Annotated in this window: 35 protein-coding genes and 4 pseudogenes (1 of these 39 running past the window's edge); 15 read left to right on the forward strand and 24 right to left on the reverse strand. The window is 72.0% G+C overall.

Annotation, left to right across the window (positions count from 1 at the left end):
* Positions 1 to 134: 134 nt before the first annotated feature.
* From ABZ877_RS35125 to ABZ877_RS35140, 4 genes and pseudogenes are all read right to left on the reverse strand, one after another.
* Complete coding sequence (locus ABZ877_RS35125; RefSeq protein ID WP_361079823.1) at positions 135 to 1,007, reverse strand: TauD/TfdA family dioxygenase; 873 nt, start codon at positions 1,005 to 1,007, stop codon at positions 135 to 137.
* 24 nt (positions 1,008 to 1,031) lie between these two features.
* The gene (locus ABZ877_RS35130; protein WP_361079924.1) at positions 1,032 to 10,604 is read right to left on the reverse strand and encodes an amino acid adenylation domain-containing protein; all 9,573 of its coding nucleotides are present in this window, start codon (positions 10,602 to 10,604) and stop codon (positions 1,032 to 1,034) included.
* Positions 10,604 to 14,629 (reverse strand): amino acid adenylation domain-containing protein, encoded by a 4,026-nt coding sequence (locus ABZ877_RS35135; protein ID WP_361079825.1) that lies wholly within the window; start codon positions 14,627 to 14,629, stop codon positions 10,604 to 10,606. The genes ABZ877_RS35130 and ABZ877_RS35135 overlap by 1 nt, the downstream gene beginning before the upstream one ends.
* A 788-nt stretch (positions 14,630 to 15,417) precedes the next feature.
* Positions 15,418 to 15,504, reverse strand: a pseudogene (locus tag ABZ877_RS35140) (3-beta hydroxysteroid dehydrogenase); the annotation flags it as partial.
* 65 nt (positions 15,505 to 15,569) lie between these two features.
* Between ABZ877_RS35140 and ABZ877_RS35145 the strand changes: the two are divergent.
* The gene (locus ABZ877_RS35145) at positions 15,570 to 16,163 is read left to right on the forward strand and encodes an SMI1/KNR4 family protein (protein WP_361079826.1); all 594 of its coding nucleotides are present in this window, start codon (positions 15,570 to 15,572) and stop codon (positions 16,161 to 16,163) included.
* Positions 16,164 to 16,179: 16 nt separating this feature from the next.
* On the opposite strand, the pseudogene ABZ877_RS35150 reads toward ABZ877_RS35145, so the two are convergent.
* Together ABZ877_RS35150 and ABZ877_RS35155 are read right to left on the reverse strand one after the other, a co-directional pair.
* A pseudogene (locus tag ABZ877_RS35150) lies at positions 16,180 to 16,420 on the reverse strand (IS5/IS1182 family transposase); the annotation flags it as partial.
* A 220-nt stretch (positions 16,421 to 16,640) separates the two neighbouring features.
* The gene (locus tag ABZ877_RS35155; RefSeq protein ID WP_361079828.1) at positions 16,641 to 17,180 is read right to left on the reverse strand and encodes a phenolic acid decarboxylase; all 540 of its coding nucleotides are present in this window, start codon (positions 17,178 to 17,180) and stop codon (positions 16,641 to 16,643) included.
* Positions 17,181 to 17,358: 178 nt separating this feature from the next.
* Between ABZ877_RS35155 and ABZ877_RS35160 the strand changes: the two are divergent.
* A pseudogene (locus tag ABZ877_RS35160) lies at positions 17,359 to 17,595 on the forward strand (MarR family transcriptional regulator); the annotation flags it as partial.
* On the opposite strand, the gene ABZ877_RS35165 reads toward ABZ877_RS35160, so the two are convergent.
* Both ABZ877_RS35165 and ABZ877_RS35170 read right to left on the reverse strand, forming a co-directional pair.
* Positions 17,518 to 18,582 (reverse strand): recombinase family protein, encoded by a 1,065-nt coding sequence (locus tag ABZ877_RS35165; RefSeq protein ID WP_361079830.1) that lies wholly within the window; start codon positions 18,580 to 18,582, stop codon positions 17,518 to 17,520. The pseudogene ABZ877_RS35160 and the gene ABZ877_RS35165 overlap by 78 nt on opposite strands.
* A 239-nt stretch (positions 18,583 to 18,821) precedes the next feature.
* Positions 18,822 to 19,514: a TetR/AcrR family transcriptional regulator C-terminal domain-containing protein gene (locus ABZ877_RS35170; RefSeq protein WP_361079832.1), complete on the reverse strand. Its 693-nt coding sequence runs from the start codon at positions 19,512 to 19,514 to the stop codon at positions 18,822 to 18,824.
* A 53-nt stretch (positions 19,515 to 19,567) separates the two neighbouring features.
* On the opposite strand from ABZ877_RS35170, the gene ABZ877_RS35175 reads away from it, so the two are divergent.
* Positions 19,568 to 20,686, forward strand: coding sequence for an NAD(P)/FAD-dependent oxidoreductase (locus ABZ877_RS35175; RefSeq protein ID WP_361079834.1), 1,119 nt, complete (start codon positions 19,568 to 19,570; stop codon positions 20,684 to 20,686).
* 203 nt (positions 20,687 to 20,889) lie between these two features.
* Here ABZ877_RS35175 and ABZ877_RS35180 read toward each other — a convergent pair whose 3' ends face one another.
* On the reverse strand, positions 20,890 to 21,489 hold the full coding sequence (locus ABZ877_RS35180) for a helix-turn-helix domain-containing protein (RefSeq protein WP_361079837.1): 600 nt from the start codon (positions 21,487 to 21,489) through the stop codon (positions 20,890 to 20,892).
* A 171-nt stretch (positions 21,490 to 21,660) separates the two neighbouring features.
* Between ABZ877_RS35180 and ABZ877_RS35185 the strand changes: the two genes are divergently transcribed.
* Both ABZ877_RS35185 and ABZ877_RS35190 read left to right on the forward strand, forming a co-directional pair.
* Positions 21,661 to 22,395 carry an SDR family oxidoreductase gene (locus ABZ877_RS35185; protein ID WP_361079839.1) on the forward strand — a complete coding sequence of 245 codons (735 nt, stop codon included), beginning with the start codon at positions 21,661 to 21,663 and terminating at the stop codon, positions 22,393 to 22,395.
* A gap of 408 nt (positions 22,396 to 22,803) precedes the next feature.
* Positions 22,804 to 23,097 carry a YrhB domain-containing protein gene (locus ABZ877_RS35190; RefSeq protein WP_361079841.1) on the forward strand — a complete coding sequence of 98 codons (294 nt, stop codon included), beginning with the start codon at positions 22,804 to 22,806 and terminating at the stop codon, positions 23,095 to 23,097.
* Between the two features lie 100 nt (positions 23,098 to 23,197).
* On the opposite strand, the gene ABZ877_RS35195 is transcribed toward ABZ877_RS35190, so the two are convergent.
* Both ABZ877_RS35195 and ABZ877_RS35200 read right to left on the reverse strand, forming a co-directional pair.
* Positions 23,198 to 23,569, reverse strand: a complete 372-nt coding sequence (locus ABZ877_RS35195) for a hypothetical protein (protein ID WP_361079842.1) — start codon at positions 23,567 to 23,569, stop codon at positions 23,198 to 23,200.
* Positions 23,570 to 23,782: 213 nt separating this feature from the next.
* The gene (locus tag ABZ877_RS35200) at positions 23,783 to 24,493 is read right to left on the reverse strand and encodes a TetR/AcrR family transcriptional regulator (protein ID WP_361079844.1); all 711 of its coding nucleotides are present in this window, start codon (positions 24,491 to 24,493) and stop codon (positions 23,783 to 23,785) included.
* 127 nt (positions 24,494 to 24,620) lie between these two features.
* Here ABZ877_RS35200 and ABZ877_RS35205 point away from each other — a divergent pair, with 127 nt between their 5' ends.
* The 7 genes and pseudogenes from ABZ877_RS35205 (at position 24,621) to ABZ877_RS35235 (ending at position 31,780) form a co-directional block, all read left to right on the forward strand.
* Positions 24,621 to 26,153 carry an APC family permease gene (locus ABZ877_RS35205; protein WP_361079846.1) on the forward strand — a complete coding sequence of 511 codons (1,533 nt, stop codon included), beginning with the start codon at positions 24,621 to 24,623 and terminating at the stop codon, positions 26,151 to 26,153.
* A 45-nt stretch (positions 26,154 to 26,198) separates the two neighbouring features.
* Entirely contained in the window at positions 26,199 to 27,857 is a 1,659-nt protein-coding gene (locus tag ABZ877_RS35210) for an amidohydrolase (protein ID WP_361079848.1), read from the forward strand.
* A 139-nt stretch (positions 27,858 to 27,996) separates the two neighbouring features.
* Positions 27,997 to 29,436 (forward strand): protein kinase, encoded by a 1,440-nt coding sequence (locus tag ABZ877_RS35215; protein WP_361079850.1) that lies wholly within the window; start codon positions 27,997 to 27,999, stop codon positions 29,434 to 29,436.
* A gap of 69 nt (positions 29,437 to 29,505) precedes the next feature.
* Positions 29,506 to 29,700, forward strand: a pseudogene (locus tag ABZ877_RS35220) (NUDIX domain-containing protein); the annotation flags it as partial.
* A 177-nt stretch (positions 29,701 to 29,877) separates the two neighbouring features.
* A complete protein-coding gene (locus ABZ877_RS35225; RefSeq protein WP_361079852.1) occupies positions 29,878 to 30,069 on the forward strand; it encodes a tautomerase family protein in 192 nt (63 codons plus the stop codon).
* A complete protein-coding gene (locus ABZ877_RS35230) occupies positions 30,059 to 30,505 on the forward strand; it encodes a cupin domain-containing protein (protein WP_361079854.1) in 447 nt (148 codons plus the stop codon). Before ABZ877_RS35225 ends, ABZ877_RS35230 begins: the two co-directional genes overlap by 11 nt.
* Positions 30,506 to 30,511: 6 nt before the next feature.
* Complete coding sequence (locus ABZ877_RS35235) at positions 30,512 to 31,780, forward strand: glycosyltransferase (protein WP_361079856.1); 1,269 nt, start codon at positions 30,512 to 30,514, stop codon at positions 31,778 to 31,780.
* 78 nt (positions 31,781 to 31,858) lie between these two features.
* On the opposite strand, the gene ABZ877_RS35240 is transcribed toward ABZ877_RS35235, so the two are convergent.
* On the reverse strand, positions 31,859 to 32,497 hold the full coding sequence (locus ABZ877_RS35240) for a TetR/AcrR family transcriptional regulator (RefSeq protein ID WP_361079858.1): 639 nt from the start codon (positions 32,495 to 32,497) through the stop codon (positions 31,859 to 31,861).
* Between the two features lie 93 nt (positions 32,498 to 32,590).
* On the opposite strand from ABZ877_RS35240, the gene ABZ877_RS35245 reads away from it, so the two are divergent.
* Both ABZ877_RS35245 and ABZ877_RS35250 read left to right on the forward strand, forming a co-directional pair.
* Entirely contained in the window at positions 32,591 to 34,174 is a 1,584-nt protein-coding gene (locus ABZ877_RS35245; RefSeq protein WP_361079860.1) for an MFS transporter, read from the forward strand.
* Between the two features lie 136 nt (positions 34,175 to 34,310).
* Positions 34,311 to 37,157 carry a BTAD domain-containing putative transcriptional regulator gene (locus ABZ877_RS35250; RefSeq protein WP_361079862.1) on the forward strand — a complete coding sequence of 949 codons (2,847 nt, stop codon included), beginning with the start codon at positions 34,311 to 34,313 and terminating at the stop codon, positions 37,155 to 37,157.
* Here the strand turns inward: ABZ877_RS35250 and ABZ877_RS35255 are convergent.
* The 12 genes from ABZ877_RS35255 to ABZ877_RS35310 all read right to left on the reverse strand — a co-directional run bounded on the left by ABZ877_RS35255 (position 37,120) and on the right by ABZ877_RS35310 (position 56,876).
* The gene (locus ABZ877_RS35255; RefSeq protein WP_361079864.1) at positions 37,120 to 38,166 is read right to left on the reverse strand and encodes a serine hydrolase domain-containing protein; all 1,047 of its coding nucleotides are present in this window, start codon (positions 38,164 to 38,166) and stop codon (positions 37,120 to 37,122) included. The genes ABZ877_RS35250 and ABZ877_RS35255 overlap by 38 nt on opposite strands.
* Positions 38,163 to 39,092: a hypothetical protein gene (locus tag ABZ877_RS35260; RefSeq protein WP_361079865.1), complete on the reverse strand. Its 930-nt coding sequence runs from the start codon at positions 39,090 to 39,092 to the stop codon at positions 38,163 to 38,165. Before ABZ877_RS35260 ends, ABZ877_RS35255 begins: the two co-directional genes overlap by 4 nt.
* A gap of 41 nt (positions 39,093 to 39,133) precedes the next feature.
* Positions 39,134 to 39,913: an aldo/keto reductase gene (locus tag ABZ877_RS35265; protein ID WP_361079926.1), complete on the reverse strand. Its 780-nt coding sequence runs from the start codon at positions 39,911 to 39,913 to the stop codon at positions 39,134 to 39,136.
* Positions 39,914 to 39,942: 29 nt separating this feature from the next.
* Positions 39,943 to 41,262 (reverse strand): UDP-glucose/GDP-mannose dehydrogenase family protein, encoded by a 1,320-nt coding sequence (locus ABZ877_RS35270; RefSeq protein WP_361079867.1) that lies wholly within the window; start codon positions 41,260 to 41,262, stop codon positions 39,943 to 39,945.
* Positions 41,259 to 41,957, reverse strand: a complete 699-nt coding sequence (locus ABZ877_RS35275) for a hypothetical protein (protein ID WP_361079870.1) — start codon at positions 41,955 to 41,957, stop codon at positions 41,259 to 41,261. The genes ABZ877_RS35270 and ABZ877_RS35275 overlap by 4 nt, the downstream gene beginning before the upstream one ends.
* Positions 41,954 to 44,083, reverse strand: coding sequence for an aminotransferase class I/II-fold pyridoxal phosphate-dependent enzyme (locus tag ABZ877_RS35280; protein ID WP_361079872.1), 2,130 nt, complete (start codon positions 44,081 to 44,083; stop codon positions 41,954 to 41,956). The genes ABZ877_RS35275 and ABZ877_RS35280 overlap by 4 nt, the downstream gene beginning before the upstream one ends.
* A complete protein-coding gene (locus tag ABZ877_RS35285; protein ID WP_361079874.1) occupies positions 44,080 to 45,072 on the reverse strand; it encodes an NAD(P)-dependent oxidoreductase in 993 nt (330 codons plus the stop codon). The genes ABZ877_RS35280 and ABZ877_RS35285 overlap by 4 nt, the downstream gene beginning before the upstream one ends.
* Positions 45,069 to 52,094 carry an SDR family NAD(P)-dependent oxidoreductase gene (locus ABZ877_RS35290; RefSeq protein WP_361079876.1) on the reverse strand — a complete coding sequence of 2,342 codons (7,026 nt, stop codon included), beginning with the start codon at positions 52,092 to 52,094 and terminating at the stop codon, positions 45,069 to 45,071. The genes ABZ877_RS35285 and ABZ877_RS35290 overlap by 4 nt, the downstream gene beginning before the upstream one ends.
* 13 nt (positions 52,095 to 52,107) lie before the next feature.
* Entirely contained in the window at positions 52,108 to 52,905 is a 798-nt protein-coding gene (locus tag ABZ877_RS35295) for an SDR family oxidoreductase (protein WP_361079878.1), read from the reverse strand.
* A complete protein-coding gene (locus ABZ877_RS35300) occupies positions 52,902 to 53,570 on the reverse strand; it encodes a phosphopantetheine-binding protein (protein WP_361079879.1) in 669 nt (222 codons plus the stop codon). The genes ABZ877_RS35295 and ABZ877_RS35300 overlap by 4 nt, the downstream gene beginning before the upstream one ends.
* An 8-nt stretch (positions 53,571 to 53,578) precedes the next feature.
* Positions 53,579 to 54,382 carry an FkbM family methyltransferase gene (locus ABZ877_RS35305; protein ID WP_361079881.1) on the reverse strand — a complete coding sequence of 268 codons (804 nt, stop codon included), beginning with the start codon at positions 54,380 to 54,382 and terminating at the stop codon, positions 53,579 to 53,581.
* A 607-nt stretch (positions 54,383 to 54,989) separates the two neighbouring features.
* Positions 54,990 to 56,876, reverse strand: a complete 1,887-nt coding sequence (locus tag ABZ877_RS35310; RefSeq protein WP_361079883.1) for a glycoside hydrolase family 15 protein — start codon at positions 56,874 to 56,876, stop codon at positions 54,990 to 54,992.
* A gap of 600 nt (positions 56,877 to 57,476) precedes the next feature.
* Between ABZ877_RS35310 and ABZ877_RS35315 the strand changes: the two genes are divergently transcribed.
* Positions 57,477 to 57,671, forward strand: the beginning of a protein-coding gene (locus ABZ877_RS35315; protein ID WP_361079885.1) for a DUF1684 domain-containing protein. 642 nt of this gene lie beyond the right edge of the window; 195 of the gene's 837 nt are visible here — the first part of the coding sequence; its start codon is at positions 57,477 to 57,479; the stop codon falls past the right edge of the window.

Consider the following 57,671-nt stretch of genomic DNA (forward strand, 5'->3'; position numbering starts at 1 on the left):
GGCCACGCAACCCACGCGCGGGGACTCGCCCCACCCTGATGCTCCGGCGGGCCCCCGCGGCCCCCCTCGCCGCCCCCCCCCCGGGGGCCCGGCCCCGCGCGGGCCGCCCACGGACGCCAGTACTGAGTGCGCCGTCAGGCCTTGACGGGGCCGCCGTTGATGGCGACGCGCTGGCCGTAGCGGGCGTAGGGGTAGTAGTCGTACGTCGCGTGGTGCTGCACGCAGCGGTTGTCCCAGAAGACGAGGGTGCCCGGGGTCCAGCGGACGCGGCAGTGCAGGACCGGCCTGCGGGCGATCATGTCGAAGAGCATGTCGAGCAGCGCCCGGCTCTCGTCGGCCGCGAGCTGCGGGATGCGGCTGGTGTACGCCTTGTTGACGTAGAGCAGCTTGCGGTCCGTCTCGGGGTGGCGGGCCACGAGCGGGTGTTCGCTCTTGGGGACGACGTAGTCCGGGGGCAGGGTGTAGCCCGCGAGGGCCTGGGCGCCGTCGTGGATGGCGGTGAGCGGGTCGAGCAGGGAGCGCATGGCGGGCGAGAGCATGTCGTAGGCCAGGTGCATGTTGGCGAAGAGGGTGTCGCCGCCGCACCCGGGTTCGGGGATCTCGGTGATGTAGAGCATCGATCCCAGGGACGGTTCGGCGTCGGCGGTGCCGTCGGCGTGCCAGCCGTTGCCCGCCACGTTCGCCGCGGCCGACGTCGTACGGATCTCCAGGATGTAGGGGTCGCCCTCGGGCGGCGGCGGGCTGACGGCGCGCAGCTCACCGAAGGCCGAGGCGAAGCGCTTGTGGTCCTCGGCGGTGATCGTCTGGTCGCGGAAGACGAGGACGTGATGGTCGCGGAACGCGGTGCGTATCTCCTCCAGTTGCTCCGCGGAGAGCTCCTGCGACAGGTCGACACCGCCGATCTCCGCTCCCAGCACGGGGGTGATCCGTTCGGCGGTGAGCGTGCGGTAGGGGTGCACGGGCCGTGTGGTCACCGCTTCCAGTGCTTCGCGCTCGTATGACTCCATGACATCCTCCGGAGGGGGGTGGGGTTACAGGTCTCGGTCGAGCACCGGGCCGGTCAGCGCCGCGGTGATGGTCTCGGCCACCGCGTTCACATGGGGCGGGGCGACGATGCCGTAGTGGTCCGTGGGCAGGGTGCGCCGTACGGCGGTGGAGGGCAGGCAGGCGCTCCACTGCCGGTCCGTCTCCCCCGGATCACCAGGTGCGGGCATACCGGCTGTGGGCAGTTCGGCCAGCCACAGGAACGTGGGGACGGAGGCGAGCGGCCGGACCTGGTGCTCGCCCAGGCTGCGCAGGTTGGCCCGGCAGCAGCGGGCCAGTCTGTCGGCGTACGCCTGCGCGTGTTCGGCCGACACCGGTGAGGCCGCGGTGCCGAGTTCGGCGGCGAACACCTTCTCGAGGTGGGTCTCGTCGTAGGCGGCGACCAGCGCGTCCGCCCGCGGCGGTGGCGGATCAAGGAGGTGGAGCGTCTCCACCCGCTGACCGGCGGATTCGGCGAGGGCGGCCATCTCCATGGCCACTCTGGCTCCGTACGACCATCCGGCGAGGTGGATCCGGTGGTCGGGGCTGCCGAAGCGGGCGCGGAGTGCCGCGTCGTAGTGGCGGGCGCGTTCGGTCAGTGTCCACGCGGGCAGCGTGCTGTCGCGCAGTGCCGGGTCGGCGATCAGGCACACGGTCGGTACGGGGCCGAGCGCTGCGGCCAGGGACCGGTAGGCCTGGATGTCTCCACCCACGGGGTGTATCAGGCACAGGACGTCCGGTCCGGTCCCTTCCTGCCAGATCTCGACCCCCACCGGTGTTTCGGTGCTCTCGGCCGCGTCCGTCCCGGCGGGTGCGAGGGCCGCGTCGAGGTGTTTGAGGATCTCGGCGAGGCTGACCCGGTGGCTGAAGGAGCCCAGCTCGAACGCGACACCGAAGTCGTCCTCGATCTGGACGATCAGGCTGATCATCATCAGCGAGTCGGCGCCCAGGTCGTACAGGGAGTCCTCCGGGTCCAGTCGGTCCACGCCCAGCAGGTCCTGGATCACGCGGGTCATGGCGCGGGCTCGCTCTTCGGCGCCGTCCTCGACCCGGGCGGCCGCCTCGTCCGTGCGATGTGCCGGTTCGGACGGTGAGGAGGGCTGCTGCACCCGGCCGGCGTCGGCGGGTGCGTAGAAGGAGCGGGAGAGGTCGAGGTCGGTGGTGGAGACGAGGAGTTGCGGCAGTTGCAGGGCCAGGGCCCGGCCGAAGACCGCTTTGCCTTCCTCGACTGTCAGGCCGACTTCCAGGTGCGCCTGATGGCGGCGGTCGGGGTTCGCGACCTGTGTCGCCATTCCGGTCTCGCGCCAGATGTCCCAGTCGATGGCGAGGCGGACCGTCGTCTCCGTTTCCGTGGCGCGGTGGTGGGCGAAGCCGTCGAGCAGGCTCGCGCCTGCCGCGTAGTCGCTCTGGCCCACACCCCCGAGGAGGGCGGACATGGAGGAGCAGTAGACCGCGAGTTCCGGCCGGAAGCGCTCGATCAGGTGCTCCACGACGAGGGCGCCCCTGTCCCGGGCCGCGGCGGCGTCGCGCATCGCCGTGGCGTCGCGGCGTACGAGCAGTCCTCCGAAGCCGAGGCCCGCCGCGTGGACGATCCCGTCCAGGCGCGGGGTGTGCTCGGCGACGGCCGCCGCTATGTCTTGGACGGGCTGGACGGCCAGATCGGCCGGGACGAGGCCGACGCGGTCCGCCCAAGGGGTCAGTTCGGCGGGCAGCCGCGGGTTTCTCGACAGCAGCAGGACGCGGCTGCGGGTGTGTTCCAGCAGCCATGCGGCGATGGCGCGGCCTATGCCGCCCGTGCCACCGAGGATCAGATGGACGGTGTCCTCGTCGGACGGTACGGGCAGGGGGCGCGGGTCGGCCGTCTCGGCCACGGGTACGGTGCCTGGACGCCACCAGTAGCCCTGCCGCAGCGCGACCTGCCGGGGCAGAGCCGGGCCGCCGGACTGTTCCGCGCGGCGTGCTGCGCCGACGATCGCGGCCACGTGTCCGGCCCAGCCGGTGAGGTCGCCGTCGGGGAGATCCAGCCAGTGTCCGGTCAGGGCGGACTCCTGCGGGGCGACCTCGACCGGCCCGGCGAGGAAGGCCAGTTCGGGCCTGTCCACGGTCCCGGCCACGGGTCGGGCGCCGTACGACAGCCACCACACGCGCGGGGTGCCGGTCCGCCCGGAGAGGGCCTGGGCCAGGGCCGCCGTGGTGTCCAGACAGGCGTGGCGGGCTCGGTCCAGACTCTGGGAACCGACGGGACCCGTCACTTCCAGGGGCAGCGCGTGCACCCATTCCGCGTCGGCGAGGTCCCAGGGGTCGCCGCTGCCGCCGTCGGAGAGGGCGTCGAGCAGCAGGCACAGGGATTCCGGGTCGGCCGGGTCGGCGTCGAAGACGTCGGGGCCGCGGCGGGCGAAGGTGCTTGACGCGCGCACCAGTACGACGCGCGACGCGACGGCCTCGAAGGGCGCGCACGCTTCCCATGGGGTGTTCTCGCCGGTCATGACGATCACCGCGGGCGCGCGGGTGGCGGGCGCGGTGGTGTCCGTCGTGGCGGCGCGGCGCAGCCGGACCCAGTGCGACTGGTGCAGCCAGTCGGCCTGGGGAAGCCGCTGGGGCCGTCCGGCCGGGGCGTCGGGCGTGCGGTCCTCCGGCATGTGGTTCCCGGACGTGCGGTTCCCGCGCGTGCGGTCTTCCGGCGTGCGGTTCCCGCGCGTGCGGGTCCCGGGCGTGCGGTTCTCCGGCGTGCGGGTCCCGGGCGCGCGGTTTCCGGGCGTGCGGTCGAAGTCGTACTCCGCGAGCGCGAAGGACGGGGGCGGGAAGTCCCAGGGCGCCGGGGCGGGCGCCGTCCGCCAGTCGACAGGGGTTCCGGCGGTCCAGTGCTCGGCGAGTTCGTGCGCCGTGCGGCCGTGGGCGGGTACCGGGGTGGCGTCCGGGTCCGCGACACCGTGCGGGACCTTGCCCGCGGCCACCGCGCGCAGCCATTCCACGGCGGTGGCGGCGTCCTCGACGGGGGCCGCGCACCGCAGGCGACGAGCGGGGCGCCCGGTCTGCAGATGGCGCAGTACGGACTCCAGGCGCTCGGGCCGCAGGCTCAGGTAGTCGGCGATGCGGGTGGCGTCGGCGGCGAGGGCGTCCGTGCTGGAGGCGGAGAGCACCAGGCAGCGCGGCACGGTGTCGGGTGCGGTGGCCGCCGTGGTGTCGGTCCCGGTGTGCTGTTCGACGATGACGTGGGCGTTGGTGCCGCCGATCCCGAAGCTGCTGACCGCGGCCACCCGTCCGCGCTCCCCCGGCCAGGGCGCGGCCTGGCCGGGGACGTGGAAGGGGGTGGGGTCGGGTCCGATCTCCGGGTTGAAGGCACGGAAGTTGATCGTGGGCGGGACGATTCCGTGGTGCACGGCGAGGGTGGCGCGTACGAGGCCCACCACTCCGGCGGCCGCGCCGAGGTGGCCGAGCTGGCTCTTGACGGAGCCGAGCGCGCAGCGCCCGGACTCGCTCACGTCGAACGCCTGCCGCAGTGCTGCCACTTCGATGGGGTCGCCAAGGCGGGTGCCGGTGCCGTGTGCCTCCACGTAGCCGAGGTCGGCGCCCGTGCGTCCGGCGCGGGCCAGGGCGGTCCGGATCACCTCGCGCTGCCCGGCCAGGGACGGCGCGGTGTAACTCATCTTCGCCGTACCGTCGTTGTTGATGGCGGAGCCGGTGACGACCGCGTAGACGGTGTCCCCGTCGAGCTGTGCCTGCCGCAGCGGTTTGAGGACCACGACGCCGACGCCGCTCGCGCCGACCGTTCCGGTCGCGTCGTCGCTGAAGGGACGGCAGTCGCCGTCCGCGGAGAAGATGTGCTGCGGGCGGTAGCGGTAGCCGCCGGTCAGCCCGGGGTCGATGAGGACGCCCGCGGCGAGCATCACGTCGGCCTCGCCCTGCCGCAGCAGACCGGCCGCGAGGTGCACGGCGACCAGGGAACTGGAGCACGCGGTCTGGGCGCTGAAGGCGGGGCCGGTCAGCCCGAGGTGGTAGGCGGCCTTGGTGGCCAGGAAGTCCTTCTCGTGGTGCAGGGCGAGCTGGAAGCCGTCGGGCAGCCGGTCCGGGTCCGCCTCGCGGAGCATGCTCTGGAAGTAGGTGTTCTCCCCGGCACCGGCCACCAGACCCACGCGCGTGGCCGAGGTGTCCGCGATGCCGGCGTGGGCCAGCGCCTGTACGCAGGCCATCAGCAGGTGCCGCTGCTGGGGGTCCATCAGGCGCGCGTCCTGCGGGCTGATCCCGAAGTGGCCCGGGTCGAAGTCGAGCATCCCGTCGAGCGTGCTGTGCGCACCGATGACACCCTCCGGGGCGTCGATACGGCGGATGCCGGTGCCGCCCGAGACCACCAGGTCCCAGAACGCGGCCAGGTCCGGCGCGCCGGGCACGCGCACCGCCATGCCGACGACGGCGATCGGTTCGCCGGGCCGCGAGGTCCCGCCGGTCCGCTCGACCGTAGGAGCGGGCGCGGGGGTGGCGGAGAGGTGGCGGGCCAGGGAGCGGACGGTGACGTGCTCGAACAGGTCCGCGACGTTGAAGCGCAGGCCGAGCTCCGTGGTGCAGCGCAGGTGGAAGCGCATGAGGCTGAGGCTGGAGGCGCCTGCCTCGAAGAAGGTCTGGTCCGGTGCGATCGTCGCGCCGGTGACCTCCTCGAAGGCGGCGGTGAGCCGTTCCTCCTCGGCGGAGAGGCCGGTGCGGGCGGCTGCCGAACGGGACATCTCCTCCCCCGGTGCCCGCAGCGCCGCCTGCCGGTCGAGCTTGCCGCTCGGGGTACGCGGCAGCTTCCGCAGGCTGCGGAAGCGGTCCACCCGGACGTAGGCGGGAAGCGCTGCCGACAGATGGGCGGTCAGGGCGTCGGCGGACAGGGACGCGTCGCGGACTTCCAGGCAGGCCGTCAGCCGGTCGCCGTCCCGTACGACGACGGCGCCCGCCACGTCGGGATGGCGCAGCAGGGCGGCTTCGACGGAGCCGAGTTCCAGCCGGTGGCCGCTGAGCTTGATCTGCTGGTCGTCGCGGCCCGCGTAGTGGAGCAGGCCGTCACGGTCGAACCACGCCCGGTCGCCGCTGCGGTAGAACAGGCCCGCGCCGGGCACCTCGACGAAGCGTGTGCCGTCGGAGTCGGGTTCGTCCAGGTAGCAGCGGGTGGTCATGGTGCCGCCGATCAGCAGCTCGCCGGTGCACAGGGGCGGCACCGGATCGCCCTGGGCGTCCACCACGCGCAGGTCGGCGCCGGCCACCGGGCGTCCGATGGCGGGCCGTTCGGGCCACCGAGCGGGGTCGCCCTCCAGGCACAGGGCGCTGACCACGTGTGTTTCGGTCGGCCCGTAGTGGTTGAAGAGGCGGGCGCCGGGCAGTCCGGCGAACCAGCGGCGGATGGTGTCGGTGCACACCAGTTGCTCGCCCGCGGTGACCACTTCACGCAGCCGCGAGGGGTACCGGCCCAGGCGGACCCCGTACTCAGCGAGCAGTTGCAGGGCGACGTACGGCATGAAGATGCGCTCGGCGCCGGTGGACTCCAGCCTCTCCAGCAGCGCGGGGGCGTCCTGCCGCCACTCCGGGCGGACGAGCCGGAGGCTGCCGCCGGTGCACAGGGTCCCGAAGATTTCCTGGAAAGACACGTCGAACGCCAGCATCGAATACTGCTGGGTGGCCGCGGGGGCGGTCAGGCCGCCGGGTCCCGACTGCCACCGGATGAGGTCGCACAGCGTGCGGTCGTAGATCTGGACGCCCTTGGGGACGCCGGTGGAGCCGGAGGTGAAGAGTGTGTACAAGGGGCGGGCGCCCTCGTGAGCGCGCCGCTTCCGGGGTGCGGCGGACGACGTACTACTTGTGTCGTCTGCGGCGTCGCCCTCGTGCGTGCGCCGCTTCCGGGTGTCGGCGGACGGCGCACCCGTGTCGTCCGGCGCGCGACACTTCCGCGTACCGGCGGACGGCGCACTCGTGTCGTCCGTGGCGTCGCCCTGGTGCGTCGCCGCGTCCGTCAGCGTGACGAGGTGGCGTTCCACGCCGTCCTGGAGCAGCGTGTCGAGCGCCGGCAAGCCGTCCTGGGTGACCAGGACGCACAGCGGGTCGACGCGTTCCAGGACGCGGCGCAGCGCGTCGGCCGGGTAGGAGGGATCGAGAGGGACGGCGGTGACGTTCAGCCGCGTCAATGCCAGCAGCGCCACCACGTGTTCGGCGGACGGTTCCATGTACAGGGCCGCCCGGCAGGGGCTGCCGTCGGCCGGGATGGCGTAGCGCTCGGCCAGTTCGGTGGCGAGGTCCTCGGCGAGGGCGTCGAGCGCCGTATAGCTCAGGGTGCTCCCGTCGGCCGTGACGACAGCGGGGGCGTCCGGGGTGCGGGCGGTCTGCCGGGCGAAGCCTTCGGCGACCGTGGTGAAGCCGGGTTCCGGGGCGGGTCCGCGCCCGTGCGACGGCAGGGAGCGCCGGTAGGGGGCGACCAGCTCCCGCACGGTGGAGGGGCCGCCGGAGGCGAGCGTGGCCACGGCCCGCCGCAGCAGCCGGGCCATCGCCTCGACTGCCTCGCCGGTGAACCGGTCCTCCGCGTACTCCCACAGCAGGTCGAGCCCGTCGGGGTGCTCCACCACGGAGACCGTCAGGGGGCACTTGGCCTCCGCCGCGGCCCACCACAGGGGACGCTGGACGCAGCCGGGCAGCCGCAGCCCCGCGAAGTCGGTGTTCTCCAGGACGAACAGGAAGTCGAACGGGGTGCCGTCCCCGGCCGCCTCCCAGCCGGTCAGCACGTCGGCGAGCGCCACGTCCTCATGGCGCAGTACATCTCGTGTTCCGGCACCGGTGCGGGCGAGGTGTGCCCGCAGGTCCTCGTCGGGTGCGACGGTCACGGGCAGCAGCACGGTGTTGGCCATCATGCCCACGCTGTCCTCGAAGTCGCCCACGGGACGGTTGGCGACGGGGCCTGCTATCCGCGGGCGGAGCAGGCCGGTCACACCGTACAGGCTCCAGGAGAACAGGCCGAGGAGCACCTGGAAGCGGGTCAGTCCGAGCTCGGCGCAGAACTGGTCCACCCCGGCCCGGTGCACGACGTCGAGTGTCGTGTGCAGCAGCCGCGCCCGCGTCGCCGGATCGGTGCCGGGGGCGGGCAGAGGTTCCTGCGGCTCCTCCATGGCGCGGTAGTACGCCAGGAGTTCATCGCGCTGTGCCTGGTAGGCGGCGGTCGAGAACCAGGCGCTCTGCCAGGCCGCGAAGTCCAGCGGGTCGGGTACGGGCCGCTGGTGCCGACCAGCCGCGGCGCCAGCATCAAGGGCGCCGGTCCCGGCGTATTCGGCGGACAGGTCCCGCAGCAGGTTGCTCAGTGACCAGCCGTCGACGGCGATGTGGTGCAGATGCAGCAGCAGTGTGCCGCCACCGGCACGGGGCAGCCAGGAGGCCCGGAACATGCGGGGGACGGCGAGGTCGAAGGGCTCGGCGAAGAAGGCGTCGGCGACAGCGTGCGCCTCTTCCTCGTCCCAGGCCCGCTGTGTGCCCGGCTCGTGCCAGGGATCGTACGGTTCGCCGACCGTCTGAAGGAGTCCAAGGGGCCCGGCGTCGAAGCTCGTACGCAGCGCCGCGTGGCGTGTCACCAGGGCCCGCAGCGCCCGCCGGAGGGCGGCGGTGTCGACGGGCCCGTCCACGCGGAAGGCCTGACCGACGGAGTACGCCCGGGACCCCGGCGCGCGACGCTGCAGCAGCCACAGCCGCTGCTGCTCGCTCGTGGCGGGCGCCGAGGAGGCACCGGCGACCACGACGTCCGGGTAGGGGCTCTCCTCGCCGGGGCCGGTCGTGGTGACGGCTCGGGCGATGGCGGCCAGGTCACCGTGGAGGACGGCCGCCTGTGCCAGGTCGCGGCCCCACCGCTGCCGGACGGCGAAGCGGAACCGTAGGGCCTTCAGCGAGTCGCCGCCGTTGGCGATCCACCGGTCGCCGAGCCGGAGGCCGGTGACCCCCAGGATCTCCTCGGCCAGCTCCAGGACCTCGCGCTCCGCCCGTGTCGCGGCCGGTCCCCCGGAGGAGGCGGGCTGCCAGGGCCGGCCGGCCTGCAAGTGCAACGCGGCTTGGTCGACCTTGCCGTTGGCGTTGAGCGGCAGTTCCTCGACGAGATGGATCCGGTGCGGGCGCATGTAGACGGGCAGGCGGGCCGTGAGGTGGCTGTCGAACTCCTCGTAGGTCAGCTCCTGTCGCAGGGCGACGAACGCCAGCAGTTCGTTCGGGCCGTCCTCGCCCGCACGCCGGGTGCACACGTAGGTCTGACGGACCGCCGGGTGCGCGTCGATGTGCCGCTCCACCTCACCGGGTTCGATGCGGAAGCCGCGGACCTTGACCTGGCGGTCGGCCCGGCCGATGTACTCCACCCGGCCCTCGTCGTCGGCCCGGACGAGGTCACCGGTGCGGTAGTACCGCTCCTTGCCGCCGTCGAGCCAGCGGAGCCGCACGAAGCGCCGCTCGGTCTCCTCGGGGAGGTTGCGGTAGCCGGCCGCGAGTCCGGGTCCGCTCAGGAGGAGTTCGGCGACCTCGCCCGGTGCGGCGACCCTCTCCTGGCCCTGCGGGACCAGGACGGCGCCGGTCCGCGGCAGGGGTCGGCCGATGGGCACCACGTCACCGTCGAAGTCCCGCGGGATCGGGTGGCACAGGGCGAAGGTGGAGGACTCCGTGGGCCCGTAGGCGTTGAACAGGCGGGTGGCGCTGTCGGCGTTGTCCCGGTACCACTGGCGCATCACCTTGGCGTTGAGCTGCTCACCGCCCACCAGGACCCGGCCGACCGAGGCGAAGCAGTCCGGCACGGCCGTGACCACCGCGTTGAAGAGCGCGGCGGTGACGAACATGGTGTCCACCCGCTCGCGCCGCAGTGCCGCGGCGAGCCGCTCGGGGGTCTGCACGTCCTCGTCGGACAGGACCGCACAGCAGCCGCCGGACAACAGGGGGACCCACACTTCGAAGCTCAGCGCGTCGAACGCCGGATTGGCCATCCAGGCGTAGCGCCGGCCGGGTCCGGCACCGGGGAAACCCGGGTCCGCCAGCCGTGTGATTCCGGCGTCGCGGACCTCGACTCCCTTCGGCTGTCCGGTGGTTCCCGAGGTGTAGAAGAGGAAGGACACGTCACCGGCGGCGGGCGGCGCCTGCACGGCGGCCGAGATGTCCGGGAGGCCGGGCAGCAAGGCGTCCGCGAAGAGTTCCCGCACGTCCTGAGGAAGCACGGTGGCGCTGTCGGGAGCGGCGTGCACCAGGACGGTCGCGCCGGAGTCGGCGAGGATGAAGCGGCGGCGTTCGGCGGGGCTCTGTGTGTCCAGCGGCACCACGGTGGCGCCGAGCCGCAGAATGCCCAGCATCACGCAGACCAGCCGCCACGAGCGGGGCAGCGCCACCGCCACGGCCTGTCCTCGCGTCACGCCCTCGCGCGCCAGTGTCTCGGCCACGGCCGCGGCCGCGGCGTTCACCGTCGCGTAGTCCAGCCGTACGTCGCCGTCGACGACCGCGACCGCCCGAGGCGAGCGCAGCGCCTGACGGTGGATCCCCTGGGCGATCCCGGCCGGTGGCTCCGTGTCCTCGGGCACACGGGTGGGGGAAGTGGGGAAGTGCGGTTCCATCATGCCTCCGACGTGCCGGGAAGGGTCTTGCGGCCCGTCGTGGCGTCTTCTTGATCGGTCGCTGAACGGTCCAGTTCGGCGGTGAGGACGGCGGCCACACGCGGCAGTGCGTCGCTCTCCAACATGTCCCAGTGGCCGCAGGCCACCGGCTCGACCTCGAACCGGCCGCTGACGCGGCTGCGCCAGAACGCGCGCTGACGGGCGGCCGCGCCCTCGCTGCCCTCCCCCGCCGACTCCCCCTCCGGCTCCTCCTCCACGGCTGTCGCCTGCATCAGCACGACACGGGCCGAGGACTCGGGCACGACGTAGTGGCGTGTCGTCTCGCGGTGATGGTTGTAGACGGTCAGGTACCGGGCCACCTGGTCGTCGTCGATGCCCGGGTACATGCCGTTGAAGCGCACCAGCTTCTCGCGGAACTCGTCCATGCCGACCGGAGCGATCCGGGCGCGCTGCTCCGCGTCCTCGGCGCCATGGGTGTCGAGCAGGACCACGCTGACCCTTTCGTGTCCGGCGGCCGCCAGGTGACGGCCCATCTCGTAGGCGACCAGGCCGCCGTAGGAGAGCCCGGTGAGGACCAGTGCCTCGTCGGGGCGGGGAGCGACGAGCCGCAGATACTCCTCGGCCATCGCCCGGACGTCCGGCAGGGTGGACTCGCCGGGGTTGATGCCCGGCGCCTGGAGTCCCACCACGCCGACGTCGGCGGGCAGCGCCGTGGCCAGGGGCAGATAGCAGAACGCGGTGCCGCCGGCGGGGTGCACGCACACCACGCGCCGTCGGCCGTCGCCCGCGCGGAACTCCACGAGGCTGCTGTGGTCCGTGGGCTGCGACGCCTCGCTCCTGTGGACGCGTACCCGCTCGGCGAGCGTCTCGATGGTGGGGTGCAGCATGACGTCCCGGACCGGCAGGCTCACGCCGAGTTCTTCCTGGACGGCGGAGGCCATCTTGATCGCGGAGATGGAGGTGCCGCCGAGATGGAAGAAGTTGTCGTCGATCCCCACGTCCGGGTGGAGCAGCACCTGCCGCCAGATCCGGTAGAGCGCCATCTCGACCTGATCGCGGGGCGTGGAGGTGTTGACCCGCTCCGTGCGGCTCTCCGCGACGGCGCGCAGCACCGCTGTCCGGTCCACCTTGCCGCTGCGGTTCAACGGGAGCCGGGGGAACTCGGCCACCACGACGGGGATCATGTAGTCGGGCAGGCGGTCTTGCAGAGCGGCGCGCCATGCGTGCGGTGTCCACGTCGTCTCGCTGTCACGTCCCACACCGGCGACCAGGTGCGGGCCTCCTGGTGTGTCGCGGTCGGCGAGCACCACCGCTTCCCGCACCCCTGGCACCGACAGCAGCGCCGCCTCGACCTCGCCCGGTTCGATGCGGAAGCCGCGCAACTTCAGCTGGTCGTCGCCGCGGCCGACGTACTCGGCGTTCCCGTCCGGCAGCCAGCGCGCCAGGTCGCCGGTGCGGTAGACGCGTGCGCCGGGTACGAACGGGTCGGGGAGGAACCGCTCGTCGGTGAGGTCGGGGCGGTTCAGGTATCCACGGGCCAGGCTCGCTCCCCCGAGGTACACCTCGCCGGTGACTCCTACCGGCACCGGCCGCATGCGTGCGTCGAGCAGGTACAGGCGGGTGCCGCGCAGAGGTCTCCCGATGGGGCACGGCCGCTCGTACGGCTGCGGGTCGGTGTAGGCGGTGGAGTAGAGCGTCGCCTCGGTCGGGCCGTAGCCGAAGCAGATGCGCAGGCCGGGCAGCGCCTCGCGGATGCGGTGCAGGGCGGCCTCGGGCAGGGACTCGACACCGGTGAGGAGCTGGCGCAGGCCCAGCCCGGCCAGGCGTGCGGCCGGATCCTCGTCGATCCACAGGATGTAGGACGGAGGCAGGAAGGCTTGGGTGACCTGGTGTTCGCGCAGCCAGCCCACCAGCAGCGCGGGGTCACCCCGGAGTTCGTCAGGGACCAGGTGGAGCACAGCTCCGGTGGTCAACGGTACGAGGAGTTCGTGCACGGAGGCGTCGAAGCCGATGCTCGACCAGGCCGATGCCGCCTCGCCGGGAGCGTCTCCCATGAGTGCGCGCCAGTGGTCGAAGAGGTTGACGACGCTGCCGTGCGTCACCGCCACGCCCTTGGGCCGGCCGGTCGATCCGGACGTGTAGATGAGGTAGGCGAGCCGCGCCGGGTCCGCGTCGACCGGCGGTGCTTCGTCGCGCGTTCCCTCGGCCTCCGTCGCCGCCAGGTCCCGCCACAACTCCCGGTCGCCGACGGCGTCGTCCGCACGATCGGTCAGTACGAGTACGGGTGCGGCGTCGTCCACCATGGCCGTGAGCCGCTCCGGGGGCTGCCCGGGGTCGAGCGGCAGATAGGCGGCCCCCGCCTTGAGGATGCCGAGCACACCGACGACCAGCTCGGCCGTGCGCCCGGCGTGCAGGCCGACCACGCGATCAGGTCCGGCGCCGCGGGCGATCAGCGCGTCGGCGAGCCGGTTGGCGCGGCGGTCCAGGGTGGCGTAGTCCACCTCCGTGTCCCCGGCCACCACCGCGGTCTGCCCCGGCCGTACGCGCACCTGTTCCGCGAACCGCTCCAGCAGAGCCGCAGATGCCGGTGGGGCCGGCATGTCCGCGCCGGGCCCGGTGCTGAAGGTCGCGAGGATCTCCCGCTGCTCGTCCTCGTCCAGCAACGTGAAGTCGGTGATGTGGGCCTCGGGCCGTTCGGTCATCAGGCGGAGCACGCGGAGCAACTGGCGCACGTACCGCTCGACGGTCTCCCGGTCGAACAGCGCCACCGCGTAGTCGATCTCCCCGGTGAGCTGCCGGCCCTCGTCGGCCAGCGCCAGGACCATGTCGAACTTCGCCGGGACGTGGACCGCGTCCTCACGCAACTCGACCTTCAGGTCCGGGAGTTCCAGTTCCTTGCGCATGGAGGGGACCCAGGCGAACAAGGTCTGGAACAGCGCCGTGTAGGCAGGGCTCCGCGGCGGGTTGACCACTTCGACGACCCGCTCGAAGGGCAGGTCGACGTGGTGGAGGGCGTCGCGGATCCGCTGGTTCACCCGCTTCAGGGCGTCGCTGACGCTCGGCGCCCCGGAGAGGTCCGCGCGCAGGGCGAGCGTGTTGACGAAGAAGCCGATCAGACCCTCGACATCGCCGCGCCGACGGTTCGAGGTCGGGGCGCCGACCACGATGTCGTCCTGCCCGGAGAGCAGGGACAACAACACCGACCAGCCGGTCAGGACGGTCGCGTACAGGGAGACATCGTTGTCAGCGGCGAGTTCGCGCAGGGCCCGTGTCAGCTCCTCGTCGACGGACACCGGCACGCGGTCCCCGTCGAAGACCTGCTCGGGCGGCCGAGGCCGGTCGGTGGGCAGGGACAGCACGGCCGGGGCATCGGCCAGCGCCGCGGCCCAGTAGTCGGCGTGCGCGGCCGGCTCCTCCCCCGCCATCCAGCCCCACTGCCAACGGGCGTAATCGCTGTACTGCCAGGTCAGATCGGGCAGCGACGCGTCCTGCCCCTGCTGGAGCGCGGTGTACATGAGGCCGAGCTCCCGCAGCAGCAAGGAGCGCGACCAGCCGTCGAAGATGATGTGATGGGCTGTCAGCAGCAGGACGTGGTGGTCCGGTTCGAGTGCCACCAGGCAGCCGCGGACCATGGGCTCCTCACCCAGACGGAACGGAGTGCCCTCCACCTTCCGCCTCGTCCGCGCCAAACGCTCAGCAGCGTCCGGCAGCGCCGTCAGATCCTCGAAGGTCACCGGGAACCCGGTCTCCGGCGGATCGACGACCAGGAGCGCTGAGCCGCCGGACGGCACCAGCCGGGTACGCAGCGCCTCGTGCCGGGCCGCCAGCAAGTGCAACGCCTGGATCAGCAGGTCGCGGTCCAGCTGCCCGTGGATGTCGAAGGGCATCGGCTCGTTGTACGCGGCACTGGCCTGTCCGTCCATGCGCGCCGTTACCCATAGACGCTCCTGCGCCAATGACAGAGGCGCAGGGGATATGTCTTTGCCGGAGTGATGGGTGACCGTGACCGTGGTGGGGGAAGACACTGATTACCCTTCGCGAGAAGAGAACGCGGCGAAAAAGGCGGGATTTTTACATGAACGGGGAGGATGGCTGACGCGGATATGCATGTCATCACGCATACCCGGCGCAAGCTGCTCGACAGAATGCGGACAGCTTCGAACACAGCAGGTACGGCTGAGTGAAGACGGAAGTGAAACAGGGGACGGTAGTTTGTGTCCGACCTCAACCAACGGAATCTATTGGCGAGCGTGCAGAAAGTTATTTCAGGTTCCGGAACGATTCTTCACCGGCGCAGTGGCGCCTCGACTGGCCTTCCGAGAATCGCCGCCCTATGAGAACTCCATAAAGTTGCCCCACGTATGCACGAGGAGCAGTCGAAGGATTAGTGTTCGTTCCTGACCACCCCCGCAGTGGTTCATTTCGCCGATATTAGATGCGGGCTGATCTTGGGGTCAACAGTGACCCACGCCACACCGGATGGGCGGCGCGCTCGTCGCCTGGTGAACGGTGGGTGAAATGCTGGGCTTGCCCGGAAATAAGCGGCGCCTAAGCCGTCACGGCCGCCCCGATCGGTACCGACATGGCGCGCTTCATAGCGCCTCATGACTCTTCGACCGGTCCGGCAGAAACGGCCCGGTATGTGCGGTGGCGAGGGCACGCCGCCGGGCAGGTCGCCCGCTTCCCGGGACTTCGCGGGGACCATTCGTCCACCGATGAACTCAACGAACCGCAATGCCATGACAACTGCTGAGCGGAACCCGAAAACGACGCCCGCGGCCTCCTCGCCGCCCTCGTCAGCCACGGCGTACTAGGAGGTCCCGGCGGGCGCCGCTTCGAGGGGCGGGCGGAAGAGGACTGCTGCGTCCAGGGCTTGCATGGCCGGCCGGCGCTGGGTGCCGCCTTGGCGCCATGGCGTCCGTGTGAGCGGACTGATGGTCTGCACGAGACCCTTAGGCTCGTCCCATGACTGAGTCGCCCCTCACCGAAGCTGAGATCGTCGAGGCCGAGCGGGAACTCGGTGTTTCCTTTCCCGATGAGTACCGGGTGTACCTACACGAGGTGAGCGCTGGCGGGGCGCTCTTCCGGCTTGAGCGGACAGGGCGTGGTTGGTGGTGGGCCGGGAACGATGAGGCGCGGCGCGAGCTGCTGGCTGCTCCCTTTCCGCATCCCGACTCCTACACCGGGGCGGACGACGAATTGATGGCGTGTGAGCCAGAGCCCGAGGCGTTCGAGGACGACGCCGCGTACCAGGAGGCTTGGCGTGCCTGGGACGACAAGGTCGGCAGGTTCGAGGACCTGAAGACGGCCGGTGCGGTCGTCATCCAGGAGCATGGCTGCGGCTTCTCCACCTTGTTGGCCCTGACCGGCCCTCTGGCCGGCACGGTGTGGTGGGATGGACGGGCTACGTGTGACTTGATTGTTCCGCTGTCCCTGGATCATGCCTGCGGCGCCCAGCCCGTTCGATTCGGGCAGTGGTTGGAGCACGGTTCCTGGGCACTCTTGCCGCCGGGTTGGGGGCCACCACCCGTTCCGCCAAGTCCCGTAGTTCGCCGTTAGGTTTTTGACGTCGTGGTCATCGTCGGCTCCGGATGAGGATGCCTGCGCGGCGGAGTGCGGCCTGGTAGGCGGCGATCGCGAACTTGTCAGTCCGTGTGGCCAGGCCGCGCCACTGCGCTTGAGGGGGTTGATGCAGCACTCCGCGGTGTTGCGCTGCCTGTATGCCTCGCTGTATCGAAGCGGGGCGGCCGGCCACCGGATCGGCCTCGCCGCAGACGGTGGCCGACTTGGTCGGACGGCTGCGGGTCGGACTCCACCGGTCATGTGCTGCACCAAGCCACAGCGGTGTCGGTGTCGGCAGCGACCTTGTCCAGCAGCGTGATACCGAACCCCGCCCACGTCACAAGAGGTGACGTGGGCGGACGGACGAACGGCACGGGCGACCCCGCCCCGGTACCGGAACGTCACCGGCGGCTACGAGAGCCCTGGGCTCCGGTTTCGGAGCGGTGGACCAGCGGGTTCCCGGCGGTGAGGCATTCAGTTGACGCGGTCGGCGAAGCCCTCGGGCAGGTCCTCGGGGCCCACCGCCACGACACTCTCGTCGTTCTCGCCCACGTGCTCGAACAGGGTGATGCGGGCGAACTCCGGGACGATGTAGATCGGATAGGTGGGGCCGGCGTCCCGGTAGGCGCGCATCTCGTCCAGGTGCTCGTTCTGGTACAGCACCGTCCTGCTGCCGTCCTGCTCGATCCACTGCGGGAAGAAGATGGTGCCGTGCAGGACGCGGCGGCGGGGCAGCACGTTGACGACGACCGAGGTGCCGGTCGGCTCGTTCCACGAGACCTTGTAGACGTCGTCGGCGAGCCGCACCAGATCGACCTCCTGGTCCTTCACCCAGCGGCCGCCGACCATGCCTGAATGGATGCGGTAGTCGATGGTCGTGGCGTTCTTCACGTACATCTCGTACTGCCAGCCGTTGGCGTACGTGTAGATGAACCGGTGCCCGGTGATGCCGGACAGGTCCTGCGGCGGAACGGGGTTCTCGACGGTGGTCGGGGTGTCGTGGCCGGTGCTCATGTGGTGCTCCTTGCTGTGCTGTCAGACGGTGGGCCGTTCGGCGTGCGGTTCAGGCCGGACAGATTCACCACCCACACATCACCGTGCCACAAAATATGTTTGTCACAAAACAACCTCCGCTTGGGTTCACAATGAAGGCATGCGCGACACAGGCAGGACAGCTGTAGGGAACGGCGGTATGGATGCGCCCGGGACACCGGGGGCGGCCCGGGTGGCCGCCGGACTGGGTGAGCTGCTGGGGCCGTTGCGGCGAGCCGTACTGCGCGCCACCCGCACCGCCGAGGGGCTGCCTGATCTACCGGAGGCGCAGATCGAGCTGTTGCGGGCGCTGTCCTCGTCACCCGGAGGGCTCAGCCCGGGCGCCGCGGCCGCCCGCCTGAGAGTGGCACCATCCACGGTGAGCAACCTCGTCCGGGCGATGTCCGCCGCGGGTCTGGTGGAACGGGTCCGGCCCGAGCACGACCAGCGAACCGTTGTACTGACCGCTTCCCAGGAGGCCCTGAAGCTGCTGGAGCGCTACGACCGCGCCAGCACCGCCGCACTCGTCCGGGTGGTCGAGGATTTGCCCGACGCCGACCGCACGGCACTGGACGAGGCCCTGCCCGCCCTGGACCGGCTGGTCGCAGCACTGGAGGCCGCCAACGGCGGCGGGGGCGGCACGTCGGCACCCTGACGGCCGACCGGTCCGGCCCCCGCTGAGCGGTACTGACGGCTCGGACGGTGCGGGTGAGGGCCGGGGGTATGTCCAGATGATGCCAACAAGCCTCCGCCGACGAGCAGGGCCCCCGGATTTCCTCCACGCGGAAGGCCTGGCCCACGGAGTACGCCCGGGAGCCCGGCGCGCGACGCGGGCGAGGGCAGCGATGGAGCGGCCTTCCACGTACGCGGTGCGCACGTCGTCGGTCTTCGTGGCTGCCACGGTGCGGCGGTGTCCGCCCTTGCTGCCCTTGGCTTCGGCGGCGCGCAGGCCGTCGTAGGTCAGCTCGCGCTGGAGGTCGCGTTGGAGTTCGCCGGCGGCGGCGAGGGGCTGCACCATGAACTTCACGGTGGACAGCAGCTTGCCGGTGCGCGGGTGGCGGGTGGTGAGGTCCATTGCGGAGAACGCGCCGTCGTGGATGCGCAGGGCGAGGCGGTCGCGGTGGAGGACGTCGAGCACGTCGAGGATGTGGCCGGTGCCGCGCACCAGGCGGAACATCTCGGAGATGTGCACGGTGTCGCCCGGCCGCGCGTACGCCAGCAGTTCGCCGAACTTCGGGCGCTGGAGGGGGTGCAGGCGGCTGGAGGTGCACGGGTCCGCCTCGAAGACGACCGGGTCCTCGATGCCGGCCTCGTTCAGGACGAGGTTCTGCCGGGCGGTCGACTGCTGGTCGGTCGAGACCCGCTTATAGACCAGGTTCGCCACCGAAGGCCCCTTCCTGATGGAGGATCGGGACCTCATCTGTCATCAAACCCAGTCAGCAATCGCCATCGGATCTGATTGGATTCGGGCCGCCGCGCACCCCTGATCGCACGGGTTCATTGGACGCGCCCGGTGCAGTGCCAACGCCTTCAGTGGCGCAACCTAGGCCATCACCGAGCGCTGACTTCATGGCCCATGGGCACCGGGCGTCGAGCTCGCTCACCTTCGGCAAGGGCTGAGCGTCATGCCGGCGGCTGGGTGAGTTTGGTGGCCACGGCATCGAGGATCCAGTCCAGGCCGGTCGTGAAGGAGGTCTCGGCGTCCACGTCCGTGCCGTCGTACACGGCCTTGGTCAGCGCCGGGAAGCGACCGGTGGCCAGCATCCTTGTCAGATGCGGGCCGGAGGCGTGCTGCCAGTCGTGCTTCGACAGGCCCGTGGCGCGCTCGGCCCGCAGGTTCGCGATCTCGCGCCTGATCGCGCCGGTGAAGTAGGCGCCGACAGTCTCCACCGCGCGCATGGCAGTATCGATGTCGGTGAGGCTGTCCAGGGCAGCCAGCGTGGCCTCGCCCACGGCGAGGGCGTTCGGGCCCAGGGTCGGGCGGCCGCCAAGCAGATCGGCCAGCCATTCATGCCGGAGAGCGGCCTGCCTGGTGCGATGGGCGAGGGTACGCAGCGCCTCCCGCCAGTCACCGGGCTGCTCCTGGGGGAGGATCTCGGCGTAGACCTCGTCCACCATGAGGTCGAACAGCTCCTGCTTGGTGGAGATGTAGCCATACAGCCGCATCGGGCCCGCGTTCAGCCGGGCGGCGACCTTGCGCAACGACACCGCCTCCAGTCCGGCCTCGTCGGCCAGCGCGATGGCGGCGGCCACAATCCGCTCCCGGTCGAGCGGTACGGGGCGAGTCGGCGGCTCCGGCCGGTCCCACACACTCATGGTTCACACCGTTCTGCTGCGATGCATCGTATTGAGCAATACAGTGTATCGCCATGAGACATCGTATCGCTGTGGTCGGGAGCGGCCCCGGAGGCCTTACATTCGCCCGTGTCCTGCACCGCCACGGCTACCCCGTCGCCGTCCTCGAACGCGATCCCGCCCCCGACGTCCGCCCCCCAGGCGGCACGCTGGACCTGCACGAGGGGCTGGGCCAGCTCGCCCTGGACAAGGCAGGGCTGCTGGAGGACTTCCAGGCGTTGTCCCGCCCCGAGGGGCAGGCCATGCGCATCCTGGACGCGGACGGCACCGTCCTGCGCGACTGGCGACCCCGCCCGGACGACCGGGCCAATCCCGAGATCGACCGCGGGCAACTCCGTGACCTGCTGCTCGGCCCTCTCGACGTCCAGTGGGGGCGGAGCGTGACGCAGGTAGTGCCGGGGACGCAGGAGGGTGTAGTAGTCCGTTTCGCGGACGGGCGGCAGGAGACGTTCGACCTCGTGGTCGGCGCGGACGGCGCCTGGTCCCGGACACGCCCGGCAGTCTCCTCGGTGACGCCGCACTACACCGGCGTCACCTACGTCGAAACCTCCCTCGACGACGTCGACACCCGCCACCCCGACCTCGCCCGGCTGATCGGCGACGGTTCCGTGGCCGCGTACGGGGTGAACCGAGCTCTCGTCGCCCAGCGCAACAGCGGCGGCCACGTCAAGGTGTACGCCCAGTTCCGCGCGCCGTTGGACTGGCACACGCACCTGGACCTGGCCGACGTCGAGGCCGTGCGATCGAGCCTGCTGGCTCTGTTCGACGGCTGGGCCGCTCCCGTCCTCGACCTCCTCCGCCACGCCACCGCTTTCGTCCACCGCCCCCTCTACGTCCTGCCCGTGTCCCACACCTGGACCCACGTCCCCGGGGTGACGCTCCTGGGCGACGCCGCCCATCTGATGCCCCCATTGGGAGCGGGCGCGAACCTCGCGATGCTGGAGGGCGCCGAACTCGCCGAGGCCATCGCCACCAGCCCTGGAGATCTGGACGAGGCCGTCCACGCCTTCGAGGAACAGATGTGGGCCCGGGCCGGCAGGTGGGCGAAGATCACGACGGCTGGTCTGGAACGCCTCGTGAGCCCGGACCCCGCCGAAGCTCTCGCCCTCTTCGACCAAGTCCAGCCATCCTGACTGCCAAGCGAGAGCACCAGCACCGACAGCTCACCACGGCCTGAACGAGCGGCAGGCCGAGGTGTTCTCGTAAAGGGCGACGGCCCGTTGGATGTCGCTCCAGTCATGATCAGCAGCACGTCCAGCCCGGCGAAGCCGAGCCCTATGAGTCAACTCGCCAGGACGACGACGTACTTGCGGAGCAGCAATGAGCAACGATCCGCTCAATCAGCGGTTCTGTCCCGCGTCGGATGACACTGCGGCGACAGTCCGTCCAGGGTGAGGTCGAGGAGGCGTTCGGCTTGGTCGCGCTGGTGTGGTTTGCCGCAGGCGAGGGCGATGCCGGTGAGGGCGGCGAACATGTCGGCCGGGCGGATGTCGGCGCGGATCGTGCCGGCTGCGACGCCGGCGTCCATGAGGGCGGCGAGGGCGGCCTGGATCAGCTGGTGGCTCTCGTTGTAGGGGTCGGTGCCTGAGTCGACGACGGCCTGCAAGGCTTCGGCCATGCCGAACTTCGCCGTGACGTAGTCCATGAAGTGCCGTGTCCACGCGTGCAGGGCCCGATGCGGCGGCATGGCGGCCAGGAGGTCGGGGGCGGCGTCGCACAGCCGGGCCAGTTCGTTGCGGTAGGCCGCCTCGACGAGGGCTTCGCGGGTGGGGAAGTTGCGGTAAAGGGTGCCGCTGCCCACGCCGGCCTCCTTGGCGATGCGCTCGAAGTGGGCGTCCAGCCCCTCCTCGGTGAAGACGCGCACCGCGGCGGCCAGGATCTTGTCCCGGTTGCGCTGCGCGTCAGCGCGCAGCGGACGGTGGGGTTCGCGGGTCATCAGGGGCCCTTCATCGTCACGGCGTCACGGCTTGCCAAGTGGAGGCGTCGCCACTTACGGTGAGCTAACCGGCGGCGCCTCCACTTTCATCCTAGGGCACGTACCGAACTGCCCCCGTACCAAGTCGCCCCTGTCGAGACGCCGCCCCCCCTTTGGAGAGGACCTTTCAGCATGTCAGGAATCGCAGGCAAGGTCGTGGCCATCACGGGCGCGGGAGGCGGTATCGGTGAGGCAACCGCGCTCCTGCTCGCCGAGCGGGGAGCCAAGGTCGTCCTGGGAGCACGGCGCGCCGACCGCCTGGAGGCATTGGCCGCCCGTATCGAGAAAGACGGCGGCCAGGCCGCCTGGATCCGTACGGACGTGAAGCGCCGCGCGGACCTGGTGGGCCTCGTCCGCACGGCACGCGAGCGCTTCGGAAAGCTCGATGTGCTGGTCAGCAACGCGGGCGTCGGCCCGATCTCCCGGCTGGACGAACTGCGCGTCGAGGACTGGGAGGAGATGATCGACGTCAACCTCAAGGGCGTGCTGTACGGGATCGCGGCCGCGCTGCCCGTCTTCCGCGAACAAGGGAACGGGCACTTCGTCAACACGGCCTCCGTGGCAGGGCTGAGCATCAGTCCCACGATGTCGGTGTACGCCGCCACCAAGAACGCCGTCCGCGCTGTCTCCGAAGGGCTCCGACAGGAAGCCGGGGACAGTTTGCGGGTCACCGTCGTCTCCCCCGGCTTCGTGCGCACCGACTTCGCGGACTCCATGACCCCGGAGCTGAGGGGACAGATCGTCGAGCAGATGGAGCAGATGGGACTCTCGCCGAACGCGGTGGCGCGCGCCATCGCGTTCGCCATCGAACAGCCCGACAACGTCGACGTGGGAGACATCGTCGTCCGCCCCACCGCGCAGGGCTGAACCAGCCGGCCGCCGCCGACTCCCAGAGGACCGGCGCCGCACTCATCGCCGCGAACGTGCAGGGTCGGATGGTGGCGGCTGGTCGAAGGCGATACGGCTGTTGGCCAGCAGGCCATGCGCTCATGCCCGGCTCTGCCCACGTCCTGGCGTTGATCGGGCTCGCGGCGTCGAAGCCGTACGGCCCGCGGGAGATCCGGTACGCGTTCGTTGCGGCGGTCGTCGGCCGCGTGGGCGCCCCGGATGCGCCGGAGACCTTCCATGTCCTGGCGATACTGACCCGCCAGTTGCTGGGGGCACGGGTCGGTCAACGCGGCCGAGTCCGGTGCCCCGATCGCCCAGGCCTAGTCCGGGCGACACTCCCCGTCTCCGAATCGGACCCATCCATATTGCAAGGGAGCTCCCTGAGTCGTGACCAAGGACGAAGCCGTAACGGCCGCAGAGAAGTTTCTGAAGAACATCGCGTATCCGGACCGGGCCGATTCCGTGGTCGTGCTCCCGGACACGGTCACGCCCCATCCGTACGCCTGGACCGTGCGCTTCGACTTCCAGGAGCACATCGACACCGGGGATCCGGCACAGGCTCCCTTCTCCTCACTGGTCGTCGTGCCCCATGACGGCGCACCGGCCCACTTCCCCCCGACCTTTCCACCGCCCTCGGAGTACCTTGACCTGCAGGCCGCCGGTACCTGGCCCCCCAAGTAGGGCCTCCCGCGGGCATCCCGGTCGATGCGTTCGGCGCGGTCCGCGGCCGACTTGACGGTGACGGTGGCGAACAGCTGGACGCGCCCTCTCGCCACCGTTCTCACACGGGGACGTAAAGGTCCTGCGGTGACGCGCCCAGGATGAACCCGTTGTCGAAGCGGACCTGCACCGTGACCATCGGCCCCTGTTCCTGGAACGCAACCCACGCGGGATGCAGTGCGCCGACCTTCTCCTCCAACTGCCTTTTGCTCTCCGGGGGCATGCCGTCACCGTAGGCGTCGAGCAGCGCCTTGAGCCGCTCGTACTCGCGAACATCGGCACCATCACGAACATGTTCGACGACTTCTTCCACGGTTCCTTCGGTATCGGCCGCGAGGGAGAGGATGCCGATGACCGCCCCGGACACTTCGATCGGGTCGGTCAGGCGGAGATCGGCGGCCAGCTTGACCCGCTGGCCTTCCTGCAGAGTCATGAGAGTCCCACTTCTACGGTCCGGTCGTACTCCCTCATGATCGCTCTCGTCCTGCCAGGCTGTGCTACCGCCCAGGCCCCGCTGTTCACCAAACCACGCGCAATGGACGCAAAGCAGGCAGACCCTCAGAACCGGCGCGGACAACTGCGCGACTGGCCACCGACCGGCCACCACGAGAGCAGCACACCCTACGGACGCAGAACGCGCAGACGCTCAGGCCCCCGGCCCCACCTCACCCGACGCCACCACCAACGCCCGCAGCATCAACTCCAACGCAACCTCGAACGAACTCCCGCCCATCAACGGCAAGTGCCCCCGCACGGCGGTAACCTCCGGATACTCCTCCTCGGGCAACCCCGCGTACACCCCACCCCACGCCAAGTCATCCGCCCCCCGCCGCGCCACAGGAAGGGCCTGTTGCGCGGCGTCCAGGGAGGCATGTCCCAGCACCGTGTCGATGAACGCCGCGTAATAGCGGACGGCCGACGCCCCGTCGAACCCCGCCCGCCGCAACAAGCCGAGGCCCGTGTCGACCGCCCGGAACTCGTTGAGCCGCCGCGTCACGCGGTACGCCGCGAGCGCCGCGACCCGGGGGTGGCGGCGGTAGCCCGCGTGGACCCGTCGTCCCATCTCACGCAGCCCGTCGACCCACGCCATGGTGTCGGGTTCGAACCCGGCCTGCGCCTCGCCGATGATCCGGTCCGCGAGGGCGAGCAGCAGGTCGTCGGTGTGGTGGAAGTAGCGGTAGAGGGCGCTCGGATCGCAGCCGAGCGCCGCGCCGAGTCGCCGCACGCTGAGCGCCTCCGCCCCGTGCTGTTCGACGAGCCGCAGCGCGCAGTCGACGATCACGTCCTCGGACAGCACCACCCCGGACTTGGTGGGCCGACGACGCCGCCGCTCCTGCGGAACACGTCCTTCCGCCATCCGTCCGCTCCCTCCCTCGGCGACGGGACCCCTTATGTCAACACCATTGACGCACCACTGACAACCCCGCTTTGATCGCAGCCTCCTCACCCCGCCCCTCACCCTCCCCGGCCACAGGAGCCTGCCCATGAGAAGCGCGTCCAGAAGCGAACCTCCAGGTCTGCGCCGTTCGCTCGGTGTCGTCGACGGTGTCGCCATCGCGGCGTCGAGCACCGCCGCCACCACGAGCATCGGCATCGGGATGGGCACCCTCGCGGCGACGGTCGGCCTCCAGGCGCCGGCCGTGCTGCTGATCGCGTTCCTGCCGATCCTGGGCATCGCGACGGCCTACGCGCGGCTGAACCGGGACGAGCCGAACATGGGCAGCGGTTACGTGTGGGTCGCCTCGTCGCTCGGCCCGTGGCTCGGCTTCCTCACCGGCTGGGTCACCCTCGTCGGCACCGTGATCTTCATGGCGTACACGAGCGCGGTGACGGGTTCGGTCTTCCTTCAGTTCGCCGGCAAGGCGCACCTGCACACCCTGTTCGGCCTCGACCTCGACCCCAACTCGACCGCCCTGAGCACGGTCGTCGGGCTCCTCGTCCTCGCCGCCGTCACCGTCACGGCGATCACCGGTGTCCGCAAGGCGACCCGGTTGCAGGCGTGGCTGCTGGTCTTCGAGTACGCGGTGCTGCTCGGGTTCTGCGGCTGGTGTCTGGTCACCGGGGCGCACGGCTTCCAGTGGTCGTGGCTGAACCCCTTCTCCGTGCACGACGGTACGGCGTTCGCGCAGGGCCTCGTCCTCGCCGTGTTCTTCTTCTGGGGCTGGGACGCCGCGTTCAGCGTCACCGAGGAGACGAAGGACGTCCGGGACGTGGGGCGCGGCGGCTTCATCGCCCTGTTCACGATGCTCGCCCTGTTCCTGTACGGGTCCGTGGCCTTCCAGCGCGAGATGTCCCTGCCCGAACTCGTCGAGCAGGGTCCGACGGCGCTCACGTACCTCGGCGCGAAGCTGGCGGACGAGCCGGTCGCCAGTCTGCCGCTGCTCGCGCTGCTGTTCTCGGCGGTGGCGTCGCTCCAGTCCAGCGTGATCCCGACGGCACGCGGCCTGTACGCGATGGGCCGGGACCGCACGATGGGCCGTGTGTGGACGCGCGTCAGCCCCCGGTACGGCTCCCCCGCCCTCGGCACGGTGCTCGTGATGGCCGTGGCGGCGGCGGTCGCGCTCCTCGCCCTCGCCATCCCGAAGCTGAACGAGATGATCCTCGCGGCGGTGAACTCGATCGGTCTGACCGTCGCCCTGTACTACGGACTGACGGCGCTGGCCTGCGCGGTCAGGTTCCGCACGGCGTTGCGCGGCTCTCCGGGCGAGGCGTTGCGCGCGGTCGTCGCGCCCGGCCTGAGCGCGCTCGTCCTGCTCGGCGTCGGCGTCTACCTCGCCCGGGACTACGCGACGATGACCGACCATTTCGCCCTCAGCCCGGACAACGGCTGGTTCATGCTGTCCGTACCGGTGGCCGTCCTCGTCTCCGGTCTCGCGATGGCGGCCGTCGCCAAGTACCGGCGCCACTCCCCCTACTTCACGGCCCGGCGCTCCACCGACACCGACACCGACGGCGATACCGACACCGACACCGACACCGATGCTGTCCCGCCGTCGACCGTGCTCGAAGCGCCGTAGCACCACACCACCCCACCACCCCACCGCCCCAAGGAGTCACCGCACATGTCCGACACCCGCTCCAACCGCCCCGCCGACCTCGTCCTCACCGGCGGCCCCGTCCACACCGGCTCCCCCGCCCGGTCCCGCGCCACCTCCGTCGCCGTGCGCGGCGAGCGCGTCGTCGCCGTCGGCCACGACGAGGTGCGGGAGCTGATCGGGCCGCGGACCGAAGTCGTCGACCTGGCAGGCAGATTGCTGATCCCCGGGTTCCAGGACGCGCACGCACATCCGGTCGGGGGCGGGATCGAGCTCGGTCAGTGCGATCTCAGCGGGGCGACGACGCTCGCCGAGTACCGAGAGCGGATCGCCGCGTACGCGCGACGCCACCCCGCTCTGGAGTGGATCACCGGGGGTGGCTGGGCGATGGAGGCGTTCCCCGGCGGGCTGCCGACCGCCGCCGAGCTGGACGCCATCGTCCCGGACCGGCCGGTGTACCTCGTCAACCGCGATCATCACGGGGCGTGGGTCAATTCCGTAGCCCTGCGCCGCGCCGGGATCGATGCCCGGACGCCCGACCCGGACGACGGCCGTATCGAGCGCGACGCCACCGGCGCGCCCACCGGCATGCTTCAGGAGGGCGCGGCCAATCTGATCGCCGCCCTGCTGCCGCCGCTGACCCGCCAGGAGCGGATCGCCGGTCTTCTGCGCGCCCAGGAGTTGCTGCACTCGCTCGGCATCACCGCTTGGCAGGACGCGCTGCTCGGCTCGCACGCCAACCTCACCGACCCGACGGACGCCTACCTGGCGTGCGCGGACGACGGTCGGCTGACCGCGCGCGTGGTGGGCGCGCTGTGGTGGGACCGGGCGCGCGGCACCGAGCAGATCGAGGAGCTGCTCGCGCGGCGCGAGGCGGGCACGCGCGGGCGCCTGCGGTCGACGACGGTGAAGATCATGCAGGACGGGGTCGCCGAGAACGGCACGGCCGCGCTCCTCCACCCCTACCTCGACGCGGGCGGCTGCCGCACCGACAACAGCGGCATCAGCTTCGTCGAGCCCCGCGACCTGAAGACGTACGTCACCGCGCTCGACGCCCACGGGTTCCAGGTGCACTTCCACGCGCTCGGCGACCGTGCCGTGCGCGAGGCGCTCGATGCCGTGGAGGCGGCGCGGCGGGCCAACGGCTGGACCGACACCCGGCCGCACCTCGCCCATCTCCAGGTCGTGCACCCGGACGACATCCCCCGGTTCCGGGCGCTCGGCGCGACCGCCAACATCCAGCCGCTGTGGGCCGCGCACGAGCCGCAGATGGACGAGCTGACCGTCCCGTTCCTGGGCGAGGAGCGGGCGGCGCGGCAGTATCCGTTCGCGGCGCTGCTGCGGTCGGGCGCGACCCTCGCGGCGGGCAGCGACTGGCCGGTGAGCAGTCCGGACCCGCTCCAGGGCATTCATGTCGCGGTGAACAGGGTGGCCCCGGACGCGCCCGTAGGGACGCCGGTGTTCCTGCCCGGGCAGCGGATCGGCCTCCATGACGCGCTCGCGGCGTACACGGCGGGCAGCGCGTACGTGAACGGTCTGGACGCGGAGACCGGGACGATCGCCCCGGGCCGCCTGGCGGACCTGGCGGTCCTGGACCGGGACCCGTTCGCGGGCCCGGCCGAGGAGATCGAGGCGACGAGGGTGGAGCAGACGTTCGTCGGCGGCCGGCGGGTGTTCGGCCGCTGAGTTCTGTGGCGTCAGGCGTCGGCGGCGCACCGGAAACCGCTCAGCGCCGTCGGGGTCCAGGGCGACGGGATCACGCCGGCGTAGTCCTCCGCCCTCGGGGGTACGCGCAGTGCACTGCCCGCGCGTGAAGGAGACGTTGATGCCGGTAGGACCTGGCAGTGGGAACGCAACCGCGCCCGGGCGCGACCCCGTGCTGGTCGGCGGCCGGTACCGGATGCGGAACCGGCTCGGATCGGGCGGCACGGCCGACGTGTTCGCCGCCATCGACACGGTCCTGGGCCGCGAGGTGGCGGTGAAAGTCTTCCGTCCCGTCACGGGCATGGGCACGGGCATGGGCACTGCGGACCGCATCTGTGGTGAGGCGCTGACGCTGGCCCGCCTCCGTCATCCCGCCCTCGTCACCGTCTACGACGCCGGACGGCACGGCGACAGCGCCTACATGGTGACCGAGCTGGTACGCGGCACAACGCTACGGGACCGTCTCGCCGCAGGCTCCCTGACCACCGCACAGACCATCCGCCTGGGTACGGTTCTGACCTCAGCCCTTGACCATGTGCACGGCTGCGACATCATCCACCGTGACATCAAGCCGTCCAACATCCTTCTCGACGAACTGGGCGCGCCCCGGCTGGCGGACTTCGGACTCTCCCGCACCATCGACGAGCGCACCCGCAGCGAACCCGGGACCCTGGTCGGTTCCCTCGCCTACATGGCCCCCGAGCAACTTCTCGGCGGCGGCGCGAGCAAGGCCAGCGACGTCTTCGCCCTGGGCCTGGTGCTCCTCGAGGCCCTCACCGGCGACACCTCACGCCGTACCACGCCCCTCGAAGCCGGAATCGCCCATCTTCTTCAAGCACCCCGCATCCCCGAAGGAATCCCCGACAGTCTGGCCCGCCTGCTCTCCCTGATCACCGCGCAGGACCCGCAGGATCGCCCCGACACCGCCCGCATGCTGCGCCTGCTCGAAGAGGCAGCCGCTTCCGCCTCCGCGCCCGCTTCGCACCCAATGGTCCGAGCCTCTGCATCGTCCACGACGACGGCTACGCACCGGGCCCCCTCTCGCCGAGTGGCCACCCCTGCAGCAGCGTCGGCGAACACTGCGGCGGCGTCGGCAGAACCTGCCGACGCATCAACTGCCGAAGCGCCAACTGTCGAAAACGGCAAACAGGCCCGCCGGGCATGGATACGACCGGTGACTGTCGCGGCGGCGGGAGCGCTGACACTCGCCCTCACCGGAACTGTCCTGTACGACGTCTCCCCGCCCCCCGCTGCCGGCGCGGGCAACCCTCCGCACCCTTCCCCCTCCACACCCGCCAGGACGACCGCGCCCCAGGCGGATCCGACGAAGACCCCCTCCCGGACCACGCCGTCATCCGCCCCGGCCACAACACGGCACCCTGCCCCCGAGCCGGACCGCGCCCGCTCCGCCACCGGTACACCGGCCCAGAGCGCCAGTGACAAAGCAGCGTCGTCCAGGCCCATGCCACCTCGCGGCCGCCCAGCCAAGAAACCGAAGGAGCAAAAGCTCAAGGCCGCCAAGAAGAAGCCGGGGGCAGCCAAGGGCAGCAAGAAGAAGTGACGTAGCTGCTCGAACGGCACCATTTACGCGAACATCTCATCGGCTCCGTACCTGACAGACAATGCCGGGATGACCCGACCCAGAATCCGCGTGGCCGCCTACGTGATCCGGCACCACGCCGTCCCCGAGCTGCTGGTCTTCGATCACGTGGGCATGCCGGACGCCGGCACCCAGGTCCCGGCGGGAGGAGTCGGACCGGACGAAGGACTGAAAGAAGCGGTTCTTCGCGAGGTCGCCGAGGAAACCGGTCTCCTGACGGCCACGTTCGCTTGCCGCTTCCTCGCCGATTCGCGCGGGTTCTGAGCCGCGCTGCCTGGGTGACGTGATCAGGCCGCGAGCAGATCCGCCAGTACACGCCTCGGCGCGGTTTCTTTTTTCTTTAGCTTTCTCGGGGCGTCGGTACCAAGGATGGGCGGTGCTCGACGACACCGAGGAGGTTCGATGCCGAACGTCACAGTGGAGATACTCACCGGTCGCACGCTGGACCAACGCCGGGAGTTCGTGGAGGCGGTGACCACTGCCGTGGTGGACATCCTCAAGGCACGGCGCGAGAACGTCCGCATCCACTTCGTAGAGATCGAGCGCCACAACATCGCCCGCGGCGGGCAGTTGGAGGCCGACCGTGCCGACTGAGCCGCGCGTCGCGGGCGCGGTGGCGGACCGGGTGGCGGTCCGCCGTCTCGGCCGTACCAAGGACCCTGCCGGACTGGAGCAGGGGCGGGGTTATGTCTCCGAGCGCTCGGGCGCCCGGGCGGTTTTCTGCCACAACGCGGAACCGATGGCCTTCATCGCCCACCTGGAATTCACTCCCGGCCTGGTCCGAGCCGACCACTATCATCTCCGCAAGAAGGAGTTCATGGCCATCGTCTCGGGGGTCGTCAGGGCGAAGTTCCTCCTTCCCGAGGACCCTGCGGACGTACTGGAAATGACGTTGGAAGTCGGGGACGTGGTGTCGGTCGCGCCCGGCTGTGTGCACAGTTACCGGGCCGAGGAAAAGGCGGCGGCCGTCGAATATTCGCCGAATCTTTTCCAGGCCGACGACACGTTTTCCCATGCCATCCCCTGGTAGGCCGTCGTGCACCTGCTGATCGCCGGGAAGTCCGCCTTCGCGCGGGTCGTCGACGGGAAAGAAGTGCCCATCTCGGTGGCCGGGCACACGGTCCAGTTCACCCGTCCACTGCTCTCCTACGCGCTCGCCCGCGGCGCTCGTGTCTCCTACATGTATCCCCTGGCGGCCTCGGAGTCCGACTGCCTGATCTTCGATCCGGACGACTCGGTGCCGGACGGCGTGGCCGAGGTCCCCTTCACCGACCACGTCGCGAACAAGTCCCCGGTCCGGCTGGGCTGGATTTCGGTCGAGGCGTCCTTGCGGCGGGCTGTCGCGGCCCACGGGCCGATCGACTGGGTGGTGCTGGCCTCCACGTTCCCGCTCGCCACGGTCCTCGCCCGGCTCAAACCTCTGTACGGCTACCGGCTCGCGCTGTTCGTCCGGGGGCACGACGGCTACCAGTGGCTCGATCCGGAGGGCGTCGCGAGCGCGCTGGGCGACCCGGCCCAGGCCGGCCATCTCGCCGACATCTACCGGGAGTCGATGCTCGCCGCCGACTTCGTCGCGGTCGCCTCGGAGTGGCTCGGCGGCGTCGTCGCCGCGCACGGGGCCCGCTGGGACATGGTGGTCGAGTCACCGGCGGCGACGGGACAGGGCCGTTGGGACAAGCGCTCCCTCGTCGACGACCCGGGGGTCGTGGTCCGGTACGGCGCTCCGGACCCGTCCCGCAAGTGGTTGCTGACGGCGGGGAGGATGCACGCGGACAAGCACCTCGACCTCGCCGCGGAGATCTTCGACGCGGCCCGGCCGGAGGGCTGGCAACTGGTGGTGGCGGGTACGGGCGCGGGCCCCGACCCGGGCTTGGGGCGACTCGCGCGGGACGGGCTCGCCTGCGTCCTCGAAGTACCGCCCAGGATCATCCACGGCCTGTTCCAGGCGGGGGACGCCTATCTGCAGACCTCGTTGCCCACCCCGTCGTTCGTGGACGCACGGCCCTCCTCCGTCACCTCGGCGGCGTTCCACGGGCTGCCCGTGGTGCTGCCGGTGGGCACGGCCGGAGGGGCCGAGGAAAGCGTCGCCCGGGAGAACGTCGCCGCGTTCGGGTTCGATGCCGCCGGTCTGGATCCCGCGGACCCCGGTGACCGGGCCCTGCTGGTGCGCCGCGGCTGTGCGGCGGTGCGCCTGCTCTCCGACGCCGAACGGGTCACCAAGGCGGGCGCCGCCAACGCCGCGTACGCCGCCGGGTCGTCGGTGGACGCGGTGTTCGGGCGCATGGCGGCCGCCATGGGCTGGTGACCACGCCCGGAGCCGCACGGTCTCCGGTGGTGACGCCCGCTCCCCCCGGGGCCCGCCCGGGGGGGGAGCATCCCGCCGTCAGGGCGTGCGGACCGCGATACCCCGCATCACCTGGTCAACGACGGCCGTGACGAAGGCTTCGTCGGCCGGCTGCGTGCTGAACAGGATGCGGAGATGGAGCGGTCCGAGGAGGGTTTCCAGGGCGAGTTGCGGATCGGTGCCGGGCCGTAGTTCGCCACGGGCCGCCGCCCGCTCCAGTACGACCGTCCCGGCGCGGAAGCGGTCGGTGCGCATCGCCTGGCGGGCCGCCTCGTACTCCGGCATGTCCTGCCGCGTCGCGAGCTGGACCAGCAGCCTGCCGAGGTCGGTGGTGACGAACGCGGCGACGTCGCTGAGCAACGCTACGAGGTCCTGTCTGAGCGAGCCCGTGTCGGGCGGGAGGAGGGTGGCGTCCGTGCGGCTGAGTACCGCGTTCACCGCCAGGTTCGCCTTGGTCCCCCAGCGGCGGTAGACGGAGGACTCGTGGACGCCGGCCCGCTTGGCGACCTCGCCCATCGAGAGGGCGTCGAGGCCGCGCTCCACCAGCAGGTCGACGGTGGCCGCCAGTACGGCGGTGCGCAGCCGGGCGTTGCGTCCGCCGGGCCTCGTCCTGCGGGACGTCTCCTCGCCGTCGCCCGGCCCGGCCGTCCTCCCCACCGCCTGGTGCGCTCCCGTCATGGCCCGATGTTAGCGAGGGGTCTTGCGCTCCGGAGGCTGCGGCGGTTCGCTGGGAGGGCCTTAAAAAGAGAAGCCTCGCTTTAAGAGGAGCCGATGAACGCAACCGTCGAGGAGTCGGCCCCGCCGGCGGCGGCCCCGGCCCGCCGCTGGCTGAGTCTGGCCGTGCTGTGTCTGGCCTTGCTGATCGTCACGTTGGACAACACCGTGCTCAACGTCGTCCTGCCGACCCTGGTGCGCGACCTGCACGTCAGCTCCAGCGGCCTGCAATGGATCGTGGACGCCTACGTCCTGGTCTTCGCCGGCCTGCTGCTGGTGTCGGGCAGTCTTGCCGACCGGGTGGGACGCAAGAAGACGCTCCTGTGCGGCCAGGCGGTGTTCATCGCGGGTTCCACCTGGGCGGCCTTCTCCGGATCGTCGGCAGGGCTGATCGCCGCGCGGGCCGCGATGGGCGTGGGAGCGGCGCTGATCATGCCGTCGACGCTGTCCGTCGTGACCTCTCTCTTCCCCGACCACCGGGAGCGGCAGCGCGCTTTTGGCATCTGGGCCGCGACGTCCGGGGTGGGCATCGCGCTCGGACCGATCGTCGGTGGGCTGCTGCTCTCGCGGTTCTGGTGGGGTTCCGTCTTCCTGATCAACGTGCCGATCGTGGCGGTGAGCCTGGTTGCGGGTGCCGCGCTGCTGCCCGACACGCGCAATCCCCGGGCCCACCGTCCCGACGTGGTGGGGTCGGTGCTGTCCATCGCCTCGCTGACCCTGCTGGTGTGGGCGGTCATCGAGGCGCCCGAATACGGCTGGACCTCCGCCAAGGTCCTCGGCGTCGGCGCGGGCGGGCTCGTCGCGCTCGGCGCGTTCGTCGCCTGGGAGGCGCGTCACCCGGCGCCCATGCTCCGTCTGTCCTTCTTCCGCAGCCGGTCCTTCAGCACGGGCATCGGCACGCTGGCCGTGGTGATGTTCGCCGGTTCGGGAGGGCTGTTCGTGCTGACGCAGTACCTCCAGTTCGACCTCGGCTATTCGGCGCTGGCCTCCGGTGTGCGGCTGCTGCCGGCGGCGGGTCTGATCGTCCTCACGGCGCCCTTCGCCCCGGCGGTGATCCGCGTTTTCGGCGCGCGGCCGCCGACCGTGGCCGGGTTGCTGGTCCTGGCCGGCGGGCTGTGGCAGTTCGGCGCCACGTCGGTCTCCGACGGCTACCCCCGGATGCTGCCCTTCATGATCCTCATGGGCATCGGCACCGGACTGGTGCTGCCCGCCGCGACCTCGGCGGTGATGGACTCCCTGCCCCGGGAGCACGCCGGGGTGGGGTCGGCCACCAACAGCACGTTCCTGCAGATCGGAACGGTGCTCGGCGTGGCCGTCGTGGGCAGCCTGCTCTCCACCCGCTACCGGCACCACATGGCGGGCGCACCGGTGACGGGCCTGCTGCCCCATGGCGTCGAGGACGCCGTCCTGGGCTCCGTCGGTGACGCGCTCGCGGTGGCCGCGGCCACCGGCGGCGCCGCCGGCGCGGCACTGGCCCGGGTGGCGCGCGAGGCGTTCGTCGACGGCATGGACCTCGGGCTGACCGTCGCCGCGGTGGTGACCGCCGTGGCCGCCGTCCTCGCGGCGTTCCTGCTGCCCGCCGGCCGACGACGCGCGCGGCAGGAGCCACGCTGGGAAATGAGTGACCAGAACATACCTTGACGAGGCTCATTTCCGTACGGGAAAGTCAGCACCGTACGTTTTGTAATCTAATTACCTGGGCGCTGCATGAGCCAAGGTAATATTCCTCGTATCTGTGCGCTGAGCGATAGTTCGGAACACAACCGACGGGGAATCCATGACGCACGTATGCGCTCACGTTCTTGGACCGGTCTCCCTTCTGCACGGTGACTCCGAAATCGACATCGGTTTTCCGAAGCAACGTTTCCTGCTCGCCTCACTGCTCGCGGACGCGGGGCGTCCGGTGCGGACGGAGAGCTTGATCGAGCGATTATGGGGCGAAGATCCGCCCAAGACCGCGCGCAACGCCCTCTACACCTATGTGGCTCAGACACGGGCCGCCCTCTCCCCGCTCGGGGTGTCGCTGGTGCGGCAGGGCGGCGGGTATCTGCTGCGGGTGCCTCCCGAAGCCGTGGACCTGCACCGGTTCCGGTCCCTGATCGCCGAGGCGCGGGACTGCCCCTCCGATCACCGGGTGCTCGCCCTGCTGACCGAGGCGCTGGCCCTGTTCACCGGCACACCGTTCGACGGTCTGGACAGCCCGTGGGCGGACGCCGTCCGGGTGACCCTGGCCTCGGAGCGCCGCTGGTCCGTCCTGCGGCGCAGCGAGATCCTGCTGCGCCTCGGGCGGCACGCCGAGGCCCTGGCGGAGCTGCGTCAGGCTACGGTCGCCGCGCCCCTGGACGAACTGCTCGCGGCGCAGCTCATGCTGGCGCTGAACCGTTCGGGCCAGCGGGCGGCCGCCCTGCGCCACTACCACGCGGTCCGCACCGTCCTCGTCCGTGAGCTGGGCGTCGAACCGAGCCCACCGCTGCAAGGCACCTACCAGTCATTGCTGAACGACGACGAGCCGCCGCCCGGTGCCCACCAGCGGCCGGGTGGTGTGCCGTCGGCCGTGGTGCCCGCCCAACTCCTGCACGACCTGCCCTACTTCGTCGGCCGCACCCGTGAACTGGCCTTGCTGGAACGCGCGGCCCTGGCGCCGCAAGGACACCGCGCCGGCACCGGGGAGACCTCGCCGATCTGCACCATCCAAGGACCGCCGGGCGTCGGCAAGTCCGCGCTCGCGGTGCATCTGGGGCACCGGCTCGCCGCGCGCTTCCCCGACGGCCAGCTCTACGTCGACCTGGGCGGCTTCGGCACCAGCGGGCGCTCGCTGTCCCCCGAGGAGGTTCTCGGGCGGTTCCTGCGGGCGATGGGCGCGCGGCACGCGGACGGCGACCTGGACGAGCTGGCCGCGCAGTACCGCAGTGCCACCGCGGGCCGCCGGATGCTGGTGCTGCTCGACAACGCCCGCTCCTCCGCCCAGGTCAGGCCGCTGCTTCCGGGGCATCCCGGCTGCCTGGTGGTGATCACCTGCCGGCGGCGCCTCACCGGTCTGACCGTGCGCGACCAAGCGGTCCCCGTCCCCTTGGGGCCGCTGTCCACCGCCGAATCCCTGCAACTCCTCGACCGGTTGCTCGGCACCGGCTGGTCGGCGAGCGATCCGCGGGCCGCCGAGGAGATCTGCCGGCGATGCGCCAACCTGCCGCTCGCGCTGGTGACCGTGGCGGGACAGGTGGCGGGGCAGTCGAGGACGACACCCTCCGATCTGCTCCACTCGCTCAAGGACCACGCGCGGCTCGACGGATTCGAACGGGGCGACGGCGAGGACGGCAGTCTGCGGGCGGTGTTCGCGTCGTCGTTCGAGGCACTGTCACCGCCTGCCGCCCAGGTCTTCCGGCTGTTCGGACTGCACTGCGGCCCCTGGCTTACGGCACCGGCGGTCGGGGCGCTGACCGGAGGGCGGGCCGACGACGCGCTGCGGGAGCTGGTCTTCGCCCACCTGGTGGAGACACCCCGGCCGGGCCGGTACGCCGTCTCCGGGCTGCTGCACGCCTACGCCGGTGAACTCGCCGCCGCCGACCCGCCCGAAGGGCAGTCCGAGTCGCTGCGGCGGATGGCGGCCTGGTACGTGCACACGGCGGCCCGCGCGGCCGCGGCCCTCCAGCCCAGCCTGCTCCGCGTCCCCCTCCCCCCGCTCCCGCGAGGATGCCCCCCGCCCCTGGAGTTCGGCTCCTTCCAGGACGCCCTGGACTGGTGCCGTTCCGAACGGGCCAACGTGGTGGGGCTGTTCCGTCCGCTGCCGCCGAACGGCCGTCCCGCCGCTCCGTGGCAGCTCACCGCGCTGCTCATGTACTACCTGTTCATCGACCGGCCGATCGACGACTGGACCACGCTGTGCCGGACCGGCCTCGACATCGCCGAACGCGACGGCGACGCCCTCGGCCGTGCCTGGATGCTGACCGGGCTCGGCGTCGCCTGCCAGGCCGCCGGCCGCAGCCACCAGGCCGTCGGGCATCTGCGCGACGGCCTGCGCCTGTGGCAGCAGGTGGCCGCACCGCGCGAGACGGCGATGTGCCAGGTGGCCCTCGCCTCCGCGCACCAGGAACTGCACGACTACGCCACCGCCGCCCGCTTCCTCGCCCCTGCCCGGGACTACGCCCTGCGCGCGGACGACGGCTGGACCCTGTCCTTCGTCCACAAGGTGCAAGGCCACCTCCAGGAGCGGCAGGGCTCCACGACGGAGGCGCTCGGTCACTTCTCCAACTCGCTGGCGGTCCACCGCAGGCTGCGCTACGACCACGGCGAGTCCTGGGCCCTGCACGACCTGGGAGCGGCCTACGGGATCGCCGGCCGGTTCGACGAGGCGCTGGCGCATCTCTACCGGGCCCTGTCCCTGCGGGCCTCCATCGGCGACCGGCGTGGCGTCGCCCTGACGCTGCGCCGGATGGGAGAGGTGCACGCACGCTCGGGCCGGGTCGCCGAGGCCAAGAGCTCCTGGGAGGAGGCCCTGACCATCATGGAGGGGTACGGTGACGCCCGCGCGGTCGAGATCCGCGAGCGTCTCGCCGCGCTCGCGCCCGACCGCTCCGGCGCCGGGCGCGTCACGTCGGTGGCACCGCCCGCAGGACGGTGTCGCTGACGGCGCCGACGTACTGGGAACCCTCCCGGCGGGAGGGAAGCACCGCGGTGAGGCAGGCGAAGGCCAGCCGTCGGCGCGGGTCCGCCCAGCCGATGCAGCAGTTGCTGCCGTTGTGCCCGAAGGTGGCCGACCCGCTGAGCATGCCCATGGGGGTGCGCCGGGGAGGGCGCGGTCCTGCGCCGCCGAGCTGGAAGCCGGTCGCCCAGCGCACGCGCAGGCCAAGGACCCGGTCCACCTGACCGTCGTCCGCGCCGCGCAGCGCCTCCGCGAGCGTGTCCTCGCGCACGACACGGACACCGTCCCGCACGCCGCCGTCGAGCATCGCGGCGTAGAACCGGGCGAGATCACGCGCCGTGGTGGACAACCCCGCCGCCGGGATGACCGCTGCCCGCGTCCTCCGGCTGTTGACGACCAGTTCGGTCAGCGGTCCGGTCGTCCCCCGTACCCGCACCGGCACGTGTCGCGGCCACAGCCGGTCGGACAGGCCGAGGTGGGTGTCCTTCAGGCCGAGCGGGTCGAGGAGACCGGCGCGCAGCACCTCGGGCAGGTCGGCGCCGGTGACGCGGCGGATCACCTCGCCGAGGATGAAGCCGTAGACGATCGGCTGGTAGGCGGGCACCGTGCCCGGCGGCCATCTGAGGGCCGCCCGCTCGATGTTGCGCACGGACCGCTCCCAGTCGGCCATCGCCAGGGCGTCCCCCACGGTGCCCCGGGCCCGCGCCATGCCGGAGCGGTGCCGCAGCACCTGGCGTACGGTGACGCGTTCCTTGCCGTTGCGGCCGAAGCCCGGCCAGTACCGGACGACCGGGTCGTCCAGCGCGAGGTCCCCGCGTTCGGCGAGCTGGTGGACGATCAGGGCCACGAACGGCTTGCCCGCCGAGAAGGCCCAGAACAACGCGTCCGGGGCGCAGCCGACCGCCTCGTCGACCAGGGTCCGGCCGTCCTGGAGGACATGGAGCTGGGCCGGTCCGCCCCGGCCGCGCAGCAGCGCCCGCAACCGCTCGATCACCGGATGTCCGTCTGGTCGAACAGGGCCAGGACCTCGTCGTCCGGCTTGCCGCGCCAGTGGGCCGGGTCGTGCCGGGCGGATTCCAGTACGGCGTTCGCGGCGTAGGCGGCCCGTGCCGTGATGCCGAGGCCGGGCCACGGGGTGAGCAGGGACTCGGCGGCGGCCACCAGCGGCGTCACTGCGAGGTCCGTGCGGCCGCGCGCCCTCAGGTGCGCCACCAGCAGCTCAAGGCGGAGGTTGCCGCCGTCCGTGCCGACGCCGGCGAGGGTGCCGTCCAGGTGTGTGACGCCCTCCCCCATCGCTGCGAGGCAGTTGGCGAACGCCATGCCGATGCTGTCCTGGGCGTGGAACCCCAGCGGCAGCCCGATCGCGGCGCGCAGGGCCCGGGCCAGTCGGCGGACGTGCTCGGGCAGCAGGGAGCCGTGCGAGTCGGCGAGGTAGAACACGTCCGCTCCGGCCTCTTCCGCCCGCTGTCCCGCCCGGCACACCTCGTCCACGGTCATGCGGCTGACGTCGAAGAGGTTGACGCCGAAGTCCATCCCGGCCTCGTGGGCGGCGTCGGCGAACGGCGCGACCCCGCCGAGGCCGTCCGCGCGGAAGGGCATGCGCACGTGGCGGACCCCGTGCGGTGCGAGCGCGGCGAGGTCGCGGGGTTCCGTGTCGGCGGCCCTCGCCATCACCACCAGTTCCGCCCGGCCCGCTCGCTCCCGCAACCCCTCCAGGTACCTCGGCGGGCAGGACGCGGCGGGGGCGAGGTCGCCGTCGACCCGCTGCCGCCGCGGCCGCAGATAGCCGACCTCGACCCGGTCGACACCGGCCTGCGCGCACGCGGCGACGACCCGTTCCGCCTGACGCGCGCTCCAGCGGTGTCCGTTGACCTTGCCGCCGTCCCGCAGCGTGACGTCCACCGCTCGCACGTCATCCATGGTGCCTCCACGGCTGGCAGGACCCCCAGCAGGTCCACGGCTCATCGCGGCTGCCTCGTGGGTCCGACGGGTTCGTCCGCGTCCAGTGCGGCGATGGCCGCGAGATCCGCCTGGTCCAGGGCGAAGCCGAACACGTCCAGGTTGGCGGCCAGTCGCTCCGGCCGGGCGGACTTGGGGATGGCGATCGTGCCGGTCTGCAGGTGCCAGCGCAGCACGACCTGGGCGGGTGAGCGGCCGTGCTTGTGCCCTATACGGGCGAGCACCGGCGTCTTCAGCAGGCCGCGGCCCCGGCCGAGCGGGCCCCACGCCTCGGTGCGGATGCCGTGGGCGGCGTGCAGGGCGCGCAGATCCGGGCGGCTGTAACGGGGGTGCAGTTCCACCTGGTTCACCGAGGGCGGTGTCCCGGATTCGGCCAGCAGGTGTCGCAGGTGTTCGGTGTCGAAGTTCGACACGCCGACGGCACGGGCGCGGCCCTCCTTCCGCAGCAGTTCCAGGGCGCGCCATGCCTCCAGTGTCTGCCGTGGGTCGGGCCGTGGCCAGTGGATGAGGTACAGGTCCACCGGCTCCAGGCGCAGCCGGCGCACGCTGGCGTCGAAGGCCCGCAGCGTGGCGTCGTAGCCGTCGGCGTGCCATGCCTTGGTGGTGAGGAAGACCTCCTCGCGCGGGATGCCCGACTGCCGCACCGCTCGGCCCACCGCGGCTTCGTTGCCGTAGTGGTCGCCGGTGTCCAGGAGCCGGTAGCCGAGGGCGAGGGCGCGCCGGACGGCCTCCTCGGCCTGGCGGCCCGGCAGGCCCCACAGGCCGAGCCCGAGCGGCGGCATCGACACCCCGCCGTCGAGCGGGACGGGCTTCACGACCGCCCCAGGGCCCGGTAGCGCCAGCCCGCCGCGCGCCAGCGGTCCGGGTCCAGGGCGTTGCGGCCGTCGATCACGGCCCGGTCGCTGACCACCTCCGCGAGCGGCCCGGGATCGAGATCGCGGAACTCCTGCCACTCCGTCAGGAGCAGGACCACGTCGGCCCCGGCGGCGGCCCGCTCCACGGAATCGGCGTACCGCAGACCGGTGAACACCCGTGCGGCGTTGGCGTTGGCCCGCGGGTCGTAGACGCTCACCCGTGCGCCGTGGGCGCGCAAGGTCGCGGCCACGTGCAGCGCGGGAGAGTCCCGTACGTCGTCGGAGTCGGGTTTGAAGGCGGCGCCCAGCGCCGCCACGCGCAGCCCGGACAGGTCGGCTCCGCACTCCTCGCGGACCAGTTCCACCATGCGCTCGCGCCGGCGCATGTTGATGCCGTCCACCTCCCCGAGGAACGCCAGGCTGCGCCCGCTGCCGAGTTCCCGGGCGCGGGCCCGGAAGGCGCGCAGGTCCTTGGGCAGGCACCCGCCGCCGAACCCCAGGCCCGGGCGCAGATACCGATCGCCGATCCGCGCGTCGTGCCCCAGGGCCCGGGCGAGTTCGGTGACGTCCCCGCCGGTCGCCTCGCACAGTTCGGCCATCGCGTTGATGAACGAGACCTTCGTCGCGAGGAAGGCGTTGGCGGCCGACTTCACCAGTTCGGCGGTGGCGAAGCCGCTGCACACCATCGGGACGTCGGCGTCGAGCAGCGGTGCGTACACCTTCGACAGCACGGCCACCGCGTTCGGTGTTTCGGCTCCGACGACGATCCGGTCCGGCCGCAGGGTGTCGGCCAGCGCATGTCCCTCGCGCAGGAACTCGGGGTTCCACGCCAGCTCCACGTCCGCTCCCGCGGGCGCCTTGTCGAGGATCCGGGCGGACAGCCGGGCCGCGGTGCCGACCGGCACCGTGGACTTGCCCACCACCAGCGCCGGACGGTCCAGCAAGGGAGCCAGCCGGTCCACCGCACCGTGCAGGTTGCGGAGGTCGGCGCTGTCGCCGCCGGGCCGCTGCGGGGTGTTCACACACAGGAAGTGCACCTTCCCGAACGCGGCGGCCTCCTCGTAGGAGGTGGTGAACCGCAGCCGCCCGGCCGCGACATGGCGGGCGAGCGGCTCCGCGAGCCCGGGCTCGTAGAACGGGACGCGGCCCTCGCTCAGGGCGTCGATCCGGTCCTTGTCCACGTCCACGCCGAGCACCTCGTGCCCCAGCTCGGCCATGCCGACGCCGTGGGCCGTGCCCAGGTATCCGGTGCCCACCACAGTGATCGGCATGCTCATCGCGGTGCCTCCCGGTCGCCGGCCCACGCCCGGGCCGGCGGCAGTTCGTAGCGGCTGGCGGCGTTGCTGAAGATCAGGCGCTCCTCCAGCACACGCGGGTCCATGTGGGCGAGGTCCCCGACGAACCAGTCGATCTTCGCCTCGGGGTCGGACTCGCCCGGCTCCACCAGATGGACCAGATCGTCGGGGCGGACGCCGAGCAGTTCCGGGCCGAAGGGCAGCTCGATCCGCTGCACCCGGATCGTCCGTTCGATGTCCGCGCGGAAGGCGTACGGTCCCGTGCAGAACTTGGACTCCCAGCGGGAGAAGTCGAACCAGTACGTCTGCCGCGCGATGTCGAGCTCGACGGCCATGTGGGTGCTGGGCGGCCCCGCGCCCGGCACCTGCCGTTCGTGCAGCACCAGGCGGTGCGGTACCTCGTGCTGGTTGAGCACCGCGGACGCCACGAAGGTGCGCTCGGGGCAGGGCGCCCAGCAGAACGTCGTCCCCTCCGCAAGGACCTCCAGCACGGAGCGGTGCATGTAGCGCTCCCGCAGCCACCGCTCATCCGGTGCGATCTTGCGTACCCGGTGCTGCACCCACTCGATCAGATGCACCACCAGGTCCGTCGTACGCCCCCACAGGGCGGGCAGCACGACGGGTCCTGCCGGGGTGGCGAAGGCCAGGCCGCGCCACAGTCGGGGCGCTTCGCTCACGGCGCGCCTCCCGCCTCGGCCGTGTCGAGCGCCCGCGCCAGGGACTCCGCGACCCGGTCCACCGAGCGGTCGGACATCGTCGTGTACAGCGGCAGCGTCAGCACGGTGTCGGCCACTTCGCCGGTGACGCGCAACGGGTCAGGCACCAGCCGGTGGTGGCCGCGATAGAACTCCTGCTCGTGCACCGGCGGGTCGAAGTGGACGGAAGCGTCGACTCCGCGGGCGCGCATCGCCATGACGACGTGGTCGCGGACCGCCCGGTCGCGGACCCGGGCGACGTACATGTGGTACGCGTGCAGGAATCCGGGCAACTCGGTGTGCGGCCGTACCGCGCCCTCGAACGCGGCGAGCGCCCCGTCGAGGCGTTCGGCCAGCTCATGCCGGCGGGCGTTCATGCCGGACAGCCGGTGGAGCTGGCGGCGGCCGACCGCGGCGAGCGGTTCGGGCATCCGGAAGTTGAACCCGGCGGTCACCGCCTCCTTGCGCCACGGGTACGGCGACCCGGGTACGGCCCGCATGCCGTGCCGGCGCAGGGTGCGGATCCGGGCGGCGAGGGCCGGGTCGTCGGCGAGGACCATCCCGCCCTCGCCCGTGGTCATGTTCTTGGTGCCGTAGAAGCTGTAGCAGCCCACGCCGAAGGTGCCCACGAGACGGTCGTTCTGGCGGGCGCCGGTCGCCTCGGCGGCGTCCTCGACCAGCAGCAGACCGTGCTGCCCGCAGAGCTCCGCCAGCTCGGCGACGCGGCACGGGTGTCCGGCGTAGTGCACGCAGATCACCGCCTCCGTGCGCGGACCGAGCGCGGCGGCCACGGCCTCGGGGCCGATGCCGAGGGTGTCGTCGTCGATGTCCACGAAGACGGGGGTGGCGCCCGCCGCGACGACCACATTGGCCGTGGTCGCCCACGTGAAGCTCGGCACCAGGACCTCGCCGCGGATGCCGGCGCACACCAGCGCCGCGAAGAGCGCGGAGGCCGCGGAGTTGACGGCCACGGCCTCGTGGCCGCCGTGCCACTGCGCGAACTCCGCCTCGAACAGCTCCACTTCGGGCCCCTGGCTGAGCCTGCCGGAGACCAGCGAGCGCGCCGCCGCGCGGACCTCGGCCGAGGTGATGTCGGGCAACGCCATCGGGATCCGCTGGTGTCCGCCGCGCCACTCCGGCAGCGGCCGGCCCTCGGCCACGGCCCGGTAGACATCGCGATGGCGGGAGGCGACACCGGCCGTGGAGAACTGGTCGCGCACCCCTTTCCGTACGGTGTCCAGGACCGCCTGCCGCGCGGGGGACCCCAGGAGGTCGAGGGCCGCGTCCGCGACCGTCTCCGCGCTCGCCCCCTTCGGCACCAGGCCGGGGTGGTCGGGGCCGAGCACCGTCATCAGGTCCTCGTCGTCCGCGCCGTTCAGGACCACCAGCGGCACACCTCGGGCCGCGGCGGTCAGCACGAGCCGGAAGGCCGCGGGCTCCGTGCCGTCCGCGACGACCAGGAGTCCGGTGTCCGCGAGGACGTCGGCCAGGTCGTCGGGCGGGGACTGCACAGGCTTTTCCAGGACCCGGGCGAGCGCGGTGGCCAGGGCGGGCGGGCACTGTGGTCGGCCGACCGGCCCGACGTAGCGGATCTCGTTCCCCAGCCACGGTTCTTCGGTGAGCTCCTCGGCGTCCAAGGGGTGGGGCACTAGGAGGACGGGCGTCTGCGGCACCAGGTCGGCGAGCCGGCCGCGCATCCGCGGGTAGGGGGCGATCAGCGCGTCGCCGTAGTCGGCGGCGGTCGCGCGGGCCAGGCCCACCTCGGTACCGGAGGTGACGAAGGGCGTACCGACGAGGGTCCGCGCGATGCGGGCCAGCGAGGGCAGCGCCGTCAGTCCGTGCACGTGCACGATGTCGTGGTCCGGTGCCCGGGCCGTGAGGGCGCGCAGGCACGCGGCCCAGCCGAGGGCCTCGTGCTCGGCGGAGGCGTCCGCGAGCGGCGCCGGCCACGGGTAGGTGTGCACGGGTACGCCGGCCGGTTCCTCGGGTGCCTCCCCGCCGACGAGGACCGCGCCGCGCACGCCCTCGCGGGCCAGGGCGCGGGTCAGGGTGGCGACGTGGCGGAAGCGGCCGTCGTCGCGCGGCAGCACATGCAGGACGCTCGTCACGCCGTCACCCTCCGCCGTGTCCCCTCGTCCACCACCGTGTCGTAGAACTCCAGGTAGCTCTTGACTCCGGACTCCAGGTCCCAGGCGGGCTGGAAGCCCAGGTGCATGCGGGCGTGCCCGATGTCGAGCGTGCCGCGCCGGGGCCGCTCGGCGTCGGCGGGCGCCTCCTCCACCCGCAGCCCGGGCAGGTGCCGGCGCAGGATGTCGACCAGCTCGCGCAGGCTGCGCCCCTTGCCGGTGGTCAGGTTGAAGGTGCGGCCCACGGCCGACGGCTGGAACGCGGCCAGCTCCAGACCCGCGGCGAGGTCGGCCACGTAGGTGAAGTCGAGCACTCCGTCCGCGCCGCGCACCGTGCTCACGCCGCCCTGCCGGTGGTTCTCGATCAGGGTCTGCACCACCCGGCGGTTGGAGTCGAACGGCCCGTAGGCGGCCGACGGCCGTACGATCACGCTCCGCAGGCCGTCGAGCGCACCGGCCGTGCGCACCAACTGCTCGCCCTCGAACTTCGTCGCCCCGTAGGCGCCGCGCGGGCGCAGCGGGTGCCGCTCGTCGGGGGTGTCGGTCTCGAAGTCGCCGTAGACGTAGCTGGAGGAGATGAACACCAGCCGGGTGGGCCGGCCGCTCAGCGCCCGCAGTACGTTGACCAGCCCGCCCACGTTGACGCTGCGGGCCCGTTCCTCGTCGCGGGCGGCGTCGGTGGCGGCCGCCACCGCGGCCAGGTGGACCACGACGGTCGGCTCGAAGCCCGCGACGAGCGCGGCGACCTCGTCGCCGTCGCGCACGTCCAGCTCGGCCACCGGGGCCGTGTCCGCGACGCGCGCCCTGCGCAGCAGCGCGATCCGCCGGGTCTCCTCGGTCGCTCCGGCCGGCAGCACGGGCGCGGGCAGGTCGGCCGCCACGACTTCGGTGTCCTCGCGCCGGGACAGTCGTTCCACGAGGGCGTGCCCGATGAAGCCCGTCCCTCCGGTGATCAGTACGCGTTCGGTCATGCCGTTTGTCCTCCGGATACGCCGTTGCGGTGGGAGAGCGGGGAGTCGGCCGGTGGCGTCAGCCGCAGCGCCTCGACGACGGCGACCGGGGCCCCGGACAGATCGGTGAGCAGCAGGTCGTAGCCGCCGCCGGACCGGACGGCCACACGGACCCGGCGGGCGGTGCCGGTGTCCTCGGCGCGGGCCGGGAAGAGCAGCACCCGGCCGATCGAGGACGGCAGCCCGTGCTCGCCGGGGACACGCGCGGCGGCCGCGGCGACGGTCCGCACCGCCGTGTCGAGCGCGGCGGGGTCGCTGATCCAGCGTCCGCGCCGGTCGGGGGGCGGTCCGGGGTCGAACTCGGCCACGACGTCGGGTCCCGGCCGGTCGAGGACCGTCACCGGGGTGGCGAACCGGCCCGCGTAGGCGATCCCGTACCGGGCGGCGAGCGCGACCGCGTCGGGCACGTCCGCGACCGGGCGACCGGGCGCCAGGTCGGCACTGGGCACGGGCGGTGTGTCCCGCACGGTCCGGGCGACGGCCGTGGCGACCGTGACGGAGCCGGGGCCGGGCAGACCGCCGCGCAGGGTGGGCGCGGTGCGCAGGGTCAGCCGCGCCGATCCGTCGTCGTCGAAGTCGGCCTCCACCCAGGAGTCACGGCGGCCGTCGGTGCCGATGACCAGGCCCTGGTGGAAGGTGACCGCACACAGTTCCAGCCGGTCCGGTACGGCGGAGGCGGAAGCGGCCACGTACGCCTGGGCGAACTGCTCGACGATGTGGACACCGGCGAGCCTGATGTTGCCACGGACCCGGTGGTCGCCGAGCTCCTGGTCCCGCGTACCGGCGGTGTCGTAGCGACGCCGTACGACGGCGCGCCGCCCGTGCCGGCTCACCGTGTCGACCAGCCACCACGCGGCGGTCGGCGGGTCGTGCGGTGCGGCGTGCCCGTCGGCCTGCGGGGGCAGCGGCGAGGGCAGCAGAACGGTCTGCGTGGGCAGGATGTCCGCCCGCGCGACGATCGTCTCCGCCCAGCGGGTGCCGGTGTCGGGATCGAGGTAGCGCAGCCCGGCTCCCTGGAGCCGCCGCTTGATCTCGGGGGCGGCGGCGATGCCTATCCGGTCCCAGGCGGGCCAGCCCACGTACTGCACGCGTACGCGCGGACGTTCGGCGGCGATCCGGGTCAGGGCCTTGGCCATGTATTCGTTGGCGGCCGAGTAGTCGGTCTGCCCGGGCAGCCCGAGCGAGCCGGACACCGACCCGTGCGCCACCAGCAGACCGAGGTCGTCACCCGCCGCATCCACCAGGGCGTGCAGCCCTACGATCTTGGTGGCGGCGGTGGCCTCCCAGTCCTCGGCGGGCTTGTCGGTGACCCGGCGGGACCGCTCGACGCCGGCGCCGTGGACGACCGTACGGACCGAGAGCCCCGCCAGGCGCAGCCGTTCGCCCAGGGCCCGCACGGCGCGCACGTCGGTGACGTCCATCACCGCGTGTTCCACGGTGATCCCGGCCGCGGCCAGCCGGTCCAGCGTCGCACGGGCCTCCCGGGCCCTGGTGAGGCGGCCGAAGTGTGCCTCGAAGTCGTGCAGGGAGCGGCCGGGATGTTCCTGGCGCCAGGCCCGGAGCGCCGTCCCGCGATCCGGTGGCGGACCGCTGTCGTCGGCGGGTGTACGGCTCAGGAGGACGAGTCGGCCGGGAAGGGGGCCGTCCAGCCGCTCTGCCTCCGCGCACAGCAGCCGCGCCATGACGCCGGTGGTTCCGCCGGAGACCAGGACGGCCGCGTCCGGGCGCCGCAGGTCGTCCAGGAATCCGCCGCCGTACGAGGCGGACGACGGTGACCGGGCTGGTGTCAGCGGCAGAGGGGTCAGCTCGGCGCGCCACAGTGCGTCGCCGTCGAGGCCCCGTTCGTGGTGCCCGCGCGGGGGGCGTCCGAGGTCGGCGATCCGTTGCGCCGCGACCGTCGGCGAGGTGGCGGGCGCGAGGTCGTAGACCACCGTGCTCGCCGTCGGGCACTCGTGGCCGAGGGCCCTCGACAGACCGGCCAGGGCGCCGGCCGACGGGTCGATGACCGCCTCGGTCGTCCCGAGCCTGCCGTCCGCGCGCGTGACGAACAGCGCGCCACCGTCCGCGAAGCGCTCCCAGCCCTCGGCGAGTCCGGCCGTGACCGCGCGCAGGCAGGCCAGCTCGGCCATGGTGCGGGCCGCGGCGACACCGCCGTCCGGCGCGTGCGGACCGGAGTCGCAGCAGACCCACACCAGCCAGCGCGGGCCGGCCGGTTCGGCCATCGAGCGGGCCAGGTCGCGTGCCGAGCGCAGCGCGCCCTCCGCCTGGTCGCCGACCAGTTCGCGCACGCCGACGGCCTCGACCACCGCGCCCGCCCGCGCCAGCGCCCGGGCGATATGAGCGGCCTCAGGACCCGGCCGAGCGGCGGCCACCACCACGGGCACCCCCTGCCAGGAGGCTCCGTCGAACGGGGTGGCGGGCACGGGAACGGGGGTGTACAGGCGGAAGTCAGGAGCTGCGGCGGACGTGCGCGGCGCGCCGGACCCGCTCTGGCTGAGGGGGACGCTCTGGTCACGTACGGGCGACTCGGGCGAGACCGGTGCGGTACCGGTTGTTTGTGGCGCGGGTCGGGAGGTGCCCGGTGCCGTATCGGCTGTTCGTGGCGCGGGGCGGGACGTGCCCGGTGCCGTATCGGGTGTTCGTGGCGCGGGCCGCGAGGTACCCGGTGCCGTATCGGGTGTTCGTGGCGCGGGCCGCGAGGTACCCGGTGCCGTATCGGGTGTTCGTGGCGCGGGCCGCGAGGTACCCGGTGCCGCACCGGCCGCCCCGGGCGCGGATCGCGAGGAGACCGATCCCGCACCGGCCGCCCCGGGCACGGATCGCGAGGAGACCGATCCCGCACCGGCCGCCCCGGGCACGGATCGCGAGGAGACCGATCCCGAACCGGCCGCCCCGGGCACGGGCCGCGAGGTACCCGGGCGGGTGGCCGTTTCGGTGTTCAGGCCCGCGGCCCAGAGTCCCGCGTCGAGCCGGTCGAATCCGCTCGACGGGCTCGACAGACCGGGGAGCGCCAAGTGCGGTGTCCCGCTCAGCACCGCGTCGACCGACCGGCTCAGCGAGCGGCCGGTGCCGCACTCCACGAAGCGGCGGGCGCCGGTCCGCGCCGCCAGTTCGACGAGGCGGTCCAGATGGACCGGTTCGACGTACAGGCGGGTGATCGCGTCGCGTACGGCGTCGGGCTCGGCCGGATAGGGGCCGTCGAGGACCGCCGAGTACACCGGCATACGGGGTGCGGCCACCGGCACGCGGTCGAGGAGGGCGCGCAGTTCGGGCACCGCGTCGGCCAGCAGCGGGGTGTGGAACGGCAGCGTGACGTCGAGCCGGGTGGTGGAGATGCCCGCGCTCTCGGCCCGCGCCAGGGTCTCCTCCACGGCATCCGCCCAGCCCGCCACGACACAGAACGCGGGCCCGTTGACGGTGGCGAGATGGACGTCGGGGGTGTCGCCGATGAGTGCGGCGACCTCGTCGGGCCCGCCGAACACGGCGGCCATGAGGCCGCGGGCGCCCGCGGTGACCTCCTCGGCGAACCGGCCGCGCTCCCAGCACAGCAGCAGGGCGTCGCGGAAGGTGAGGGAACCCGCCGCCACCAGGGCGGCGAACTCTCCGGCGCTGTGTCCCAGCGCGATCCGGGGCAGGTCGGGGGCGCGCCGCTCGAAGCGCCCGCGCAGCAGTTCGGCGGCGGCGAGGCCCAGGACCTGGGAGGTACCGGAGCGGGACCGCAGCGCGCCGAGGTCGGCGATGTCACCGCTGGTCAGCGCCTTGCGCAGGGTCCGTCCTGGCTCCTTGAGCACGTCCTCCAGGTCTCCCAGGAGGCGGGGGCCGCCGGGCAGGTTCGTGGCCAGCCAGGCCACCGTCTCGAAGAACTGGGCTCCGGCCTGCCCGGGGAACAGCATCACCACCGGGCCGGTGCGCACCGGTGGTCCGGCCCAGACGCCCAGTTCGCCGAAGTCGGCGCAGGCGTCGGGCGCGGCGGACCTGATCTGTTCCGCCAGCCGCCGCGCCTGCGCCCGCGCGGCCCGGTCGCCGGGCGCCACGACGGCCGCCCGCCACGGCCCGTCGGCGGCTTCCGCCCGCTGCGGCGCCCGGTCGGCCGAGGCGGCTGCCTCCGCCAGCAGGTCGGCCAGTTGCGGGGCAGAGTCCGCGGAGACGCGCATCTGCCCGGTGCCTGGCCGTCGTCCGGGGGCCGGGGGGACGTACTCGTCGATCACGGCGTGGTAGTTGGTGCCGCCCAGACCGAAGGCGTTGAGTCCGGCTCGACGCGGCAGGCCGCCGTTCTCCGGCCAGTCGGTGGTCTTGTCGACGAGGTGCACCCTGCCGTCGCGGACGCCGGCCAGATCGCCGGGGGTGGTGAGCCCGGGGGTGGGCACCAGGGTGCGGTGGCGCAGGCAGAGGATCACCTTGGCCAGTCCGGCGAAGGCCGCCGGCCCTTTGAGGTGGCCGTAGTTGCCCTTGACGCTGCCGACCATGACGGGCCTGCCGGGCGCCGCCATCTCCTCGGCGACGACCTGGATCTCGGAGGCGTCGCCGAGCGCGCTGGCGGCGCCGTGCCCTTCGACGTACTGGACGGTTCGCGGGTCGAGTCCGGCGCGTTCGTAGGTGCGCCGGACGACCTGCTGCCGGCCGCGCAGGCTCGGCGCGAGCATGCTGCGGCCGCGCCCGTCGCTGGTGCCGCCGCACTCGCGGACCACGGCCAGGATCTCGTCGCCGTCACGTTCGGCGTCGGCCAGCCGCTTCAGCGCGAACCACGCCGCACCGCTGCCGATGAGGAAGCCGTCGGCCGCGGCGTCGTAGGGGCGTCCGCGTCCGTTCGGCGACAGCGATCCGATCGCCGAGAGCGCCACCTGGTTGCTCTCGTCCACCGCGAGACTCGCGCCGCCGACCAGGGCGAAGTCCAAGGTGTGCGCGCGCAGTTCCTGGACCGCCGTCATCAGGGCGGCCAGTCCGGAGGCGCAGGCCGAGTTGACGGAGACGGCCGTGCCGCGCAGGTCGAGACCGGAGGCCACGCGGGTGGCGCCCAGCACGCCTTGTCCGGCCATGGAGGCGTCCTCGGTGACGCTGCCGAGGCCCAGCGCGGGATCGTCGGTCAGCGCCTGCTGGATCTCGTCCATCGCACCGTCCGCGCCCCGGTCGGCGAGGTGGCGTCGCAGTTCGGTGCGCCAGCGTTCGAACACCAGGACGCGCAGCAGCGCGTTGCGGCTGTCGCTGTCGAGGATGTCGGTGACGAACACGCCCGACCTGACCCGTACGTCGGCCGACGAGGGCACCGTCTCGTCCGCGACGATCGCGGACGCGGCGTTCAGCAGGAGCAGATGGTCGCCGAACATGTGGCCGGCGCGGTGGGGCAGGATCCGCCAGCGCGCCGGTTCGGCCAGCACCGGCGGGTCGACGACCGCCGAGGCCGGGCAGACCGTGCGGTCGCGGTCGGAGACGTCGTGGCTGTGGAAGGTGTCGAACTCGGGGATGTGCTCGGCGAGCGGGGTGCGCACGGCGGTGCCGGAGCGCAACTGGTCCCATACGGCCTTCGCGTCCGGCGCGTCGGGCATCACGGCGGACATGCCGACCACGGCGATCGGTTCCCGGTCCCGCCGTACCGGAGGCTCCGCGGAGTCCTCGGGGAGCCCGGACTCCAGGATCGCGTGGAAGTTGACGCCGCCCACGCCGAAGCTGTTGACGACCACCCGGCGTGGCCCCTCCCGTGGCGGCAGCGGTTCGCTGTGGACGGCCAGGCGCAGCCGGTCGGCGTGCTCCCCCACGTAGCCCGCGGGATCGGACACGCCGACGTTGGGCGGGATCCGGTCACGGTCGAAGACGTAGAGGGCACGCAGCAGCCCGGCGAGGCCGGCGGTCTCCACCGTGTGGCCGACCATGGATTTGATCGAGCCGAAGGGGATGGGGTGCGGTCGGGGCCGGGCGCCGTAGGTGGCGAGCATCGCCGCGTGCTCGGTGGCGTCGCCGACCTGGGTCGCGGTGCCGTGCGCCTCGATGTAGTCGACCGGTGCGTCCGGCGGCAGTTCGCCCTCGGCCCACGCCCGCTCGACGGCGAGCCGTTCGGCCTCCTCGGAGGGGGACCATGGCGCGGTGCCCCGGCCGTTGACGCTGGTCCCGATGGAACGCATCACCCCTAGGGTCTTCAGCCCCCGGCGCCGTGCGTCCTCCGCCCGCACCAGCGCGACCATCACACCGCCTTCGCCGGGGACGTACCCCTCGGCGTGCCGGTCGAACGGGAAGGACGGGCGGGAGGCGATGGCGCGGGCCTTGGCCGAGACCACCATCAGCTCCGGGAGCTGTACGCCGATCGCGGCGACCAGGGCCACGTCACAGCCGCCGTCCTCCAGGGTCAGGCAGGCGCTGCGCAGCGCCGCCAGGGAGCTGGCGCAGTTGGCGTCCACCGCCATCTGCGGGCCTTGGAGGTCGAAGAAGTTCGCGATGCGGCCGGGCAGGATGTTGCCGTTGATCGCGGCCTCCTCCCGGGGGTGGGGGTGCCGTTCCTGGAAGGAGCGGTGGAACTCCTCGACGGCCGGGGCGAGGTCGGGCCGCACGCGGGAGGCGGCCCGGGTCCAGCGCTCGCTGGCGTGGTAGGCGACCATCCGCAGTTGTGTGGTGAGCGTGCCGGCGACGTTGGCGACCCAGACCCCGGTGCTCTCGCGGGGCAGCCAGGTCTGTTCCAGGGCGGAGACCACGCGTCCGCCGAGTTCGAGGGCCAGACGGTGCGTGGGGTCCAGGCCCGCGAGCTGTTTGGGCGGCAGCCGCGGCGGCGAGGAGAACTCCCAGGGCGGCATCAGCGCGACGGTCTCTGAGTACGACTTGTTGCGGGCCGCGGGGTCGGGGTCGTGGTGGACGGAGCGATCGAGCCAGGAGTCCGGCGCCGGGCCGATCGACGTGCGTTCGTCCTCGAACGCGCGCCACAACTCCCCCAGGTCACGTGCGCCGGGCAGCAACCCGGTCGCCGCGACGATCGCCATCGGACGGAACGGCCGTGGCATGGTCACTTCCCCCTCACGGATGGTTGTTCTGTGCGTGGGCCGCCGGCAGCGTCAGCCCCTTGCGGTGCAGCGACGCGGAGAACCCGCCGTCGACGCTGACGACCTGGCCGGTGACGTACCGGGACTCGGGCCCGCACAGCCACAGCGCCGCGTCGACCAACTGGTCCATGTCGGGCACGCCCAGCGGGGACTCCTCGTCGAAGACCGCCCACAGCGCGTCGGACCAGGAGAACGACCGCAACGACACGGTCGAGATGATGTTGGGCCGGATGACGTTGGCCTGGATGCGCGGAGCCCATTCCAGGGCGAGCGAGCGGACGACGGCCTCGCTGGCGGCCTTGGCGGCGCCGATCGCCCCGTAGCCGGCGAGGGCCAGATCGGCGCCGAGGCTGGAGACGTAGAGGATCCGGCCCCCCTCCGCCATGAGGGGGCGCAGATGGCGGGCGAGCGCGATGAGGGCGTAGGTGTTCACGCGCATCGCTTCCTCGAACTCCGGCCAGGTGGTGGCGTCCACGGGGCGCTCGTAGCCACGGGCGGCGTTGTGGACCAGGATGTCGAGACGGCCGTACGAGCGCTCGACGACGGCCGCGAGTGCCGCGACGCCGCCTTCGTCACCGACGTCGGCCGTGACGTGGATCGCCGTGCCGCCGGCCGCGGTGATCTCGCGGGCGGCGGCCCGGCCGTCGACGGCGCTGCGGCAGGAGTTGAGGACGACGACGGCGCCCTCGGCGGCCAGGGCGCGGCCGATCGCCCGCCCGTACCCGCGGCTGCTCCCCGTCACGAGCGCGACCTTGCCGGTGAACCGGCTCATCGGACGGCCGAGGCGGCCCCGGCCCGTTCCCCGTTGAGCCGCTCGGTCAGATAGGTGGCCGCCTTGCGGATGGTGCGGTAGTCGCGGATGGTGAAGTCGTCCTCCAAGGGCAGCTCATGCTTGGTGCGCACCTTGACCAGCGCCTCGACCTGCTTGACGGAGTCGATGGCAAGGTCCGCCTCCAGGTCGGCGTCCTCGTCGAGCACATCGGCCGGATAACCGGTCAACTCCTCCAGGAGGGCGACGAGTTCGTCCCGTACCTCCTCGTAGGACCAGGGGGTCTCGCGCTGCGTCCCGCTCTCCGTCCCGCTCTCCGGGCCGTCGGATGCGGCCGGGTCGAAGACCTCGACGGTGGAAGGGCGCGCGTCGTGCGAGGCCGCAGCGGGCGCGGCGGGCGCTGCCGACAGGGCGGTGGGCTCCGCCGCTGTGGCGAGTGCGGTGGGGGCGGACGGGCTCTGCCCCGACAGGGCACCGAGCCCGAACGGTGTGCCGCCGGTGATGGCCCAGATGGCCTTCAGAGCGGAGGCCCAAGCCTCGGGCTGCGTTTCCAGGGACTTGACGAACAGTGGCTCCGCGCCGTCGGCGAAGGAGTCGCCGAACAGGACCTGGAGCGCCAGCCGGATCGCGGGCGAGGTCTCGTCCCGGGGGGTATGCGTGTGCACCATTGCTTACCTCAGTTCTGGGAGTCCTTGAGCTTTTCCGCTTCGACTTCGCGCAGGCGCCGGTGGACGTGGGCGATGTCGAGCTCGGGTTGGCCGGCCGGGCGCAGGCCGTGCCGTTCGACGAAGAGTTCCTCGAACCGCCGCCGCTCGGGGGTCCGCGCCTGGCCCCGGTTCACGAAGAAGCAGTTCGCCTCGACGAAATCGGCCTCGTACGGGCCCTGTTGCTGAAGTCCGATCATCCGGAAGCCGAGCTCGGCGAGCCAGGATCCGACCTCGAACAACGACGACTCGCCCGCGTAGAGCGGGACCGGGTGCAGCTCCAGTTTCAGGCCCGTGGCATGCCGCAGATGGTTTCCGGCGCCGCGCAGCACCTCCAGTTCGAAGCCCTGGACATCGACGTGCAGGAAGTCGAACGGCTCCAGCTCGCCCGCCTCGATCAGTTCGTCGATCCGGCTCACGTGGATGTCGGTGGTGCGCTCGATCTCGAACCACGACCGGATCGCGTACTGGCCGAGCAGGTCCCAGTTGGGGCGCCGCAGGGAGGCGACGGCGGGATGGCGTGTCACGTAGAAGGGCCGAGGCCCTGTCTCCGCGCCGAGCGCGACCTGCCGCACCAGCGCTCGCGGGTGCTTGCGCCTCAGCCGTCGGCATTCCTCGGGATCGGGCTCTATCAGGTAACAGCGGACGGCACCGCTGTCGACCACCTCCGCCCACGGCCGCTCGCGCAGCCCGAACCGGGCACCCACTTCCAGAAGAACCGGTCGCCGCGTCGCAGCGCCGTCCGTCACCGTGTCTGCGCTCAGGTCTGCGTTCACGGCCCCAGCCTGTGCCGGTGGCCTCAGGAGGAACCTAAAAGGAACCCAATGCCTACATGCCCGGCGGCATGTCGGTGAGGGGCGTCACCGCCCCGTCGGAGCCGCAACGGGAGTTGGGCGACGGCGGTGACGTCGAGGTCGCCGCTGCTCGGTGAGCTGGCCGGCCATGGGCGGTACCTGGGTGACCAGGCCGCGCTGCCAAGGTCCCCTGGGGTCCCGCCCCTACGCTCGGCGCAGACGGGTCGATGGCTCGATGCCGCCCCCGCGAGGTTCCCGTCCCCGAACCGCGCTCGGTGAGACGGCTGGAGCCGTATCGCCGACTACACGGCTCCAGCACCGGCCCCTCGGGTGTCGACCGTCTGACGGGGCTTCCCGCGACCCCGCGTCCGTCCGAAGGGCATCTCACGCACCGACGAGCGAAGCAGCACGCCCCGCTCGGCGCGGGTCCCCGGGGCCGCTGCGCCCGAGGGACACCCACAGCCTCCCACCATCGTGCGCGTCTGTCCGGCCAACCGCTCATCCGTTGCGTCGATCTGGACGCCGCGGGCCACTTTGTTGCGCGGGCACTCGGGCGGCTTGGCCGGGCCGGGGCTGTGACTGTCAGGGCTCACTCGTCGGGCGCGGTGATCCCTTGCGATGGGGTGCGCTCGCGTCCGTGGTGTGGAGGGCTGGTCCTCGGCCGCTGCATCTCTTCGTCGAGGGCCATGGCCGCCCCGACCAGGGCGAGGTGGGTGAAAGCCTGCGGGAAGTTGCCCAGTTGCTCGCCCGAGGGGCCGATCTCCTCGGCGAAGAGGCCGACGTGGTTGGCGTAGGTGAGCATCTTGTCGAAGGCGTGGCGGGCCTGGTTGAGCCTGCCGCTGCGGGCGAGCGCCTCGACGTAGAGGAAGCTGCACAGGTTGAAGGTTCCCTCCGAGCCGCGCAGGCCGTCCGGGGATGCTCCGGGGTCGTAGCGGTAGACCAGACTGTCACTGACCAGTTCCTGGTCCATGGCGTCCAAGGTGCTGATCCAGTCCGGGTCGCGGGGTGAGAGGAAGCCGACCTTCGGCATGAGCAGGAGCGAGGCGTCCAGGACGTCGGTGTCGTAGTGCTGGACGAACGCCTGCCGCTTCTGGCTCCAGCCGCGTGCGACGATCTGGCGGAAGGCCGCGTCCCGGGCGATGGTCCAGCGCGCGATGTCGGCGGGGCGGGAGAACTCGGTGGCCGCGCGGACGCCGCGGTCGAAGGCCACCCACGTCATCAGCCGACTGTAGGTGAAGTCGTGCCGCCCGCCTCGCGTCTCCCAGATGCCTTCGTCGGGCTGGTCCCAGTTCTCGGCGAGCCAGTCCAGTACGTCGCTGAGCGCCTTCCAGCCCCGGATCGCGCCTATGTCACCGCCGACGATCAGGGCGTCCGCCGCCTCGCCGTAGATGTCGAGCTGCAACTGGGAGGCCGCCGCGTTCCCCGCGCGCACCGGCCGGGAGCCCTGGTAGCCCTCCAGATGGTCGAGGAGTTCTTCGGACAGGTGAGGGTCACCGTCGACGCGGTACATGATCTGCAAGGGGCCCGTCGCGGTGGAGCCCGCGAGTTCGATGCGCTCACGCAGCCAGTGGCGGAAGGCGTACGCCTCTTCGTGCAGACCGAGATCGATCAACGCTCGGACGGACAGTGAGGCGTCTCGCACCCAGGTGTAGCGGTAGTCCCAGTTGCGCTCGCCCCCGATCTGCTCGGGCAGGCCCATGGTGGCGGCGGCGATGGGTGCTCCGGTGGGGGCGTAGGTGAGCAGCTTGAGTGTGATCGCCGAGCGGTTCACCATGTCCTGCCAGCGGCCCCGGTACGTGCAGGAACGCAGCCACGACAGCCAGAAGGCGCGGCACGTCTCCAGCTCGTCGGCGGCCCCTTCCAAGGAGGGGGGCGGTGGACCGGGTCGGCCGCTCGCGGTGCTGGTCAGCACCACGGCGGCTGCCTGCCCGGCGGACAGGGTGAAACGGGCGGTGATGTCGTTGCCGTCGGGCTGGAGGACGATGCCGGTGGTGGACTGGAGGTGCAGGTCCTGGTCCGGGCCGTGGAAGAGGGCGAAGCGTTCGCCGGTTTGCGTGAGCGTGTGCGGCGCCCTGCCGTAGTCGAAGCGGGGCCGACACGTGAGGGCGAACGGCATGGTGCCCCGGACCACACGCACGACCCTCACCACACGGTGCACATCGGTCGGGGCAGGTGAGGCTACGGGCACCATGAAGTCGGCCACTTCGCCGACTCCGCCCGCGACCATGAACCGGGTGACGAGGATCGCCGTGTCCGACAGATACAGCTGCCGGACCGTCACGTCCTCTCCGTTCCGGGGCTCCGCGGCGAGCCGGCAGTACCCACCGCGTTCACTGTCCAGCAGGGAAGCAAACATGCTCGGCGAGTCGAAGCGGGGCGTGCACCACCAGTCGATGGTTCCGCCTGACGACACCAGAGCGGCGGTCTGGAGATCACCGACGATGCCATGCTCCGCGATGGGCGGGTACGGGCTCACACGATCCCCCCTGCTCGGTCCAGCGCTTCACGGCGGCTCGGGGCTCGGACAGGGCGCGCAGCGCCGCCGTGCGCTTGTTTCGTACCAAGCGTTCCGCACTGGGCAGGCGGGCGCCTCACCTGCGGCGGGTGATGAACTGGTACGTGCCGTGAGCGGCCAACCCTCCGATGACCAGGGCAATCGGGCGGTGCCGGGTCCATCACGCCGGTCCGCGCCGCCCGGCGCAACACGGCTGCATGTACGCAACTCCGCTGCGTGCCGCGCACTTTCGCGCGTCAGACGCCGCTTGGTCGAGCCGGTCACCCTTCGATCGGATCGATCTGGCGCGCGCATGCCCCTGTGTGGTTACCTGACTCCATGACCGTGCTTGTGACCCGCCGCCACGTTGACTACGTGCGTGTCACCACCACGGGTTGTCCCGCCGTGAGCTGACTCGGTCCTCCGGCGCCCGGCAAGCCCCCGCCTTTCACCTTTCATCGCATCGCGCTGACCCTTGCTGCGGCTGCCCATGTCGCTGGGCGCACCGGACAGTACCGGCCTGTTTGCCCCTCTTCTCCTCTCCCCCGCTGCCCGACAGCGCCATCCTCCGCAGGAGTACACATGACCGTCCAGGAATCCTCCGTCGCCACCGCCACCGACACCGAGGCCGACGCCTTCGCCACGGAATGGGAGGCGTGGCACCGACAGAAGGACTCCGCCCTCGCCCACGAGCACGGATTCCTCGCCGTCACCGGCCTGCACTGGCTGACCACCGACCCCCAGCGCTTCCCCGACGCGCCCGGCACCTGGTCGGCG

Origin of the sequence: Streptomyces sp. NPDC046939, from assembly GCF_040644575.1 — a bacterium.
GTDB lineage: Bacteria > Actinomycetota > Actinomycetes > Streptomycetales > Streptomycetaceae > Streptomyces.

What these genes read in the sequence shown, in the direction of transcription:
- ABZ877_RS35205 (WP_361079846.1), top strand. Translation starts at nt 24,621, where the DNA reads ATGAGAAGCGCGTCCAGAAGCGAACCTCCAGGTCTGCGCCGTTCGCTC.
- ABZ877_RS35175 (WP_361079834.1), top strand. Translation starts at nt 19,568, where the DNA reads ATGAGACATCGTATCGCTGTGGTCGGGAGCGGCCCCGGAGGCCTTACA.
- ABZ877_RS35285 (WP_361079874.1), bottom strand. Translation starts at nt 45,072, where the DNA reads ATGACCGAACGCGTACTGATCACCGGAGGGACGGGCTTCATCGGGCAC.
- ABZ877_RS35170 (WP_361079832.1), bottom strand. Translation starts at nt 19,514, where the DNA reads ATGAGTGTGTGGGACCGGCCGGAGCCGCCGACTCGCCCCGTACCGCTC.
- ABZ877_RS35210 (WP_361079848.1), top strand. Translation starts at nt 26,199, where the DNA reads ATGTCCGACACCCGCTCCAACCGCCCCGCCGACCTCGTCCTCACCGGC.
- ABZ877_RS35145 (WP_361079826.1), top strand. Translation starts at nt 15,570, where the DNA reads ATGACTGAGTCGCCCCTCACCGAAGCTGAGATCGTCGAGGCCGAGCGG.
- ABZ877_RS35250 (WP_361079862.1), top strand. Translation starts at nt 34,311, where the DNA reads ATGACGCACGTATGCGCTCACGTTCTTGGACCGGTCTCCCTTCTGCAC.
- ABZ877_RS35240 (WP_361079858.1), bottom strand. Translation starts at nt 32,497, where the DNA reads ATGACGGGAGCGCACCAGGCGGTGGGGAGGACGGCCGGGCCGGGCGAC.
- ABZ877_RS35130 (WP_361079924.1), bottom strand. Translation starts at nt 10,604, where the DNA reads ATGGAACCGCACTTCCCCACTTCCCCCACCCGTGTGCCCGAGGACACG.
- ABZ877_RS35195 (WP_361079842.1), bottom strand. Translation starts at nt 23,569, where the DNA reads ATGACTCTGCAGGAAGGCCAGCGGGTCAAGCTGGCCGCCGATCTCCGC.
- ABZ877_RS35185 (WP_361079839.1), top strand. Translation starts at nt 21,661, where the DNA reads ATGTCAGGAATCGCAGGCAAGGTCGTGGCCATCACGGGCGCGGGAGGC.
- ABZ877_RS35125 (WP_361079823.1), bottom strand. Translation starts at nt 1,007, where the DNA reads ATGGAGTCATACGAGCGCGAAGCACTGGAAGCGGTGACCACACGGCCC.
- ABZ877_RS35295 (WP_361079878.1), bottom strand. Translation starts at nt 52,905, where the DNA reads ATGAGCCGGTTCACCGGCAAGGTCGCGCTCGTGACGGGGAGCAGCCGC.
- ABZ877_RS35300 (WP_361079879.1), bottom strand. Translation starts at nt 53,570, where the DNA reads ATGGTGCACACGCATACCCCCCGGGACGAGACCTCGCCCGCGATCCGG.
- ABZ877_RS35225 (WP_361079852.1), top strand. Translation starts at nt 29,878, where the DNA reads ATGCCGAACGTCACAGTGGAGATACTCACCGGTCGCACGCTGGACCAA.
- ABZ877_RS35200 (WP_361079844.1), bottom strand. Translation starts at nt 24,493, where the DNA reads ATGGCGGAAGGACGTGTTCCGCAGGAGCGGCGGCGTCGTCGGCCCACC.
- ABZ877_RS35180 (WP_361079837.1), bottom strand. Translation starts at nt 21,489, where the DNA reads ATGACCCGCGAACCCCACCGTCCGCTGCGCGCTGACGCGCAGCGCAAC.
- ABZ877_RS35290 (WP_361079876.1), bottom strand. Translation starts at nt 52,094, where the DNA reads ATGCCACGGCCGTTCCGTCCGATGGCGATCGTCGCGGCGACCGGGTTG.
- ABZ877_RS35270 (WP_361079867.1), bottom strand. Translation starts at nt 41,262, where the DNA reads ATGAGCATGCCGATCACTGTGGTGGGCACCGGATACCTGGGCACGGCC.
- ABZ877_RS35155 (WP_361079828.1), bottom strand. Translation starts at nt 17,180, where the DNA reads ATGAGCACCGGCCACGACACCCCGACCACCGTCGAGAACCCCGTTCCG.
- ABZ877_RS35215 (WP_361079850.1), top strand. Translation starts at nt 27,997, where the DNA reads ATGCCGGTAGGACCTGGCAGTGGGAACGCAACCGCGCCCGGGCGCGAC.
- ABZ877_RS35260 (WP_361079865.1), bottom strand. Translation starts at nt 39,092, where the DNA reads ATGGATGACGTGCGAGCGGTGGACGTCACGCTGCGGGACGGCGGCAAG.
- ABZ877_RS35245 (WP_361079860.1), top strand. Translation starts at nt 32,591, where the DNA reads ATGAACGCAACCGTCGAGGAGTCGGCCCCGCCGGCGGCGGCCCCGGCC.
- ABZ877_RS35265 (WP_361079926.1), bottom strand. Translation starts at nt 39,913, where the DNA reads ATGCCGCCGCTCGGGCTCGGCCTGTGGGGCCTGCCGGGCCGCCAGGCC.